The 57,671-nt window shown below is 65.2% G+C and carries 37 protein-coding genes (1 of these 37 running past the window's edge); 18 read left to right on the top strand and 19 right to left on the bottom strand.

Going from position 1 to position 57,671, the window contains the following annotated elements; genetic code table 11:
- Positions 1–1,326, top strand: partial view of an amidohydrolase family protein gene (locus BGP00_RS03495; protein ID WP_292921959.1) — the 3' portion only. 453 nt of this gene lie to the left of the window's left edge; the window shows 1,326 of its 1,779 coding nt (coding positions 454–1,779); the start codon falls outside the window, past its left edge; the stop codon is at positions 1,324–1,326.
- Here the strand turns inward: BGP00_RS03495 and BGP00_RS03490 are convergent.
- The 6 genes from BGP00_RS03490 to BGP00_RS03465 are packed head-to-tail and all read right to left on the bottom strand — an operon-like array spanning position 1,313 to position 9,117.
- Positions 1,313–1,870: a nucleoside 2-deoxyribosyltransferase domain-containing protein gene (locus BGP00_RS03490; RefSeq protein ID WP_292921958.1), complete on the bottom strand. Its 558-nt coding sequence runs from the start codon at positions 1,868–1,870 to the stop codon at positions 1,313–1,315. The genes BGP00_RS03495 and BGP00_RS03490 overlap by 14 nt on opposite strands.
- Before the next feature lie 37 nt (positions 1,871–1,907).
- Positions 1,908–3,017: a hypothetical protein gene (locus tag BGP00_RS03485; protein WP_292921957.1), complete on the bottom strand. Its 1,110-nt coding sequence runs from the start codon at positions 3,015–3,017 to the stop codon at positions 1,908–1,910.
- 23 nt (positions 3,018–3,040) lie between these two features.
- Positions 3,041–4,351 carry an NCS2 family permease gene (locus BGP00_RS03480; protein WP_292921956.1) on the bottom strand — a complete coding sequence of 437 codons (1,311 nt, stop codon included), beginning with the start codon at positions 4,349–4,351 and terminating at the stop codon, positions 3,041–3,043.
- Positions 4,348–5,451, bottom strand: coding sequence for a nucleoside hydrolase (locus tag BGP00_RS03475; protein ID WP_292921955.1), 1,104 nt, complete (start codon positions 5,449–5,451; stop codon positions 4,348–4,350). Before BGP00_RS03475 ends, BGP00_RS03480 begins: the two co-directional genes overlap by 4 nt.
- 19 nt (positions 5,452–5,470) lie before the next feature.
- Positions 5,471–6,769, bottom strand: coding sequence for a M20/M25/M40 family metallo-hydrolase (locus BGP00_RS03470; RefSeq protein ID WP_292921954.1), 1,299 nt, complete (start codon positions 6,767–6,769; stop codon positions 5,471–5,473).
- 17 nt (positions 6,770–6,786) lie between these two features.
- Positions 6,787–9,117, bottom strand: a complete 2,331-nt coding sequence (locus tag BGP00_RS03465) for a TonB-dependent receptor (protein ID WP_292921953.1) — start codon at positions 9,115–9,117, stop codon at positions 6,787–6,789.
- Positions 9,118–9,401: 284 nt separating this feature from the next.
- Here BGP00_RS03465 and BGP00_RS03460 point away from each other — a divergent pair, with 284 nt between their 5' ends.
- The 5 genes from BGP00_RS03460 to BGP00_RS03440 all read left to right on the top strand — a co-directional run bounded on the left by BGP00_RS03460 (position 9,402) and on the right by BGP00_RS03440 (position 14,389).
- Positions 9,402–10,067 (top strand): response regulator transcription factor, encoded by a 666-nt coding sequence (locus BGP00_RS03460; RefSeq protein ID WP_168601408.1) that lies wholly within the window; start codon positions 9,402–9,404, stop codon positions 10,065–10,067.
- Between the two features lie 34 nt (positions 10,068–10,101).
- The gene (locus BGP00_RS03455; RefSeq protein ID WP_292925707.1) at positions 10,102–11,619 is read left to right on the top strand and encodes an ATP-binding protein; all 1,518 of its coding nucleotides are present in this window, start codon (positions 10,102–10,104) and stop codon (positions 11,617–11,619) included.
- Between the two features lie 41 nt (positions 11,620–11,660).
- The gene (locus BGP00_RS03450) at positions 11,661–12,911 is read left to right on the top strand and encodes a dicarboxylate/amino acid:cation symporter (protein ID WP_292921951.1); all 1,251 of its coding nucleotides are present in this window, start codon (positions 11,661–11,663) and stop codon (positions 12,909–12,911) included.
- A gap of 69 nt (positions 12,912–12,980) precedes the next feature.
- On the top strand, positions 12,981–14,069 hold the full coding sequence (locus BGP00_RS03445) for a Gfo/Idh/MocA family oxidoreductase (RefSeq protein WP_292925706.1): 1,089 nt from the start codon (positions 12,981–12,983) through the stop codon (positions 14,067–14,069).
- A 14-nt stretch (positions 14,070–14,083) separates the two neighbouring features.
- Positions 14,084–14,389 (top strand): Dabb family protein, encoded by a 306-nt coding sequence (locus BGP00_RS03440; RefSeq protein ID WP_292921949.1) that lies wholly within the window; start codon positions 14,084–14,086, stop codon positions 14,387–14,389.
- On the opposite strand, the gene BGP00_RS03435 is transcribed toward BGP00_RS03440, so the two are convergent.
- Positions 14,356–15,960, bottom strand: coding sequence for a sigma-54-dependent Fis family transcriptional regulator (locus tag BGP00_RS03435; protein ID WP_292921948.1), 1,605 nt, complete (start codon positions 15,958–15,960; stop codon positions 14,356–14,358). The genes BGP00_RS03440 and BGP00_RS03435 overlap by 34 nt on opposite strands.
- Positions 15,961–16,268: 308 nt before the next feature.
- On the opposite strand from BGP00_RS03435, the gene BGP00_RS03430 reads away from it, so the two are divergent.
- The 7 genes from BGP00_RS03430 (at position 16,269) to BGP00_RS03400 (ending at position 22,581) form a co-directional block, all read left to right on the top strand.
- Positions 16,269–16,601, top strand: coding sequence for a hypothetical protein (locus BGP00_RS03430; RefSeq protein WP_292921947.1), 333 nt, complete (start codon positions 16,269–16,271; stop codon positions 16,599–16,601).
- Positions 16,602–16,607: 6 nt separating this feature from the next.
- Positions 16,608–16,940, top strand: coding sequence for a cytochrome c (locus BGP00_RS03425; RefSeq protein ID WP_292921946.1), 333 nt, complete (start codon positions 16,608–16,610; stop codon positions 16,938–16,940).
- 20 nt (positions 16,941–16,960) lie between these two features.
- Positions 16,961–18,544, top strand: a complete 1,584-nt coding sequence (locus BGP00_RS03420; RefSeq protein ID WP_292925705.1) for an FAD-binding oxidoreductase — start codon at positions 16,961–16,963, stop codon at positions 18,542–18,544.
- Between the two features lie 28 nt (positions 18,545–18,572).
- Complete coding sequence (locus BGP00_RS03415; RefSeq protein WP_292921944.1) at positions 18,573–18,965, top strand: c-type cytochrome; 393 nt, start codon at positions 18,573–18,575, stop codon at positions 18,963–18,965.
- Positions 18,962–20,422: an aldehyde dehydrogenase gene (locus tag BGP00_RS03410; RefSeq protein WP_292921943.1), complete on the top strand. Its 1,461-nt coding sequence runs from the start codon at positions 18,962–18,964 to the stop codon at positions 20,420–20,422. The genes BGP00_RS03415 and BGP00_RS03410 overlap by 4 nt, the downstream gene beginning before the upstream one ends.
- A gap of 62 nt (positions 20,423–20,484) precedes the next feature.
- Positions 20,485–21,426 carry a transporter gene (locus tag BGP00_RS03405; RefSeq protein ID WP_292921942.1) on the top strand — a complete coding sequence of 314 codons (942 nt, stop codon included), beginning with the start codon at positions 20,485–20,487 and terminating at the stop codon, positions 21,424–21,426.
- A gap of 57 nt (positions 21,427–21,483) precedes the next feature.
- Positions 21,484–22,581, top strand: a complete 1,098-nt coding sequence (locus BGP00_RS03400) for an FUSC family protein (protein WP_292921941.1) — start codon at positions 21,484–21,486, stop codon at positions 22,579–22,581.
- A gap of 5 nt (positions 22,582–22,586) precedes the next feature.
- On the opposite strand, the gene hisC is transcribed toward BGP00_RS03400, so the two are convergent.
- Positions 22,587–23,648, bottom strand: a complete 1,062-nt coding sequence (hisC, locus tag BGP00_RS03395) for a histidinol-phosphate transaminase (protein ID WP_292921940.1) — start codon at positions 23,646–23,648, stop codon at positions 22,587–22,589.
- Between the two features lie 650 nt (positions 23,649–24,298).
- Between hisC and BGP00_RS03390 the strand changes: the two genes are divergently transcribed.
- Both BGP00_RS03390 and BGP00_RS03385 read left to right on the top strand, forming a co-directional pair.
- Entirely contained in the window at positions 24,299–26,749 is a 2,451-nt protein-coding gene (locus BGP00_RS03390) for a TonB-dependent receptor (protein ID WP_298769512.1), read from the top strand.
- Positions 26,750–26,803: 54 nt separating this feature from the next.
- Positions 26,804–29,770, top strand: coding sequence for an amidohydrolase family protein (locus tag BGP00_RS03385; protein ID WP_292921939.1), 2,967 nt, complete (start codon positions 26,804–26,806; stop codon positions 29,768–29,770).
- A gap of 4 nt (positions 29,771–29,774) precedes the next feature.
- Here BGP00_RS03385 and BGP00_RS03380 read toward each other — a convergent pair whose 3' ends face one another.
- On the bottom strand, positions 29,775–30,356 hold the full coding sequence (locus tag BGP00_RS03380; RefSeq protein WP_292925704.1) for an XRE family transcriptional regulator: 582 nt from the start codon (positions 30,354–30,356) through the stop codon (positions 29,775–29,777).
- A 27-nt stretch (positions 30,357–30,383) separates the two neighbouring features.
- Here BGP00_RS03380 and BGP00_RS03375 point away from each other — a divergent pair, with 27 nt between their 5' ends.
- Positions 30,384–31,295, top strand: coding sequence for a DMT family transporter (locus BGP00_RS03375; protein ID WP_292921937.1), 912 nt, complete (start codon positions 30,384–30,386; stop codon positions 31,293–31,295).
- On the opposite strand, the gene BGP00_RS03370 is transcribed toward BGP00_RS03375, so the two are convergent.
- Both BGP00_RS03370 and BGP00_RS03365 read right to left on the bottom strand, forming a co-directional pair.
- Positions 31,258–31,677, bottom strand: coding sequence for a thioesterase family protein (locus tag BGP00_RS03370; RefSeq protein ID WP_292925703.1), 420 nt, complete (start codon positions 31,675–31,677; stop codon positions 31,258–31,260). The two genes, BGP00_RS03375 and BGP00_RS03370, sit on opposite strands and share 38 nt — an antisense overlap.
- A complete protein-coding gene (locus BGP00_RS03365; protein ID WP_292921935.1) occupies positions 31,674–33,374 on the bottom strand; it encodes a c-type cytochrome in 1,701 nt (566 codons plus the stop codon). The genes BGP00_RS03370 and BGP00_RS03365 overlap by 4 nt, the downstream gene beginning before the upstream one ends.
- A 113-nt stretch (positions 33,375–33,487) precedes the next feature.
- Here BGP00_RS03365 and BGP00_RS03360 point away from each other — a divergent pair, with 113 nt between their 5' ends.
- Positions 33,488–34,642 carry an AI-2E family transporter gene (locus BGP00_RS03360; protein WP_292921934.1) on the top strand — a complete coding sequence of 385 codons (1,155 nt, stop codon included), beginning with the start codon at positions 33,488–33,490 and terminating at the stop codon, positions 34,640–34,642.
- A 6-nt stretch (positions 34,643–34,648) separates the two neighbouring features.
- Here BGP00_RS03360 and BGP00_RS03355 read toward each other — a convergent pair whose 3' ends face one another.
- The 4 genes from BGP00_RS03355 to alr all read right to left on the bottom strand — a co-directional run bounded on the left by BGP00_RS03355 (position 34,649) and on the right by alr (position 37,964).
- A complete protein-coding gene (locus BGP00_RS03355; RefSeq protein ID WP_292925702.1) occupies positions 34,649–35,209 on the bottom strand; it encodes a DsrE family protein in 561 nt (186 codons plus the stop codon).
- A gap of 63 nt (positions 35,210–35,272) precedes the next feature.
- Positions 35,273–35,617, bottom strand: coding sequence for a RidA family protein (locus tag BGP00_RS03350; protein ID WP_292921932.1), 345 nt, complete (start codon positions 35,615–35,617; stop codon positions 35,273–35,275).
- A 14-nt stretch (positions 35,618–35,631) separates the two neighbouring features.
- On the bottom strand, positions 35,632–36,882 hold the full coding sequence (locus BGP00_RS03345; RefSeq protein WP_292921931.1) for a D-amino acid dehydrogenase: 1,251 nt from the start codon (positions 36,880–36,882) through the stop codon (positions 35,632–35,634).
- The gene (gene alr / locus BGP00_RS03340) at positions 36,879–37,964 is read right to left on the bottom strand and encodes an alanine racemase (RefSeq protein WP_366522351.1); all 1,086 of its coding nucleotides are present in this window, start codon (positions 37,962–37,964) and stop codon (positions 36,879–36,881) included. The genes BGP00_RS03345 and alr overlap by 4 nt, the downstream gene beginning before the upstream one ends.
- A 145-nt stretch (positions 37,965–38,109) precedes the next feature.
- Here alr and BGP00_RS03335 point away from each other — a divergent pair, with 145 nt between their 5' ends.
- Complete coding sequence (locus BGP00_RS03335) at positions 38,110–38,589, top strand: Lrp/AsnC family transcriptional regulator (RefSeq protein ID WP_168601431.1); 480 nt, start codon at positions 38,110–38,112, stop codon at positions 38,587–38,589.
- Positions 38,590–38,598: 9 nt separating this feature from the next.
- Here BGP00_RS03335 and BGP00_RS03330 read toward each other — a convergent pair whose 3' ends face one another.
- The 4 genes from BGP00_RS03330 to BGP00_RS03315 all read right to left on the bottom strand — a co-directional run bounded on the left by BGP00_RS03330 (position 38,599) and on the right by BGP00_RS03315 (position 57,603).
- Complete coding sequence (locus BGP00_RS03330) at positions 38,599–39,807, bottom strand: HlyD family efflux transporter periplasmic adaptor subunit (RefSeq protein ID WP_246869853.1); 1,209 nt, start codon at positions 39,805–39,807, stop codon at positions 38,599–38,601.
- 4 nt (positions 39,808–39,811) lie between these two features.
- Entirely contained in the window at positions 39,812–41,917 is a 2,106-nt protein-coding gene (locus tag BGP00_RS03325; protein WP_292921929.1) for an ATP-binding cassette domain-containing protein, read from the bottom strand.
- Positions 41,914–43,302, bottom strand: a complete 1,389-nt coding sequence (locus tag BGP00_RS03320) for a TolC family protein (RefSeq protein WP_292921928.1) — start codon at positions 43,300–43,302, stop codon at positions 41,914–41,916. Before BGP00_RS03320 ends, BGP00_RS03325 begins: the two co-directional genes overlap by 4 nt.
- A gap of 426 nt (positions 43,303–43,728) precedes the next feature.
- A complete protein-coding gene (locus BGP00_RS03315; protein WP_292925701.1) occupies positions 43,729–57,603 on the bottom strand; it encodes a hypothetical protein in 13,875 nt (4,624 codons plus the stop codon).
- Between the last annotated feature and the right edge of the window lie 68 nt (positions 57,604–57,671).

Raw genomic sequence — 57,671 nt, 5'->3', positions numbered from 1 at the left:
CCGGGCGGCCACGGCGCCGATTGGGCCGATCAGGCCACCACGATCTGGATCAATACGCCCGAGGCCGCCCGCGCGGCGATCAAGGGCCTCGAAGCCTATAAGCCCGACCTTATCAAGGCCTTCACCGACGGCTGGCGCTATGGCGCCGCGCCCGACAACACCAGCATGGACCGCTGGACGCTCAAAGCGCTGAGCGAGGAGGCGCATAAGCGGGGCTGGTCGGTGCTCACCCATACGGTGACGGTCGAACGCGGGGTGGCGGCCTCGATGGCGGGCGTGGATTCGCTGGGCCATGTGATCCAGGACCGTCTGGCCACGCCTGAAGAGGTGGCCCAGATCGCCAAAAGCGGGATGGGCATGGCCCCCACGCTGGCCGTCTATGACCCGGACAAGCCCGGACAGCCCAAAGCCGACGAGATGCGCCAGCGCAAATTCTCCTATGCGCTGAAAAATGTGAAGGCGCTGTTTGATGCGGGCGTGCCGATTTCGGTGGGGACGGATGCGGGTATGCCCGGCACGCCCCATGGCGTGTCCACGCTGCATGAACTCGAACTGCTGGTGCGCGCCGGGCTGACGCCCGCGCAGGCGCTGGTGGCCGCGACGCAGACCAGCGCAAAAGTGATGCGCCTTGATGGCGATCGCGGCACGATTGCGCCGGGCAAGCGCGCCGACATTCTCCTTGTCGACGGCAAGCCCTGGGAGAATATCGAGGACATTCACAAGATCACGCAGGTCTATATCGACGGCCGTCTGGTCAGCGGGGTGGGCGCGCCGCCTCTGCCCGCCGCCAATCTGGCCAACCGCCTGCCCTCGGTCAAAATCGCCGCGCTGGTCGATGATTTCGAGCGCAAGGACCGGCGCTCCTCGCTCGACACTCTGCGGCTGGAAACCGGCGATGGCGGCATGGACCGCACCGTCGAGATCACTCAAACCGTGCCGCGCGATGGCGGGGGGCAGGCTTTGCTGCTCTCGGCGAAAATGGCGGTGAAGGGTGATGCCTATGCCGGTTTTGCCGTGCCGCTGACGCGCGGTTCGGTGGTGCCGGTCAATCTGGCCGGTTATAAGGGCATCCGCTTCGATATAAGGGGTGATGGGGCCTATGTCCTGCGCCTCAACGGGCTGGACGGCGTGTGGAGCGCGCCGGTTTCAGGCGGCGCGCAATGGACCAGCGTGGAAGTGCCTTTCACCGCGCTGACCGCCGCCGCGCAGCGGGGCAAGCCGGGGCCGGCCTTTACCGGCGATGGCCTTGTTCAGCTTGAACTGGGCGGATCGCGCGAGGGCGGTCAGCGGCTCTGGGTCGAGGTGGACAACATCACTTTCTATTGATCGCCCTATTGATTGCGGGCACTCGGCGCTTCACCGCAGCAATCAGTTCGGGCAGGCTGGACACCTGCTCGATACCATATCGCGCGCCGGTGATGTCCACATTGCCCTTGCGCCAATACCCGGGCGGACACAGCACGATCAGCTTGCCGCCCCGCGCATGGAGGCCCATTTCCAGCAGGCTGATCGGGCTTTGCGATCCGGGCGAGAAATAGAGGACGATGACATCGGCGCTTTCCAGCGCGCCAAGCTCCCATTCGACCTGACGGCGGAATTCCGGCTCGTCGGCCTCGGGCCGCCATTTGGGGTTCCAGTCGGGGCGGCGGGGGTTGAGGATCACAACATTGTCGGCCGCCAGCGCCTCGATCATGCCTTTCTGCCAGTCGGGCGCGTTGCCCATGTCGATGCTGCCGCCCAGAAAGACGCGGGCGCGGTCATGCGTCTTTGGCAGCGCCTCGGGCGAGGTGATGACGCTGGAGGTTTGCGCATGAGCGAGTGGAGCGGCCAGAAGCAAAGCGCCAGAAAGCAAAGTGAGGGGAAAGAGCATTCTCATACCCCCGCGATAGGGCCGAAGCGCATCGCGATCAACGGCGGCTCGCCGCATCCTCATCCCAAACAGCCTGCGCCGCCAGATCGTCAAACTCCCCCGGCCACTCCGCTGCCCATGCCGCCTTTTGCGCTTCATCGGCCCAACTGGCGCTTATACCTGCCATCATCATGGCGCGCAGGTCATCGCGGCTGGCGCCCATATGGCTGTACATCAATTCCCACGCGCCCGCCGGGCTGACGCGGTGCAATTGGGGGTCGTCGCTGTTGGGGTGGATCGACAGGCCCATGGCGATCATCGCGCGGATCGGGTGATGCCGCGCCCAATCCTCGGGCGTCATGGTGCGCAGATAATAGGAATTGGTCGGCACCACGGTGAACACCATGCCGCGCGCGCGCAGGCTTTCGGCCAAGGCGGGATTGTCGATCATCGTATAGCCATGGTCGATCCGTTCGACGCCCAGATCATCCACCGCGATGGCGACATTGGTCCATGGCATCCCGAATTCCCCGGCATGGGCGGTGGCGCGCAGGCCCTCTTTCCGCGCCAACGCATAGGCAGGGGCAAACCATTCGGGCGGGCCGTCATTCTCGCGGTAATCGATGCCGATGCCCGCCACGCGCGGATGGCGATGGGCCAGCATCGCCTCGACCATGGCGACGGCCTGCGCGGGTGGGGCCTCGCGGTCGATGGCAGGGATGAGGAGCGATGAGATCGGCGCGGCCGCCATCGCCTCCACCATCGCCTGCTGGATCTCGCCATAGGGGATGGCATGGGCGGCCAGAGTGGCGGTGGGGTTCCAGAAGAATTCGGCGTGGCGGACGTTATCGGCCGCCGCATCCTCCAGATATTCGCGCACCAGCCGGGCGATATCCTCCGGGCGGCGCAGCAAATGCTGCTCCATCGCGCGCAGGGCATGGAGCACGCCCACCGGCTTGCGCCCGCGCGTGTAAAGCCCTGCGGCCATATCCGTGGGGATCGGCGCATCATAACGCCGCGCCAGATCGCGAAACGTTTCCTCGCGCATCGCGCCCAGCAGATGGCAATGCAGTTCCACCTTGGGCAGGCGGGTGAAGAAGGCGCGCTGATCGGCGCTGACCACTCGCCCTGTGGCCGAGGGGGGCAGCACCGAAAGCGTTTCTTCCATGGCAATCGGCATCGCGGCGGCTCTCAACGGTGGACGGTGGTGTAGAGGTAATAGGCCAGGGGCAGCGAGAGCAGCAACAGGCCGGGTGTCACCCGCCGCGCCCGCCCGCCGATCAGACAGATCAGCACATAGGACACCAGTCCTACGGCAATACCCGTACCGAAACTGTTGGCGATCAACGTGGCCAGCAGCATCAGCACCGGGGGCAGGGTCTCCTCCAGCCTTTCGCCGCCCAATTGCCGCAGCGAACCCATCATCCCCGTGCCCACTAGGATCAGCGCCGGGGCGGTTGCCTGCTTGGGGATCGCCATGGCCAGCGGGATCGCCAGCAGCGAGGCCAGATAGCACAGCGAGGCGGTGATCGGCACCAAGCCGGTGCGCCCGCCAGCGCTTGCCCCCGCCGCCGATTCCACCAGCGCCGTGCCGCCCGGAATGCCCAGCATCGGCCCGAAGGTGGCCGCCAGCGCATCGACCAGAAAGGGTCGGTCGATTTGAGGCAGATTGCCGTCATGGTCTGTCAGCCCCGCCTTGGCCCCCACGGCCAGCGTGGTGCCCATGGTCGAGAAGAATTCGGCGACGAAATAGGCAAAGAGATAGGGCAGGGCCTTGATGGTGAAGACTCCCGCCCAATCGACATGGCCCAGCACCGGCCCCATGGCGGGGGGTAGACCCAGCGGGGTAGCGGGCGCAAGGGTGATGCCCAGAACCGCGCCCAGACCCGCCGCTGCGATGATCCCGGCAAGGATCGCGCCCGGCACGCGCCGCGCCTGAAGCGCTACCGCCACGCCCAGCCCGACCAGCGCCATTTGCGGCCCGGCTTGCGAAAAATCGCCAAGGGACAGTGCATTGGTCTTGGCATTGACCGAAACCATGCCCGCATCGCGGCATCCCAGCAGCGCGATGAATAGACCGATCGAGGCGCCAAGGCCCAGCTTGATCTCACGCGGGACCAGACGCATCACCCAGCCGCGCGCGCCGGTGATCGTCAGCAGCGTGAACAGCACGCCTGAGGCCATCGCTATGCCCAGCGCCGAGGGCCATGGCAGATGCTCAACCTGCGTCAGCGTGATGCCCAGCAACGCCGCTCCGCCGATGCCCGGCCCGACGATAAAGGGCAGGTTGGCGTAAAGCCCCATCGCCAGACTCCCCAGCGCCATGACGATCAGCGTGGCCGTGGTGGCCGCGCCCTGATCCATGCCGCCGCCCGAGAGCAGGCGCGGGATCACCACCACCAGATAGGCCGAGGCCATGAAGGTGGTCAGCCCCGCGACGGCTTCGCGCGGCAGGGTGGTGCCGCGTTCCGCCATGCGGTTGCGCCACAGGTTGGCGATCATTGGCGGGCCTGTGCGGTAAAGCGGGCGAGGAAGCGGGGCACGTCGATGCTCTCGACCACCTCGACCATCTGTTCGCCGCGATGGGGGGCGAGATCCTCCTTCCACATCTGCGCGGTGCCATAGCCCGCGCCGGGCATCAGATCGACATCCATGCGGGCGGTGAACTTCTTGGTCACCAATGTGGGATCCAGCGCCACGGCCACGGTCATTTCATCCCACAAAGGCTGGTCGATGCGGGCATATTGGGCGATGTAGCGAGCAGTAGGCGTGCCTGCCGAACCGATCTGATCGGCCAGCGCCCGCGTCATCCGCGCCGAGGTGGTGACATTGCCCACCACGGTGATTTTCCGCCACGGCGCGGTCAGCACGATATGGGCTGCCTCGGGGTCAAAGACGAAATTGAAATCGGTGGCATAGTCGGCATTGTCCAGCACGCGGGCGGCCTGCATGTCATAGCCGCCGCCCTGCATGGCGATGCCCTTGGCCTTGGCGGCGATATCGGGGGCGATGCGCAGCGCCAGCGCGATATTGGTCAGCGGCCCGGCGCAGATGATCGTCACCTGCCCCGGATGGGCGCGCACGGCCTCGATCAGGCGGTGGACGGCATCCTGCGCCACCGGCCTGATGGTGGGCGCGCCCTCGGCCATCGGGGGGACCAGATCGGGGTCTTCGGGGTGATATTGGCGGCCGGGCCTCGGCGCGTTCCATGCGCCCTTCCACGGGATCGGGCCAAAGCGGGCCTCCCACGCCTTCATTTCGGGCAGGGAGCGGATGAGCGGCGTCTGCGCGCCCCGCGCCACCGGAACATCGCCGCGCCCGGCGATTTCGAGGAAGCGCAGGGCGTGCTGCGTTTCCTCCTCCAGCCATTGGTCGCCGGTGACGACGCCAACGCCCAGCAGGTTGACATTGGGGTCGCGGATCAAAGGGATCAGGGCCTGAAGATTGCTCTGTCCGGGGCCGAGAAAGTCATTGTCGAACCATACCATGGCGCGACTGTCCTGCCCAGCCGGGACAGAATGGCCGACAGGTCTGGGCGCGGCCATGGTGAGGGACGCCATGGAGAGAGCTGTGCTGCCCAGCACTGCCTGCCACAATTTCATGCCCTGATCCCCCTCCTGCTTATTTCGCTTCGGCCAGAACCAGCACGGTGGCCAGTTCATTGTTGAAGTTGCGCAGGTTAACCGTCTTTTCCAGCTTCAGCCCTTCGTCCAGCGAGTGGTTGCGGAAGGTTTCAAAGCCCGAACCCAGCGTGAGCGCGGAAATGCCCTTGCTCATCGGGATGTTGCTGTCGGTCGATCCGGCGCTGTACTTGGGGGCGAAACCATTGGCCTTGGCCACGGCATCGGCCACCTTCACGATGCGCGACTCCATCGGCGTGGTGCCGCCGGGGCGGTCGCCCACCAGCTTGGCGTTATAGGTGATCTTGCCCTTGGCGGTCGAGCGCGCGGCATTTTCGGCCGCCACCGCTTCGGGCAGGATCGCGAGGAAGGTCTTTTCCTCCGCGTCCAGCTGCGCCTTGCCGTTCGAGCGCATGTCGATGGTCATGGCCGTGGCAAAGGGGATCGAATTGACCGAGGTGCCGCCCTCGACAATGCCGACGTTATAGACCGTCTTGGGGTCGCTGGGCACCTGCATCCTGGCAAAGGCGGTCATGGCATTGGCCATCGCATAGGCCGGATTGACCAGTCCGAAATCGCCCATCGAATGGCCGCCCGGACCATTGAACGTCACCTTGTAGCGGCGCGAACCGGTGCCCGCATTGGTGATGCGTTCGGGCTGGCCGGGTTCAAAGCTGATGAAATGGGTGATGCGATCCTTGTACTTGCCCTGCGAGAACAGGTAGCGCACGCCGCGCAGGTCGCCCGGGCCTTCCTCGCCCACGTTGCCCATGAACAGGATGTCCGCCTTGGTCGAGAAGGCCCCCGCCTTCATCGCGCGGATAAAGGCCAGCAGGACCGGCAGGCTGCACGTATCGTCGCCAATGCCGGGGGCATAGAGCGTGTCGCCATCGCGGCGCACCTTCACATTGGTGCCCTCGGGGAAAACGGTGTCGAGATGGGCGGTGATGACGATGAGCGGCGTGGCCTCGCCCTTGGCTGCGCTGGTGCCGCGGCGTAGGCCCATGACATTGCCCACGCCGTCCATTTCAACGTCTTCCAGACCCTCGGCCTTGAGCATCGCCATGTAGGCCTTGGCGCGCGCCTCTTCCTTGAAAGGCGGGGCGGCGATTTCGGTCAGGGTGATGATGTCCTGCACAATGCGGTCATAATCGCCCGCCAGCGAGGCGGTCGCCTTGGCGAATTTCGGGCTTTTCAGCAGCGCCTTGGCGGCGGTTTCCTCGGGCGTGGCGGCATGGGCCTGGGGCGCGATCATCGCGACGGCGGCCAGCGAGGCAAAAGCAAGCAAAGTGTTACGCATGGAAAGACATCCTCTTTTTAGAAATTGCCGCGCAGGTTGATGCCGACGGTACGGGGCGTGGTGGTGGCGATGTAATCGGGCGTGCCGCTGACGGCCGAGTAATAGCTCAGACCCTTGGCATCGATCAGGTTACGCACATAGACATAGACGCCGTAGCGCTCATTCTCGATTCCCGCGCGCAGGTTGACCTGCGAATATTTGCCATAAGTGCGATAAAGCGCGTTGGTCGGGTTGAGCTGGGTGGTCATCTTGCCGGTATAGTTGAAGTCGGCACGCATCATGCCCTTCCAGTTGCTGTTGATGGTCCAGCCATATTCGGCGCCCGCGCTGGCCGTGGTGCGCGGAATGCCGGTCAGGATATTGCCCACGCGGCCCGCCGCCGTCACTTCCGAATTGACCTGATCGGCCGTCAGGCGCGGATAGACCACCGAGAGCGAACCGTTGAGGAACAGGCCCTTGGTCGGCGTGCCGCTCAATTCGGCCTCGAAGCCTTCGATACGCGCCGCGCCGACATTGCTGATATAGCTGAAATTGCCATAGGTGGCCTGAACCGAGGTCTGCATGTTGGTCCAGTCGATGCGATAGGCGTCGATATTGAAGGTCAGCTTGCGGTCGAACCACTGGGTCTTGAGGCCCAGTTCATAATTCCACAGCGAGTCGGCCTTATACTGCGTGGCCGAGGCCGGGATGCCGGGCGTCAGGTTCGCGCCGCCGGGGCGGAAGCCCTGCGATGCGGTGGCATAGACCATCAGATTGCGGGTGGGCTTCAGCTCGACATTGTATTTCTGGATAAAGCCGTCGGCATTGGCGTTGACCTCGGTATAGGCCATCGGCGTCTGACCGTTGAAGTAATTGTAGCCGAGATAGGCGCCGCCCACGATCTTCTTGTAGTGATAGTGGCGCAGGCCCGCCGTCACCGTCAGGATGTCGATCGGGCGATAGGAGAGTTCGCCAAACTGCGCGGTCTGGTTGATGACATCGCGCACAAAGCGCGAGCCGAGATCGACCAGCGGGCTGCGCATTTCGCCGGTGCCCGGAACACCCGCGAACACGGTGGTGTCCACCCGGTCCTTGCGGTTTTCAAAGAAGGCGCCCAGCGTATAGTTCAAACGGCCCTTGCCATCGGAATTGAGGCGCAGTTCGTTGGTGACATTTTCCACCCAGCGCGGCTGATAATTGCCGATGGGCATCTGGCTGTTGGCCCAGCCCAGATAATTGGCGCGCAATTGGGCCGAGGTATAACCGCCCGCGCTCGATGCGCAATTGCTGGACGATGTGGTGGTGCCCGATGCGCCGGTTTGCAGCAGCGAGCCCGAATAGGTGTTCTGATAGAGCCCGCAATAGCGATAGGAATTGGCCACCGACTGATAATTGTCGCTGTTGTCGTTGGTCTGGCGCACATCCCAGCGATAGTAGCCGTTGGCCAGCGAGATCGTGCCGATCGGCGTGTTCCACTTGGTGTCGAGCGAGAAGATCTTCTGCTTGTCGATGGCGGGCGTATAGATGCGCAGGCCCGAGGTATAGGTGCCCACCGAAGGCGCCCAGAGCGAGGTGCCGCCCGTATGCTGGTCCTGGATGATGCCCATGAAATTGATGCGCAGATTGTTGGTCGGGCGGAAGCCCAGCATCAGGCGGCCGCCAGTGGTCATCACGCTGTTCATATTATAACGGCCGATCGAGGGATCATCGACAAAGCCGCCCGTGCGCTGGCGATACAGCACGAGGCGGGCGGCCAGCATGTCCTCGATGATCGGCACATTGACCGCGCCCTTGATGCTGTAGCCAAAGCCGCCATCCTTGGTGCTTTCCGCGCCCGCATCGACGGCGGCTTCATACTTCTTCAGGTTCGCCTGCTTGAACAGCACGCGCAGGGTGCCGCCCATCGAGCCCGAGCCATAAAGCGTGCCCTGCGGCCCGCGCAGCACTTCGAGGCGCTCGGTGTCGAACAGGTTGAGGTTGGGGGTCGAGCCCGAAGGGTCCGAGGTGGTGCCTGCAGGCCCGGTCAGCGGCACTTCGCCGAAATACACGCCCACGGTGGCTTCGCCCGCGGTCTGGATGCCGCGGATCGAGACGCGGGTGCGGCCCGATTCACTTGAGAGCAGATTGAGACTGGGGACCGAGCGCGCCACATCGGCAATGCCCGCCGCGCCCATGTTGTTGAGCATGTTGCCGCTCATCGCGGTGATCGCCAGCGGGGTGTCCTGCACGCGGGTTTCGCGCTTCAGGGCGGTGACGACAATGTCGTCGCCCTGGCCCGCCGTTTGCGCCATCGCGGGCGCCGCCCCCAGCGTCGATACAGCCAATGTTGAAACCGAAAGCAGCCATGCTGCACAAAGCTTAGTTTTCATAGTCCATCCCTCATTGGCGAGTCCCAAACCGACGCGGGGTCCACGATGGTTCGCGCCCGCCTTCTGCCGGGCGGCGCGGTTCATCGCGGGGGCCATGCGGGTTTGTGCTGCTTACCCTGTCCGTCCTCTCGCAGAATCGGAGGCTAAGGCCGCCCGCCTGTCATCAAGCTGTCATGCCGGGGGTAGGCATGGGGCGCGTTTTGCGTATTTTGGGGCCGCAGCCGGTAATGCCATGGGCAGGTCATGCCATGGGCCTGTGCCGGTGCCGGGGAATGGAGGGAACATTGCGCATTCTGATCGTGGAGGATGATCCGCGTCTGGCGCGCGGCATGGCCGCTTCGCTCGAGGCCGCCAGTTTTGTCGTCGATGTCGCGCATAATGGCGAGGATGCCGCCGCCTTTGCCGCCGCCGATCCGTTCAACGCGATCATTCTGGATCTGGGCCTGCCCGATGGCGATGGGCTGGAATTGCTGAAAATGCTCCGCCGCCGGGGCGACACCACGCCGATCATGATCGTGACCGCGCGTGATGCGGTGGACGACCGGGTGGCGGGGCTGGATTACGGCGCGGATGATTACATGGCGAAACCCTTCCACCCGCGCGAACTGGAATCGCGGGTGCGCGCGCTGGTCCGGCGCAGCATCGGCAGCCCCGATCCGGTGCTGCGCGTGGGCGCGCTGACGCTGGACCGTTCGACGCGGCGGGTCGCGCTGGCCGATGCGCCGGTCGATCTGCGCCGCCGCGAGATGGCCGTGCTGGAAACCTTGATGGGGCGGCCGGGCAAGGTGGTGCCCAAGGACCGCATGGCCGCCGAAGTTTTTGCCCTGTCCGAGGCGGTCGCGCCCAATGCGCTGGAGGTCTATGTGGGCCGCCTGCGCCGCAAGCTCAGCCCCGGCGGGCCGACAATCCACACGGTGCGCGGGCTGGGCTATATGATTGATGCCCATTAAGCTGCGGCTGCTGCCGCGATCCTTGCCCAAATCGTTGCGGGGCCATCTCACGGTGGTCGTTATGGTGCCGCTGGTGGTGCTGGTGACGATTTTCGCCACGATCACCTGCTGGATGATCGATTCGTCCATGAACGATACGTCGGACCGGATTCTGGTCGGTTCGACCAGGCTGATCAGCCGGGCGGTCAATTATGATCCGGTGCTTCAGGACCGTCTCCTGCCGCTGGCTGTTGGCCTGTTGCAGCGCCGCTCTGCCCCGGTCACGCATTACAGCATCTATGATGGCGACCGGTTGATTGCCGGCCGCGCCGATCTGCGCCCGCCATCTGATTATTCGGCCGACGGGCGCCTGACCGGGCCGCTCCATCCCGGCGCAAGGTTCACGCTCACCTCGCGCGATCCGGTGCTGGTGCGCGGCTATGTCGATCCGCGCGATGCGCAAGGCGTGGTCCAGCCAGCCTATCTGCGCAATGGCATGCTGAACGGGCGCCCGGTGCGCATCGCCACGGAAATGCGCCGCCTGACGGGCAATGGCCATCTGGTGGCGGTGCAGGTGGCCGATTTCCTTGAAAACCGGGAAATTTCCACCCGCGTCTATTTTCAGCGCGTGGTCAGCGCCAGCGTGCTGGTAACGCTGATCGCGCTGCTCCTGTTCTATTCGGCGCTGGCATGGGGGCTTATCCCCTTTGCCACCCTGACCGAGCGGATTGCCGCCAGTGTGCGCGATCCGCTGCATTTTCAGCGCCTGCCCGATGGCGATGGCCCGCGTGAGGCGCAGATGATTGCGCGGGCCTATAACGCGCTGATGGTGCGGGCGGAAAGGGCGGTCGGTTCGCTGCGCCAGTTCACCTCGAACGCTTCGCATCAGTTGCGCACGCCGCTGGCGGTGCTGCGGGTGCATCTCGACGTGCTGGAAACCTATGGCGCGCAAAGCCCGCAGGGGCAGATGGCGCTGGATGACATCGCCCATTCGGTCGATACGCTCGAACGCCTGCTGCAGCAATTGCTGGCGCTGGCCCGGCTGGATGAACAGGTTGAATGCAGCATCGGCGAGTTCGATCCCGCGCTGGTGGCCACCGATGTGATCGCCGCGCGCCTGCCCGCGCTGCAGCGCGCCGATGTGAACATCAGCTTTGAGGAAAGCGGCCATGGGCTGGCCTCTGGCGAGGCGGCGCTGGCGGCCGAGATGGTGGGCAATCTGCTCGACAATGCGGTGGCCTATAACCGGCCGGGCGGCAAGGTGGTGGTGCGGGTTTTGTGTCGCGGCGGGGCGGTTCGCGTGGAAATCGAGGATGACGGCCCCGGCATCCCCCCTGCCGAGCGCGAGAAGGTGTGGGAGCGGTTCTATCGCATGGCCGCCAATGCCAACAGCAGCGGCAGCGGGCTGGGCCTGCCCATCGTGCGCGCTCTGGCCGACCGGATGGGGGCCAAGGTTGCGCTGGATGAAGGGGCCGAGGGGCGCGGCACGCGGGCGGTCATCCATTTCCGCCCGGCGGTTCAGGAGGCAATGTCGATCCCGCCATCCCGGGCCGCGCATCAGACCGCCCCGTGACAGGGTGCTGACAGGCAGGCTGTTTCACACAGGTCCTTCCCATGGCAACGCTCAATCCCTCTTCGCCCTCTTCTCCTTTGCGCTGGTCGCGGCCTTTGCCGCATTGGCCGCTGCTGGCCGGGCTGGTGATCGGGACGCTGGCGGGGGCGCTGGTGCATGTTGTGCCGGTGGACCGGGCGGTGCTGGATGTCGTGCTGGTCAATCTGGTGCGTCCGGTTGAACAATTGTTTCTTCAGGTGCTGTTCCTGCTGATCCTGCCCATGGTGTTTTCCGCGATTGTCACGGGTCTGGCGCGGTTGCGCGGGCGGGCCATGGTGCGCGATCTCCTGCTGCGCCTGTTTGCGGCGATGGTGGGCATGACGGTGGTTTCGGCGGTGATCGGCATGGCGATGGCCAATCTGTTCCGCCCCGGCGAGGGCATGGCCATCGACCTGCACCAGAACCCCGGCGCGGCCGCGCGGGCGGGTGATGACAGCAGCCTGCTAGACCTGTTGCTGGCCCGGCCGATGATGGCGATCGTGGTGATGTCGGTGCTGGTAGGCTTTGCCATCAGCCGCAACCACAGCCGCAATCGCAACATCCGCCATCTCGTGCTGACCACAGAGGGCTTGTTCGAGGTGGGCATGTCGATTGTCACGCTGGTGGCGCGTTTTGCGCCCGTGGCGGTGCTTTGCGTGATGTTTGATATGACGGCGGTGTTCGGCTGGACGCTGCTGGTGCATCTGTCGGGCTATTTCAGTGTGGTGGTGGCCGCGCTCTGCCTGCATCTGCTGGTGGTTTCGGTGGGGCTGGCGTGGATGATGGGCGATGTCAGCCCGGCCCGGTTCCTGCGTTCGCTGCGCTCGGTGATGGTGATTGCCTTTACCACCTCCTCGTCCTTTTCCACCCTTCCGGCCGCGCTCCATGCCGCCGAGCAGGATCTGGGCCTGCCCGCGCGGGTGGCGCGGCCCACGCTGGGGCTGGGATGTGTGGCCAATCAGGGCGGCACGATCATCTACACCACGGTGACGGTGATCTTTCTGGCCCAGTGTTTCGGGATGGAATTGACCGCGTGGCAGCAGTTCACGGTGTTTGGCCTGTCGATTCTGGCCGGGTTGGGCACGATGGGGGTGCCCGCAGGCAGCCTGCCGCTGACCACGATGCTGCTGGCGCTGCTGCATGTGCCCAATGAGGGGATCGGCCTGATCATCGGCATCGACCGGTTGATGGATATGTGCCGCACGGTGCCCAATGTGGTGGGCGATCTGGCCGTGGCCGCGGCGCTGCGCCGCAGCGGCGAGGATGAAGTCTAAGTTCTGCCTTGTGAAATGTCCGCGCCTGTGGAAACGCACGAGGCAGGTTTTGCATAAGGCGCGGAAATTATGGCGATGAACAACCGGCGCCGACTGGCCATGCTGGGCGGCGGGCCGGGGTCCTTTATCGGGGGCATCCATTATCTGGGCGCGCGGATCGCCGGGATCGACCTTGTGGCGGGCGTGTTCAGCTCCGACCCCGAAAAATCGGCCCGCGCGGCGCAGGATTACGGCGTGGCGCCCGACCGCTGCTATGCCGATGCGCAGGCGATGTTCGCCGCCGAGGCAAAGCGCGAGGATGGCATCACCATGGTGGCCATAGCCACGCCCAACCACCTGCATCTGCCCGCCGCGCTGATGGCGGTCGAGGCGGGGGTGCATATCTTTTCGGACAAGCCCGCGACCGCCACGCTGGCCCAGGCGCTGACCCTGCGCGATGCATTGGCGCGCGGGCGCAGCGCCTATGCCCTGAGCTTTACCTACAGCGCCTATCCGATGGTGCGCGAGGCGCGGGCACGGATCGCGGCGGGCGAAATCGGCTCGGTCCGCAAGGTGCTGGTGCATTACGCGCAGGCCGGGCTTGCCGATGCGCGCGGCGGGTGGCGCACCGATCCGGCACAAAGCGGGGTGGGTGGATGCATTGCCGATCTGGGCACCCATGCCTTCCATCTGGCCGAATTTGTCACCGGGCAGGCGGTGGTCGAACTGCTGGCCGATCTGAACAGTCATGACGGGCGCGCTCTGGATGATGACGGCGCGGTGCTGCTGCGTCTGGCCGGGGGCGGGCGGGGGGCGATCCATGCCTCGCAGATTGCCTTTGGTCAGCGCAATGGCCTGAGTTTTCAGGTCTATGGTGATCGGGGTGCGCTGTTTTGGGATTTTGACACGGCCGATCAGTTGCGGCTGGTGCGCGGGGGCGAGGTGCTGCTGCTGGGGCCGGGTTCGCCCGATCTGATGGAGCGCGTGCCGGGGATGCGGGGCATCGGTAATGGGCTTATCGCGCCCTTTGCCACGCTTTACCGCGAATTCGCGGCGGCATGCGACGGACAGGCCCCCGCCGCCCTGCCCGGCATCGAGGCGGGGTTGCGCAGCATGGCATTTGTGGAGCGCGCGGTGGCAAGCAGCGCGCAGGGCGGGCGCTGGCTGCCCATAAATTGACCAAGGGAGGCAGCATGTTTCACCACGTCTTTTTCTGGCTGAAGAATTCCGACGATCGCGATGCGCTGATCGCCGGGCTGGAGAGCCTGCGCGCCATTCCGCAGATCCGCGCGCTGCATATCGGCATTCCCGCCGCCACCGAGCAGCGCGATGTGGTCGAGAGCGGCTTTGCCGTGTCCGAGCTGATGCAGTTCGACAGTCCGGCCGATCAGAAAGCCTATCAGGACCACCCGCTCCACCTGCGCTTTGTCGAGCAATGCGGGCATTTGTGGTCGCGGGTGGTGGTCTATGATGTCGAGCCCATCTGTTCCAGCCGGTAATAGAGCTGGGCGCGGGTGATGCCCAGTAGGCGGGCGGCGCGGGCCTTGTTGCCTCCGCTGCGCGCCAGCGCCTGTTCGATCATCCGCCTCTCGCTGCGGGCCAGATCGAGGTCGTCTCCCTCCTGCGCCGTCTGTCCGTTTTCCACCCGGCCCCCGGCGCGGACGCGGAAGGGCAGGGGGCCCAGCGCCTCGCCTCCGCCAAAGATATGGTGCAGGCGCAAAGGTTCGCCGTCGCGCGCCATGATGACGCCGCGTTCAATCACGTTTTCCAGCTCGCGGATATTGCCCGGCCAGCCATAGCCCAGCATCGCGGCCACCGCATCGCCCTCAAACCCGGTGACTGCCTTGCCATAGCGGGTGCTGTAGCGTTCGAGGAAATATTCCATCAGCAAGGGCAGATCGGCCCGCCTTTCGCGCAGGGGCGGGATGCGGATGGGAAAGACGTTGAGGCGATAGAACAGGTCGGCGCGAAAGGTGCCTGCCTCGACCGCGGCGCGCAGATCGACATTGGTGGCCGCCACCAGTCGCACATTGGCTCGGTGCATCCGCACCCCGCCCACGCGCTCGAACTCGCCCTCCTGGATCGCGCGCAGCAGCTTGCCCTGCGCAGCAAGCGAGAGAGTGGCGATTTCGTCGAGGAACAGCGTGCCGCCCTCGGCCCGTTCAAAGCGGCCCGCGCGGGCGGCATGGGCGCCGGTAAAGGCCCCCTTTTCCACCCCGAACAATTCGGCCTCCAGCAGGCTTTCCGGGATAGCCGCGCAATTGACCGCGACAAAGGGTTTGTCCGCGCGCCGCCCCATCGCGTGCAGGTTGCGCGCGAAAATCTCCTTGCCCACCCCGCTTTCGCCCAGGAACAGCACCACCGCATCGGTGTCGGCCACATGGTGCAGCATGTCGAAGGCCACGTTGAACCCGGCCGATGCGCCCACGATCCGTTGCTCGCTGCCGCCCCGCGCTGATGATCGTGCCCGTTCGATCTGGTTGATCGCCTCGCCGCGCATAAAGCGCAGGTCTTCCTCGCCTTCTTCCCATTCCTCGGCGGGGCGGCCCTGAACACGGCAATGGGGGTGGCCCATGGCGATGCATTCCACCTCGCGGAACAGGATCGGGCGGCCAAGGAACACGCTGGCATAGCCGCTGGCATAACCGGCCAGCGACCAGCCCGCAGGATAGGCCCCGCGCCCGGCGGTTTCCAGATGCGCCCCGCATTCTGAAGAGCCATGCCAGAGATATTCGGCCGAAAACGCGCCTCGCCCGACATCGAATTCGACATGCAGCGCTTCGGATCGGACCATGCCTTCGAGCATGTGGAGCTCGGGTCCGACGGCGAACATATCATCGATCGTGGCATGGGGGCGCAGACGGGCGGCGCTCTCCGCGTCCAGCGCGCCCGAGTGATAGCCCTGCCGGGTAAAGATCGCGCGGGCCTGTTCCAGCCCCAACGCGTCGATCACTTCGCGCCGCAGCAGCGCAAAGGCGCGGGCGTGGAGCAGCATCATCCGCTTGCCCGCCAGCCAGATATGGCCCTGCGCGGGGTCGAAATGGAGATGGGAGAAGAGATCCTGCGGCATGGGGCGGCCTTTGATGGGAGAGAGGTGCAGAATATTCGACATATCTGGAAAAGGGAATGTATGAAATTATGCATATTTTTAGTGGGCGTTCCAATGCGGTGTGACGCTGCTTGAAAATAAAATCTACGTAAAAACAAACAGTTATCAAAATTCCGCCCGTCCTTTCCGCGATTGGCACAGGCTTTGCGATGATCCGGTCAGGCCGCGCGACAGCGGCCGCGACAAGGGAGAGAGCCATCATGCCGGACCATTACACGCACCCTTGTTGCAACCGGCCCCCGAGGCTGCATCAAGGAGACATCACACCTATGGACCCTGCCCTTTCCCACCTGACGCGGCGGACCTTCCTGTCCGCCAGCGCGCTGGCGACGCTGGCCACCGCCGTTCCGGCCGCCGCCGCCGAATGGACGCGCATCGCCCCGGTCGCGCTGGCCAGCCATGCCGGGGCGCTGCCCGCAGGTTGGAGCGGGCAGGCCATCCTGCTCAAGGGCTCCTATCTGGCTCGCCTGTCCCAGATCCGCGGGGCCATTGCCCGCCATGGGGCCGCCCATCTGACGCCCTTTCTCGATGCCGACGATGCGGTGCTGCTCGACATTGCCCGCCACGATGCCGTCGGCGCCCCTCTTTCCGGACAGGAGTGACCGGCCATGAAATTTCGTCCTATTGCTCTTGCCGCTCTGCTGTCGCTGGGCGCTGCGCCCGCCGTGCATGCCTCGCCCACGGGCGTCTGGCGCGGTTCGAATGAAGCGTGGGAAAAGGTCTGCGCGCGCTGCCATCTCTCGGGCGTCGGCCCGGAGTTGCGTGGGCGACAGTTGCCGCCCGAATATATCAAGCAGGTCGTGCGCCACGGCTTTCTGGCCATGCCCGCCTTTCCCCATGGCGCGATTGATGATGCCACGCTCGACGGTGTGGCGCTCTACGTCTCCAAATCGCGTCTGAATGCGCCCGCCAAGCCCGCTGCCCCGGCCAAAAAGCTCTGAAAATTCTGGGAGAACCCGCCATGACCGCTCAAAAAACCGCTCCCGCCGCTGCCTCTGGCCCGGCGGCCCCCGCCATCCTGCCCCCCGGCGTCAGCGCCAGTGATTTCGCCGGGGCGATCCGCGAATTCATCACGATTCTGGGCGCGGAAAACGTGCTGACCGATGCCGACCATCTGGCCCCCTATACCAAGGTTATGGTGGCCGAGAGCGAGGATCTGCACCGCCCCGCCGCCGTCATCATGGCCCGCACCGTCGAACAGGTGCAAAAGATCATGGCCGTGTGCAACCGCGTGCGCGTGCCGATCTGGCCGATCTCGACCGGGCGCAACTTCGGCTATGGCTCGGCCGCGCCCCAAAGCGCGGGTCAGGTCATTCTCGACCTGCGTCATATGAACCGCATCCTTGAGGTCGATCCGGTGATGTGCACCGCGCTGGTCGAACCGGGCGTGACCTATCAGCAGCTCAAGGACTATCTGGTCGAAAACAACATTCCGCTCTGGCTGTCCTGCCCGGCGCCTTCGGCCATTGCCGGGCCTTTGGGCAATACGGTGGACCGCGGCGTGGGCTACACCCCCTATGGCGAGCATTTCATGATGCAATGCGGGATGGAGGTCGTGCTGGCCGATGGGCAGGTGCTGCGCACCGGCATGGGCGGGGTGCAAAACACCAATGCCTGGCAAGTCTTCAAATGGGGCTACGGGCCTTATCTCGACGGCATTTTTACCCAGTCGAACTATGGCGTCGTCACCAAGATGGGCATGTGGCTGATGCCTCAGCCGCCGGTCTACAAGCCTTTCTCGATCCGTTATGAGAAGGATGAGGACATCCACGACATCGTGGAAACCTTGCGCCCGCTGCGCATCGCGGGCGTCATTCCCAATGCGATGGTTTTCGCCAATGTGATGTGGGAAGCGGCCGCCATCATGCCGCGCAGCAAATATTATCAGGGCACCGGCACCACGCCCGACCATGTGCTGGAGGAAATCAAGGCCAAGGAAGGCATCGGCGCGTGGAACGTCTATGCCGCGCTTTACGGCACCAAGGAGCAGGTCGAGGTCAACTGGAACATCATCACCGGCGCGATCAAGGCCAGCGGCAAGGGCCGGATCATCACCGAGGAGGAAGCGGGCGAGACCGAACCCTTCAAGTATCGCGCCAAGCTGATGCGCGGCGACATGACGCTTCAGGAATTCGGCCTCTATCGCTGGCGCGGCGGCGGCGGTTCGATGTGGTTTGCCCCCGTCACGGTGGCCAAGGGTTCGGAAACCCGGGACCAGACCGAGCTGGCCAAGAAGATCCTTGGCGAATTCGGGCTGGATTATGTGGCCGAATATATCGTCGGCATGCGCGACATGCATCACATCATCGACGTGCTGTTCGACCGCTCCAACCCTGAGGAAATGGAGCGTGCCCATGCCTGCTTCGCCAAGCTGTTGAGCGAATTCGGCAAGCGCGGCTATGCGGTCTATCGCGTCAACACCGCCTTTATGGACCAGACCGCCGATCTCTATGGCCCGGTCAAGCGCCATGTCGATCAGGCTCTGAAGCGCGCTCTGGACCCCAATGGCATCATCGCGCCGGGCAAATCGGGCATCCGCATCTGAGGCGTGCGGCCTCCAAAAGGATAATTGCATGACGAAACAGATTTTCCGGGCCGCCTTCGCGGCGGCCCTGCTTTTTGGCGCGCCTGTGCTGGGCGCCAATTCGGCGCAGGCGGCGGGCGATCCGGCGCGCGGCAAGGCCGCGTTTCAGGCCCAATGCGCGATCTGTCACGCCACGGTTCCGGGCAAGACTCTGGTCGGCCCCAGCCTTGCGGGCGTGGCCGGGCGCGCGGCGGGCAAAGGGGCGGGTTTTGCCTATTCCCCCGCGCTGGCCAAGGCCGGGTTCAAATGGGATGCGGCTCATCTCGACCTCTGGCTGACCGGGCCTGCCAAATTGGTGCCGGGCAACCGGATGCCTTATGCGGGCATGGCCAATGCGGCCCAGCGCGCCGATGTCGTGGCCTATCTGGGCACGCTGAAATGAGCGCCCCGCTTGATGTCGCCCTGCTGATCAGGGGCGAGGACAGGGCGGCGAGCGACGGCGCCACGTTTGATCGCCATGGCCCGCTGGGCGATGGCGTGGCCAGTCGCGCGGCGGCGGCCACGGTGGCGGACGCGGATGCCGCCGCCACCGCTGCGGGCGCGGCTTTGCCCGCATGGGCCGCGCTGGGGCCGAATGCCCGCCGCCGCCTGCTGCTGGACGCCGCCGATGCGATGGAGGCGCGCGCCGCTGACTTCATCGCCTGCATGGCGGCGGAAACCGGGGCTTCGGCGGGCTGGGCGGGGTTCAACGTCCATCTGGGCGCGGGCCTGCTGCGAGAGGCCGCCGCGCTGACCACACAGGTCAAGGGCGAGACGATCCCCTCGGACCGGCCCGGTTGCCATGCGATGACGGTGCGCCGCCCGGCCGGTGTGGTGTTGGGCATTGCGCCGTGGAATGCGCCGGTGATCCTGGGCCTGCGCGCCATCGCAACGCCGCTGGCCTGCGGCAATACGGTGGTGCTTAAGGCTTCCGAGCAATGCCCGGCCACCCATCGCCTGATCGGGGCGGTGTTGCGCGATGCGGGATTTCCGGCGGGCGTGGTCAATGTCATCACCAATGCGCCCAAGGATGCAGGCGCGGTGGTGGCCGCGCTGGTGCGGCATCCGGCAGTGCGGCGGATCAACTTTACCGGATCGACCCATGTGGGCCGGATCATCGCCACGCTGGCGGCGCAGGAGTTGAAGCCCTGCCTGCTCGAACTGGGCGGCAAGGCGCCCATGGTGGTGCTGGACGATGCCGATCTGGATGCGGCGGTCGCGGCGGCGGGTTTCGGCGCCTATATGAACAGCGGCCAGATCTGCATGTCGACCGAGCGGATCATCCTTGAGCAGCCGATTGCCGACGGCTTCGTCGCGCGTTTCCGTGAACGTGTCGCGGGCCTTGTCGCGGGCGATCCGCGGCGGGAAAACGCCCCCCTTGGCTCGGTGGTGGATGAGGCCACCGCCGAGCGCATCCGCCATCTGGTGGCCGATGCGGTGGACAAGGGCGCGGCGGTCTATGGCGACTGGCTGCGCCCCGGCACGCTGATGCCCGCGATCCTGCTCGACGGCGTGACGCCCGAAATGCGGATCTATGCCGAGGAGAGCTTTGGCCCGGTCACCACGATCCTGCGCGCGGGTGATGAGGAGGAGGCGGTGCGGATCGCCAATGACACTGAATATGGCCTGACCTCGGCGGTGTTCAGCCAGAATATCGCGCGGGCGCTGCGCGTGGCCGACAGGATCGAGGCGGGCATGGTGCATATCAACGGCGCCACCGTCCATGACGAGGCCCAGATGCCTTTCGGCGGCACCAAATCCTCGGGCTACGGCCGCTTTGGCGGCGAGGCGGGGATTGCCGAATTCACCGAGCTGAAGTGGATCACCATCGACACGCAAACGCCGCATTGGCCGATCTGAACTACGGGCCGGGCGCGGCAAAACACGCCCGGCCATTTTCATAAAAACAGGGAGATATGAGGATGTTGCGCAAGTTTGCTCTGTTGTGCTGCGCGCTGTTCGCAGCCGCTCCGGCCTATGCAACCGAAAGCGGCGGCGGGGTCTATCCGCTGGGCGCCGAGGGGGCGCTGGGCGGGGCCTTGCCGCCGCCGGGGGTCTATTATCTGGGCTATCTTCAGAATTACGAGGCCAACCGGTTTAATGACGGCAAGGGCGACAAGGGTCTGCTGCCCGATTTCCACGTAGATACGCAGGCCGCCGTCACGCGCCTCGTCTGGGTGACGGATCGCAAGGTGCTGGGCGCGGATTTCGCCATGCATATGGTGGCCCCTTTGGTCAGCGCGCAGGTCCGCGTGGCGGGCGCTCAGGGCCAGCAGACCGGCTTTACCGACGTCACCATCGACCCCTTCATTCTGGGCTGGCACTGGAATAACGGGCTGCATGTCATCACCGGGATCGACGTGAATGTGCCCATCGGCCGCTATGACCGCACCAATCCGGCCACGGTCAGCCGCCATTACTGGAATGTCGAACCGATCATCGCGCTGGCCTACACCGGGCGCAAGGGGCTGCAGGTCGATGTCAAAACCATGTTCGACATCAATTTCACCAATCCCGACGCCCAGATCAACGGGCTGAACCCCACCGGGGCGCGCTATCGTTCGGGCAATGAGTTTCATCTCGAATATGCCGTGACGCAGGCGATCACGCCGCGCGCCAGTCTTGGCGTTTCGGGCTATTACTATGTCCAGACCTCGTCCGACCGGGTGAACGATGCCTCGGCCCAGCGGGTGCTCGACGCTCTCGATGGCTTTAAAGGCGAGGCGGTGGCCGCCGGGCCGACGCTGCGCGTGGGGTTGGGCAAGGCGCAATTGATCGGCACATGGCAGCATGAATTCACCGCCCGCTATCGTCCGCAGGGCGACAAGCTCTGGCTCAAGCTGATCCTGCCTGTGGGGCGTTAAAGGCCCGTCGGTTCCTGGCCCCTTGCCAGCGGGCCGGGGGCAAGGCACTTGTCGGCCATGGCAAGCTTGTCCCCATCGCAGCAATTATCGGCCCTGGCGCGCAGAGAGTGGGCCGAACTCTCGCGCGTCAATTCCAGCCCGCGCCCGTGGCAGATGCCCTTTATGGCTGGCGTCACCTCGGCGGCGCCTGTGGCGCTGGGCCTCTGGCTGGGGGCCTTTTCGCAAGGGCTGATGGCGGCGCTGGGGACGATGGTGTTCGTCTATCTCACCAATGCCGGGATGGAGCGCCGCCTGCTGACGTTGATGGCGATGAGCTTTGCCATCACCGCCTGTTTTGCCCTCGGCCTGATCGCGGCGCTGGTGCATTTCGCGCCGGTGCCGGTGGTGATGGGGACGGCCATGCTGGTTTCGATGGGCTGTCGCTATCTGCGTCAGGGGCCGCCCGCCGCGATGTTTCCGGTGATGGCCTGCGCCATCGCGCTTTTCGCCCATGCGCCGTGGGACCAGATCCCCGCGCGGGTTGGCATCCTGTTCCTTGGCGCGATGTTTGCCGCCGCGATGGGCTTTTTCTACAGCCTTTATATCCTGCGCCAGCGTCCGCCTGAACCCGACCGGCCCGCGCCGCCTTTGTGTTTCGAAATTCTGGTGTTCGAGCCGGTGATGATCGGCATAGCGGCGGGTCTGGCGCTGGGGGTTGCCCAGGCGCTGGGGCTGGACAAGCCCTTCTGGGCCCCGGTCAGCGCGATTGCCGTGATCCAGTCGGCCAGCATGCGGATGATGTGGACCAAACAGATGCACCGCATAATCGGCACCGGTCTCGGCGTGGCGCTGGCATGGGGCATTCTCAGCCTTGAGCTTTCGCATGGCTGGCTGGCGGTGATGATCGGCGTGCTGACCTTTGTGATCGAGGTGGCGGTGGTGCGTCATTACGGCTTCGCCACGATCTTTATCACCCCGCTGGCCATCCTGCTGGGTCAGGCGCAGGCCGGCATGGCCGCCTCGCCCGGCGCGATCACGCTGGCGCGGCTGGAGGATACGGTGGTGGGCTGTTTTGTGGCCGTGGCGGTGGGCATGGTGATGCATGCGTCGCGCGCGCGGGCGTGGGCGGCCGGGATATGGGCGCGATCCCTGCGGCCACCCAAGCCCGCAGGCTGATCCGCCTAACGGCTCAGGATTGCCTCCAGCGCCCCCAGCAGCGCGTCGACCTGATCGGCATTGCCCACGGTGATGCGCAGGAATGGATCGATCCGGGGCGCGTTGAAATGACGCACCAGGATCTTTTCCGCCCGCAGCGCCTGTGCCAGTTCCGCCCCGCCGCGCGACCTGTGGCGGGCAAAGACGAAATTGGCCTGCGAAGGCAGAACCGAAAAGCCCAGTCGCTCAAGCCCCGCCACCAGCCGTGCGCGGTTGTCGATGATGGTGGCCAGACTCTGCTGAAAATAGGCCTCGTCGCCCAGCGAGGCCAGCGCCCCGGCCTGCGCCAGACGGTCGAGCGGATAGGAATTGAAACTGTCCTTCACCCGCACCAGCGCCTCGATCAGATGAGGAGCGCCCAGCGCATAGCCGACCCGCAACCCCGCCAGCCCGCGCGATTTCGATAGGGTGCGCACGATCAGCAGATTGGGATGGCGCGCGATAAGGGGCAGGGCGCTTTGCGCGCCGAAATCGACATAGGCCTCGTCAATCACCACCGGCGCATCGGGATGCATGGCCAGCAGCCGCTCGACCGCCTCCAGCCCCAGCCCGACCCCGGTGGGCGCATTGGGATTGGGCAGGATTATGGCTCCGGCTGCGCGGCGATAGTCCTCGACATTGACCCGCATCGCGCCATCCAGCGGCACGGTTTCATAGGCAATGTCGAACAACCGGCAATAGGTGGGATAGAAACTGTAGGTGATGTCGGGAAACAGCAGCGGGCCGTCATGCCTGAGCAAAGCGGCAAAGGCATGGGCCAGCACCTCGTCCGAACCATTGCCGACGAACACATGATCGCGCGGCACCCCATGATAGGCCGCCAAGGCATCGCAGAGCGCGCCCGATTGCGGATCGGGATAAAGCTGCAACCCGGCGCGCGCGGCCGCCTCGATGGCCGGGCCGACGGCGGGCGAGGGGCCAAAGGGCAATTCATTGGTGTTGAGTTTGATCAGGCCCTCAACACGGGGTTGCTCGCCCGGAACATAGGGCGACAGGCGGTGGACCAAGGGACTCCAGAACTGGCTCATGCGATTTCAACACTCCGACAAGGCGGCGGTCCTTGTATGGGGTGGGCGGGGCGGGGGCAACATCGGGGATCTGGGATATGGCATTAGGCGCCACAGGCCTTGTGCCCTGCCGACTTGGGGGCGGAGATAAAAGGTTGATTGCATCAATCAATCCGCCCCCGCGCGCGGAATGCGCCGCCGCTTTCCCCAATGCCAATATCCGGCGCAGCTTTCGCAAACACAGGCCCGGCGCGGGCGGCCGGTCCGGCGCCTTGCGGTTTCAGGCAATACGTCAATCTGCGCTGCCCCCCTGTTTGACACCCTGCGGCCAGTGTGAAACTTTTTGGACAAGTGTGAAGGATTGAGCGGCGGCCGTGCCGCCCATGCCCTTTGCGCGGCCGGGAGGATGCCCCTGCAAGGCAGGCAAAGCCAAAAGCACAGCACAAACAGGGGGAAATATGGAGCAAGCAACGACCGGCCGCGATCCGCCGCCAAGCGCCCTATCGCCGCATTCGGCCTTTTGCGTCGGGCTATGAATACTTCCAATAAAACCGCGCCGATTAAGCATTAGAGGCGGTCGCGTCCGCGCGTTTACTTCGCCCATCGGATCGCCGGTTTCCATCCGCCAGTTAAAATCGCCGCGCCTGCCCGCGGCAACAGGGGACATATCCATGAACATTCGCGCCATGAAAACCCGCCACGGGCGCAAACTTGCCCTTACCGCCTCCTGCGCGCTTGCCGCTCTGGCCAGCCCGGCGCTGGCCGCCGATGGAGAGCCGGACGCGGGCACAATCATTGTGACCGGCACGCGTCAGGTCGCCCGCAGCGCGACGCAGAGCCTTGCCCCCATCGACGTGCTCTCCACCAAGGATCTGCAGGCCAGCGGCAAGCAGTCGGTGCGCGATCTGCTGGGCACGCTGGTCCCCTCGATCAACGTGTCGAACAGCGGCGCGGGCGCCAGTTTTGCGGTCAAGACCCTGTCGCTGCGGGGCCTTGCGGGCGATCATGTGCTGATCCTCGTCAACGGCAAGCGGCGTCACAACACCGCCACGATGTTCATCAACGGCACCACGCAAAACGGTCAGTCGCCCGCCGACCTTGACCTGATCCCGTCCAATTCCATCGCCCGCGTCGAAGTGCTGCGCGATGGCGCATCGGCGCAATATGGCTCGGACGCGATCGCGGGCGTGGTCAATGTCATCCTGAAGGAGGACACCTCCGGCACGGCCACGATGCTGGGCGGCACCACCAAGGACGGTGGGGGCGAGAGCGGGCGAATCTCGGTGGACAAGGGCTTCAAGCTGGGCGAGGCCTCGCTGCACCTGTCGGCCGAAAGCTGGCTTCAGGCGCGCACGATCCGCTCGGCCCCCAATCCGGGGCAATTCTATGCCCGCGTGGGCCAGCTCTACAGCGCCACCACCGGCGCTCTCGACCCGCGCGAGGCGACCGTGGACCGCAACGTCAACAAGGCGGGCCAACCGGCCAGCGAAGGCTTCAACCTTGGCTATGACCTCAATATCCCGGTCGGTGCGGTCAAATTCTACAGTTTCGGCACGTTCAGCCATCGCAACAATGACGCATGGCTGACCTATCGCTTCCCCGATGCCTCGAACAACATTCCCGAGATTTACCCCAACGGCTATTCGCCGCATCTGCATATCAGCGACCATGACTATCAGGTGACGGCGGGCATCAAGAGCCAGCCCGGCGGCGTGATCAATTTCGACTTCTCTTCCTCCTATGGGGTCAGCCTCGTCTCGCTGGTCGAAACCACCGCGCTCAATGCCTCGATGGGGCCAAACAGCCCGACCACCTTCTATATCGGGCGCACCAAGAGCACCGAATGGACCAACAATCTCGACCTGCAAAAGGACGTCAATCTGGGCCTTTATCAGCCGCTCTCGGTGGCCGTCGGCGCGGAATACCGGCAAAGCACCTATGGCATCGAGGCGGGCGATCCGGCCTCCTATATTGACGGCGGCTATAAATCGACCAGCGGCCCCAATGCGGGCGTTTTGCGCACCAGCGGTTCGCAGGGCGTGACCGGCTTTGCCCCCAGCATGGCGGGAAGCTGGAAGCGCAGGGCGTGGAGCGCCTATGTCAACCTTGAGCAAAAGATTCTGCCTGGCGTCGAGGTCGCGCTGGCCGGTCGGCACGAGGATTATTCCGACTTTGGCAAGACCGACACCGGCAAGGTTTCGGCCCGCATCGAGCCGACCAAGGGCTTTGCCCTGCGCGGCACGGTCAGCACCGGTTTCCGCGCCCCCACGCTTCAGCAGCAGCATTATTCCTCGGCCAGCACGATCAATGTCAGCGGCGTGCTGCTGCCCGTTTCGGCGCTGCCGGTGGATTCGCCCGCGGGCATCGCGCTGGGGGCCAAACCGCTCAAGCCTGAACAGTCCACCAACTATTCGCTGGGTTTTGTGTTCAACGCGATTCCCCGCTTCAACCTGACGGTGGACGCCTATCAGATCAAGCTGAAGGACCGCATCCTGCTTTCCAGCACGCTGCAGGGCGCGGTGGTGCGTTCGGTGCTGGCCTCGGCGGGGATCACCTCTTCGGCGGGCGGCTTCTATTTCTCGAACTCCACCGACACGCGCACCCGCGGCATCGACATTGTCGGCACCTATCGCGCCGATCTTGGCGATCTGGGCAATGCCAATCTCAGTCTCTCGGCCAATTTCTCCGAGACGGTGTTCACCCGCGTGGATTCGGTCCCGGCGGTGCTGTCCTCGGCAGGGCTGGTGCTGATCGGGCGCGACCGTCAGGGCGACTTTACCGTGGGCACGCCGCGCAACAAGTTCATCGCCAATGTGGCATGGGAAAAAGGCCCCGCCGCGATCAACCTGCGCGCCACCCGTTATGGCCGGGTGACGCAGATGAACGCCAGCGCCGCCGGGCCGGACGCCAGCATCGACCCCAAGGTGATCTTCGACATTGACGCCAGCTATAAATTCACCAGCGGCATCAAGCTGGGCGTGGGGGCGAACAATATGTTCAACATCTATCCCAATACCTTGCCCACCTCGCTGCAGGGCAATGGTTTCACGCTCTACAATGCCTATTCGCCCTATGGGGTCAGCGGGGGCTTCTATTACGCTCGCCTCAGCTTTGCATTCTGATGATGTTTCCGGGGTCGCCGATGGCGGCCCCGCGCTTTCTGCGTGGAGTATGACATGAGTTTTGCCAAGCGCCCTCTCTTTCTGGCCTCGCCTGTCGCGCTGGCCCTTGCGCTGTTCGGGGCGCCCGCCATGGCTGCGCCCGCCAATCTGCCGCCCCCCGGCGGCGAGGCGCCGCAGGCCTTCGATGTCCACGCGGGCACATCCTATGCGGTCGCCGCCTCGCCCGATGGGCAATGGCTGGCCTTTGACCTTCAGGGCAGCCTCTGGGTGATCCCGGCCAAGGGCGGCGAGGCCAGACGCATCACCGACTATTTCAACGACGCGCATCTGCCCACATGGTCGCCCGATGGGTCGCGCATCGCCTATTACGCCTATCGCGATGGCGATTATGACCTGTGGACCGCGCGCGCCGATGGCAGCGATGCCAAGCAACTGACCCATGGCGAATTTGACGACCGCGAACCAAGCTGGTCGCCCGATGGCAAGAGTATCGCTTTCGCCAGCGAGCGGGGCGGCGGTTATGACATCTGGACCATCGACATCGCCACCGGCGCGCTGACCCAGCTTACCAAAGGCCCGCGTGAGGATCGCGCCCCTGCATGGTCGGCCGACAGCGCCACCATCGTTTTCTCCGGGGCGGGCAGCCTCTATTCCGTCCCCGCGCATGGCGGAGAAGCGACCACCCTGCGCACGGCCCCCACCGGCGCACGCTATGACAGCCCCTCGCTGTCGCCCAAGGGCGAGCTGGCCTATGTCGTGGCCGATGGCGCGGGCAGCCATCTGGAAATCGACGGCAAGGTGGTTTCGGGTAAGGAAAACGTCTTTCCCTTCCGCCCGTCATGGGTGGGGGGTGATGCCTATTACATTTCCGACGGCCTGATCCGCCGCCGCACGGGTGCGAAACTGGCCACGGTGCCTTTCACCGCGCGTCTGGAGGTGGTGAAGCCGGTTTACGCCCGCGCCAAACGCGATTTCACCAGCACTGCCCCGCGCCGCGTGCTGGGCATTCAGCATCCCGCGCTTTCGCCCGATGGCAAGAGCATCGCCTTTGTCGCGCTGGGCGATCTCTATGTCGTCTCCTCCGCGGGCGGCAAGCCGCAGCAATTGACCCACGACGAGGCGCTGGAGGCCGATGCCGCATGGTCGCCCGATGGTAAGAGCTTGGCTTATACCTCGGACAAGGGCGGCGGGTTGCCCCAGATCTGGGTGCGCGATCTGGCCAGTGGCAAGGACCGACAGGTAACCAGCAGCCCCAACCAGCCTTTGGGCGCGGCATGGTCGCCCGATGGGCGGCGGATCGCTTTTCTCGATACCGATGGCCGCTGGGGCGTCGCGGGGCTACAGGTGGTCGATGTGGAGAGCGGGGTGATGACCCGCCTGCAACCCAGCCTGCCGCAGCCGGGCAAGCCGACATGGAGCCCCGACGGCCGCTATGTCGCGGTTGCCTTGTCCAAGCCCTATTCCACCAGTTTCCGCGAGGGCAACAACCAGATATGGATGGTGCCCTCTGATGGCAAAGGCACGCCCTTCTGGCGCGATGCGGACAAGGCTTCGCTGGATTCGCGCGGCGGGGGCGGGCCGGTGTGGTCGCCCGATGGGCAAAGGATGGCGGGCATTCAGGACGGCGTGCTGAAAATCTGGCCGGTCGCGCCCGATGGCACTGCGTTGGGAAGCCCGCGCGCCTATACGTCCGAAATCTCGCATTATCCGACATGGAGCGGGGACGGCAAATCCGTGCTGTTTCAGGCGGCGGACAAGCTCAAGATCGTGAGCGTTGAGACCGGCGCGATCCGCGAGGTGCCGCTCGATTTCACCTATACGCTGGCCATTCCCAAGACGAAAATCGTCATCCACGCGGGCGCGATGGTCGATGCGGTGAAGGACGCAACGCAGGCCAATAAGGACATCGTGATCGAGGGCAACCGCATTGCGGCGGTGCTGGACCATGATCCGGCCCATTATGCGGGCGCGGACAAGGTGATCGAGGCGCCCGGCCTGACCGCGATCCCCGGCCTGATCGACCATCACGCTCATGCGCAAAAGGATTTCGGGGCCAATCTCCATCTGGCATGGCTGTCTTATGGCATCACCACGGTGCGCGATCCGGGCAACCAGCCCTATGACGGCATCGAAGACCGCGAGGCATCCGAGGCGGGCGTGCGGATCGGGCCGCGCATCTATACCACCGGGCCGCTGCTGGAATGGCGGCGGGTGTTTTATCGGATGGGCGTGGCCGTGTCGGGCCCGGCGCATCTGGAGCGCGAGATTGTCCGCGCGCGGGCGCTGAAATATGATCTCATCAAATCCTATGTCCGCATGCCCGATTTCGGCCAGCGGCGTCTGGTCGAAGCGGCCCATGAGATGGGCGTGCCGGTGGCCACGCATGAGATATTCCCCGCCGCCTATACGGGCGTGGACAATACCGAGCATCTGGGCGCCACCAGCCGGCGCGGATTTTCGCCCAAGCAGGGGCCGCAGGGGCGGGTCTATGAGGATGTGATCCAGCTTTTCGGGCGTTCGGGGCGGACGCTGACGCCCACCAATTTCGGGGCGATCAACACGTTTCTGGCCAAACATCCCGAATTCCGCCGCGATCCGCGCCTGTCGCTTTATCCCGAATGGGCGCGCAGGACGGTGAGCGAGGGCGAGGCACTGCCGCCTGCCTTGCTGTCGATGCAGGCGGGGCAGTTGGAGGGGCTGAAGGCCATGAAGGCGGCGGGCACATTGATTACCGCAGGCACCGACACAATGATCGCGCCCAATCTTCAGGCGGAAATCTCCTCCTATGTCGATGGCGGCTTTACGCCCTTTGAGGCGCTGCAGACCGCCACGGTCAATTCGGCCCGCGCGCTCAATCTGGACGCGGGCACGATCGAGCCGGGCAAGCTGGCCGACATTGCGCTGGTCGAGGGCGATCCGCGCAAGGATATTGCCGCGACCTTTCGGGTTAAGCAGGTCATTACCAATGGCCGCCCCTTCACCGTGGAGGAGCTGATCGCCAAGGCGCAGCGCAAGCCGTGAAAGGTTACAGCACGCTGTTGCGCAGGAAATGCGTCACGACTTCGCCCGCATTGGCATAGGCATAATGCTGATCGCTGGCAAAGACGCGAAACTCGCCGGGGTTCAGCAGGACCGTCTCGCTCTCCAGTTCCAGAGCGAGGCGGCCCTGCGTGACATAGATGATTTCGTGCCACCCGGCCGGGTCGGGCTCGGCCTGATAGCGGTGCCCCGGCGCCAGCGACCAGACCCAGAGCTGGGCCTCCTGCTGGGCGGGGGCGCTGCCCAGCAACAGGGCGAAATCGGCCGGGTCGGCGCCGCGCCACATGGTTTCGTTGACATTGCGCATCTCGGCGCCGGGCGCCTTGACCATGGCCGTGAAATCGACCCCCAGCGCGATGGCCAGCCTGTCGAGACTGGCGAGGCTGACATTGGCCTCGCCGTTTTCAACGCCAACGATCATCCGGCGGCTGATGCCCGAGGCGTCGGCCAACGCCTGCTGGCTCATCCCCGCAGCGTGGCGGAACCGGCGCAGGTTCTGGCTGACGTGGACGAGGACGTCGGATTTAGGCCCATCGGGCGTAGGCCCGAGCGATTTGGGGTTGTGCATTATATTGCTCATTGCTAGTTGCGCATTATGTTGCACATCGCCGCCCAAGACAAGCCCCGACGCAAGCCCGCATCATGGTCAATCAGCCGCGAGGAAATGGTCCTCATCGGCATCACCATGCTGTGGGGCACAACCTTTCTGATCGTCCACACCGCGATGCAATACAGCGGGGCGCTGTTTTTCGTGGGCCTGCGCTTCATGGTGGCGGGGGCAGGGGGCTGGCTGCTGTTTCGCCGGACAATGCGCGATCTTAATCGCCGCGAACTGGGCGCGGGCGCGCTGATCGGCTTTGCGATCTTTCTTGGCTATGGCCTGCAAACCTATGGCCTGCGCACGATCACCAGCAGCCAGTCGGCCTTTATCACCGCGCTCTATGTGCCGATGGTGCCGCTGCTGCAACTGGTGGTGCTGCGCCGGATGCCGCACATCATGAGCTGGATCGGGATCGCGCTGGCCTTTGCCGGGCTGATCCTGCTGGCCGGGCCAAAGGCGGGACATATCGGCCTCAGCCCCGGCGAGATGGCCACTTTGCTCAGCGCTGTTGCGATTGCCGCCGAAATTATCCTGATCAGCCGATTTGCCCATGGCGTGGACAGCCGCCGCGTCACGGTGGTGCAATTGCTGGCCGCCGGGCTGTTTTCCCTGGCCGCCATGCCGCTGGCGGGGGAGACGCTGCCTGCCTTCTCGCCGGTCTGGCTGGTGGCCGGGGTGGGCCTTGGTCTGGCCAGCACGCTGATCCAATTGGCGATGAACTGGGCGCAAAAGACGGTGTCGCCCACGCGCGCCACGGTGATCTATGCGGGCGAGCCGGTGTGGGGCGGGATCGTCGGGCGCATCGCGGGCGACAGGCTGCCCGCGCTGGCCATGCTGGGCGGGGTGCTGATCCTTGTCGGCGTGCTGGTCAGCGAGTTGCGCGGTTCTGCTCAAGACGCTCCATAAAGCGCTGCGTGTCGATGATCGCGCGGCGGTGCCTGCCTTCGCCGATCAGGCCGACGTCATCATGGCAGGCCACCTGAAACTCCAGCCTGCGCCCTTCGACAGCGATCAGTTCGACCTGCGCGGTGATGGTCGCGCCCGCCAGCGTTGCCGCGACATGGCTGATATCGACATGGATCCCCAGACTGCACTGGCCCGGCGCCAGATGGGGGCGCAGCGCCAGAATGCAGGTGTTTTCGATAAAGCCCACCATCATCGCCGTGGCCAGCACCGGGGGCATATCGGCAAAACCGGCCCAGTCGGGCGTGACATGGGGCACGGTGTGGCGGTCGGCCACGACCATGCTTTCCTGATGGATCAGGCCCGGTGTCATGCCCTGTGTCATGGATGCGCCAGCGTCCAGACATAGGCCGCCACCGCCTTCACATCCGCCGGTGAGAGCGCCGCGCCGCCCATGGCGGGCATGGCGCCGCTGGCCTTCTTGGGCTTGTCGACGCCCTTGGCGATCGTCGCGGCCAGCCCCTCGGGCGAGCCGTCGCTCCACAGGAAGTCCGGCCCGACCAGCGAGCCGCCCGCCATCGACCCGCGCCCGTCGCTGCCATGGCATCCCACACAGGTGCCGCCTTTGGCCTGACCCAGATAGATCGCGCGGCCCAGCGCGACCTGCTGTGCGGTCATTCCGGCGGGCAGGCTGCGTCCGGTGGCGGTGGCCTGCGCGGCCTTTGGCTCGACCTTGCGCGCAGGCGTCAGCGGCGCATTGGCCGCCCCGCGATAGGTGATGCGCCAGATCCGCCCGCGCACATCATCGGCCACATAGAGCGCGCCATCCGGCCCCACGGCCAGCCCGGCGGGACGATGCTGCGCGCGGCCCGGCTCTTTGAAAGCCCCGGCAAAACCATCGGCAAAGCGGATCCACTTCCCGCTCGCCCTGCCCTCACGCAGGGGCTGGAAGGCCACGAGATAGCCATCCTGCGGCGCGGGGGCGCGGTTCCATGAACCGTGAAAGGCGATGAAGGCGCCCTGCTGATAGGCGGCCGGGAAAGCCTTGCCGGTGTAGATCGCCACATCATTGGGCGCCCAATGCGCGGGGAAGGCCGCCACAGGCATATCCTTGCCCGCGCAGGCGCCCTGCAGCTTGCCGTCACCGCCATATTCAGGGGCCAGCTTGTGCCGGTTTTCAAACCCGTCGAAATAGCAGGTCGGCCATCCGAAATCAGCGCCCTTGCGGGGCGAGAACAGGATTTCGGCGGGCAGTTCGACGCCCTGCTGCTCGGTGTAATACTGGCTCCAGTTCTGGCCCAACTGGTCGCGGCCATGCTGGGTGGCGAAAATGCGGCCCGCGCTGTCAAAGGTGATGCCGCCGGTGTTGCGGATGCCGGTCGCCCAGCGCGCCTCGGGGCTGAAGGTCTGTCCTTCCTTGTCGGCGCGATAGGCCCAGATGCCCGCCCGCGTCAGCGCCTCGGTGCAGGGGGCAAGGCCCTTGGCGCCGGGCTGTCGATTGGGGCTTTCGCAGGCATTGCTGGCCGAACCGGAATTGACCAGCAGCGTGCCGTCCGCCTGAATGGCAAAGGGATGCATCGGGTGATCGCCCGAGAGCGGCAGGCCCGACAGCACCGTCGAACCCGCGCCCGCCGGGGTCAGGGCGCCCGGTTTCATCGGATAGCGCACAATCGTGTCATGCTCTTCGACAAACAACGCGCCATGCCACAGCGCGATGCCGGTGCCGCCATGGCCCCCTTTGTCCTCGCTGGCGCCAAAGCGCGCGGTCCTGTCGGCCACGCCGTCGCCATTGCTGTCGCGCAGGGCGATGACAAAGCCGCCATCGGGCGCGGGCGGCGCATTGCGGAAATAGCGGCCCGACCATGAATTGACATAGACCGTGCCATCGCCCGCCACGGTCAGGTGGCGCGTATGGCCCAGATTGTCGGCAAAGACCGTGGCGCAGAAACCGGGCGGCAGCGACAGGCCGCCATTGTTCCTGGCGCAGCCCGCCGCAGGCGCCTTTCCGGCGGCGGTCAGGGCATGGGTGCCGCACAACAACAGCGGGGCAGCCAGCAGGGCGGCGCGCAAAGCAAGACGCATGGACCTATCCTCCGGAAATCAGGGTGTGCTTCGCATATCAGTCTGCGGCGCGGCGGGAAAGGTCCCGCAGGGGGCATCTGGCGCAAGAAGCAAGCATGGGTTAGCCTGTTGCCATGCATGACGAACCGCACGCCGCCCCGCCCGGAACCTGGATTTCGCCCAAGCCCCACGCATGGCGGCGGGAACAGAAGATCGCGGCGCTGGTGGCCATCGCGCTGCTGGGAATCGCCGGGTGGTGGACCTTGCGCCCCTTTTGGCATGCGCTGGGCTGGGCGGCGATTTTTGCCGTCTCGCTCTGGCCGCTCTATCAGCGCTGCGTGCGCCGTTGGCCCAGAGGGCAATCGGTGACGCTGCCCGCCGCGTTCACGCTGTTCATCCTGCTGATCTTCGTCATCCCGCTGGTGATGGTGGCCAATGCGGTGTTTCATGACACGATCTCGCTGGCGCAATGGTTGGCCGTGGCGCGGGTGCAGGGGGTGCCGGTGCCCGAAGTGCTGCACCATCTGCCCTACGGCGAGCAGGCGGCGGTATGGTGGCAATCGGCGCTGGGCACGCCTGAAGGGATCAGCCGCCTGTCGCAACATGCCGGGCCTTCCTCGGGCCTGTCGCTGGGCACGGGGGAAAAGATCCTTGGCGGCTTGGCGCATCGGCTGTTGCTGGTGGGCTTCATGCTGATGACGCTGTTCTTTCTGCTGCGCGATGGGCAAAGCGTGGCGCAGGCGATGCGCGTGGCCACCCGCCGCGCCTTTGGCCTGCCGGGCGAGAATGTGGCCGATCAGGCGGTGCTGGCCATTCGCGGCACGGTCAACGGGCTGGTCATCGTCGGCTTTGGCGAAGGGCTTATTCTGGGCGTGATCTATGGCCTTGCCGGGGCCAGCCATGCCGCGCTGCTGGGGCTGCTGACGGGTCTGCTCTCGGCGATCCCGTTTGGGGCGACGGTGGCGGTGGTGGTGGCCGCGGCCATTCTGGTGGCGGGGGGCAAGTTGCTGGCGGCGGCGGTTGTCGCGGTGATCGGGCTGGCGCTGGTCTTTATCGCCGACCATTTCGTACGCCCGGTGTTCATCGGCGGATCGACCCGGCTGCCCTTTATCTGGGTGCTGTTGGGCATTCTGGGCGGGGTAGAGGGCTGGGGCTTGATCGGCCTCGTCATGGGGCCTGCGGTGATGGCGGTGCTGATGCTGCTGTGGCGCGAATGGATCGGCGCGGTGAAAGGCCCGCTCAACCCCGTGCGCGGCGAAAGCGCAGCGGCGGAGCGGGCCGAGAGCTGAGGCGGATCAGTTGTTCAGCACGGCATATCCGTCATTGGCATAGGTGATCTGCACCAGGGTTGCCGCCTCGGCCACCTCGATGCCGGGCAGCAGTTGATCGCGGGCAATGTTGCGCCCCGCCGCCCACTGGCCGCAGACCATCATCCGCACGCCCGCTTGACGCAGCGCGTTGAAGATCACCTTGTTCGGATTGTCGATATTGTATTTCTTGCGATATTCCGCATCACTCAGCACCGCATCGGCCGCCGCTCCATAAAGGATCATCGCAAAGGAAATATGCGAGGCCGGCACTTTGGCCGCGATCAGCCCGTTGAGCTGTGAGGCCACGCGCCCAAAGGCGGGCAGGGTCTGGGCCGGATCGGGCGCGCCGGTCGCCGCGCTGAACAGCGCCTTATAGCTGCGCTTGGGATCGCGGGTGACGGCGGCGCCGGGAATTTCGACATAGCCGTTGCTGCCCGCGATGGCGGGCGGGGTGGGGGCGGGCCACACTCGGGCTTCTGCCGCATGGGCCGCCAGCGGAGCGCCCAGCGCCCCCAGAATAGCGATAAAACGCAATGTGATATCCATCATGGTCTTGATCTCCCAAGACCATGATGGGGCATGGGCGGCCTATACTCAAGCCGCCATTTTTTATGCCTTGGCGGCGGTGACGATGATCTCGACCTTGTAATCGGGCGTCGCCAGTTTCGATTCGCCGGTCGCGCGGGCCGGGGGCGCAATATCGGCCACCCATGCATCCCACACCGCATTCATCTCGGCAAAATCGCCCATATCGGCCAGCCAGATCTGCGCCATCAGCATGTGCGCCTTCGAGCTGCCCGCCTCGGCCAGCAGGCGCTCGATTTCGGCCAGCACGGCCTGCGTCTGCTCGGTGACGGTTTCGCCTTCCTCGCATTGGCCGGAAAGATAGATCGTGTCGCCATGGATCACGGCCTGGCTCATGCGCTTGCCGGGTTCGATACGGGTAATGGTCATGGGATGGGGTCCTTTTAGTAACGCGAGAGCGCGAGGTCGGCGGTTTCGATGGCCGGGCGGCGTGCGCTGATGATGTCGGCAATGACATGGGCCGAACCGCAGGCCATCGTCCAGCCCAGCGTGCCATGGCCGGTGTTGAGGAAGAGATTGCCGATGCGGGTGGCGCCGATGACGGGCGTGCTGTCGGGCGTCATCGGGCGCAACCCGCACCAGAAGGAGGCGGCGGAAAAATCGCCCGCGCCGGGGAAGAGCGTTCCGGCGGAATGTTCGAGCGTGGCGCGGCGGGCCTCGGGCAGATCCATGTTGAAGCCGGAGATTTCCGCCATGCCTCCGATGCGGATGCGGTCGCCAAGCCGGGTGATCGCCACCTTGTAGCTTTCATCCAGCAGGGTCGAGACGGGTGCCAGCGGTTCATTGACGATGGGCACGGTCAGCGAATAACCCTTGACCGGATAGACCGGGACTTTCAGGCCCAGCGGCTTGACCAGATGGGGCGAGAAGCTGCCCATCGCCACCAGATAGGCGTCGGCCGTGACGGGGCCGCGGTCGGTGTCGACGCGGGTGATGCGTCCGCCTTCCTCGACGATGCGGGCAATGCGCGTGCCGTTCATGAATTCGACACCCGCCGCGCGCGCCATATCGGCCAGCGCATTGGTGAATTTGAAGCAATCGCCCGTCTCGTCATTGGGCAGGCGCAGGCCCCCCGCAATCGGCGCGGCGCTGCCCGCAAGGCCCGGTTCGGCGGCGATGCAGCCCGCCTTGTCCAGCACCTCGAAAGGCACGCCATCGGCCTTGAGTACCGCGACATCCTTGGCGATGCCCGCCAACTGGCTTTCCTCGCGGAAGAGTTGCAGCGTGCCCTGCATCCGCTCGTCATAGGTGATGCCGGTTTGGGCGCGCAATTCGATCAGGCAATCGCGGCTGAATTCGGCCAAACGCACCATGCGGCTCTTGTTGATGGCATAATCGCGCGCGTTGCAATTGCCCAGCATAGCCACCAGCCATTTGAGCATCGCCATATCCGGGCGCGGGCGCAGGATCAGCGGCGCGTGCTGCATCATCAGCCATTTGATCGCCTTCATCGGAATGCCGGGCGCGGCCCATGGCGAGGCATAGCCGGGTGAAATCTCGCCCGCATTGCCGAAGCTGGTTTCCAGCGCCGGGCCATCCTGCCGGTCGATCACCACCACCTCATGGCCCGCCTGGCGCAGATACCATGCCGAGGTGACACCGATGACGCCGCTGCCGAGAACTGCGATTTTCATGGAACAAGGCTTTCGTTCAGGGCCGCCGCGCCGACATAGGCGCGTTCGTAACGGCGGCTCAATTGGGTCAGGATTTCATAGGAGATGGTGCCCGCGTCGGCCGCCACATCGTCGATGGTCTGATGCGGGCCGATCAGTTCGACCGGGGCGCCGGGATAGAGGTGTTCCTGCGGAACATCGGTCACGTCCAGCGTGATGCTGTCCATCGAGACGCGGCCGATGATGGGCGCGCGATGGCCTGCGATCCACGCCGCGCCGCGATTGCTGAGCATCCGGGGCCAGCCATCGGCATAGCCGACCGGGATCGTGGCGATGCGTGTCTCGCGGGGCGCATGAAAGGTCATGCCATAGCCGACGCCCGCGCCCTTGGGGATTTTGCGCAATTGGGCAATCGCGGTTTCCAGCGCGACCACGGGGTGCATCGGGTTGGGGCCTGCCTTGGGCGCGCCGCCATAGAGTGCGATGCCGCCGCGCACGAGGTCGAAATGGCCGCGCTCCAGAAAGGCCCCGCCGCTGTTGTCCAATGCGCGGGGGAGGCCGGGGAAACGCTCGGCAAGGACGCGGAAGCGGGCGGCCTGATCGTCGTTGGCGGGGTGTTCCGGCTCATCGGCGCAGGCCAGATGGCTGATGAGGAAACGCAGGTCGAGCCATGGGGCCATGGCGCAATCGGCCAGAAATTCGTCCACTTCCTCAGGCGGCATTCCCATGCGCGACATGCCTGTGTCCACCTGAAGGATCGCGGGCAGGGGGCGAGCGAGGGCGCGCGCCAGATCAGCCCAGCGCCGCGCCTGATCGAGCGAATTGAGCACGGGGATCGCGCCCATCGCCTCGCATTCGGCCTCCTGCCCCGGCAGCAACCCGTTGAGGACATAGACCGGCACGCCCTTGGCCACCAGCGGCTCTGCCTCGCACAGCAGCGCGACGAAGAGATGACGGCAGCCCTGCGCCAGCAGTACATCGGCCACGCGCCCCGAGCCGAGCCCATAACCATCGGCCTTGACCACGCCCGCCACTTGCGCGGGGGCCACGGCATCGCGCAGCAGGCGATAATTCGCCGCCAGCGCGCCCCAGTCGATCGTCAACTTTGCCCCTGCGCCCATCTGCGCCTCCACAGAAATTCCGTGGAGCGATGCTATCGCATCCTATGTCGAATTTATGGTCGATTAGCCACCGATTATGCTAATGATGGGCTATTCACGCAAGATTTGACGACGAAAGCGCGCAAATATGTCATTCATCATGGACGGGATCGACCGCGCCATCCTGCGCATCCTGCGCCAGGACGCCCGCAAGCCCAATTCCGAGATCGCCCAGACGGTCGGCCTCTCGCCCTCGGCCTGCCTGCGGCGCATCCGGCTGATGGAAAGCAATGGCGTCATTGCGGGCTATACGATCATCTCGGGCGGGGATGCCGATGGCGAACAGGCGGTCGATGTCGTGGTGCAGGTGACGCTGGACCGCCAGACCGAGGATTACCTGATGCGGTTTGAAACCGCCGTGCGCCAATGCCCGGAGGTGCGCGAATGCTTCCTGATGACCGGCGATGTCGATTACTGGCTGCGCATCCGCACCGAGAGCGTGCGGGCCTATGAGGCGATCCATGGCGAGATCCTCTCGCGCCTGCCGGGGGTGCGGCGGATCAGTTCGAGCATTTCGATGCGCGACGCCATGCGCCCGCGCCGGTCGAAACCGGGCAGGCGGGCATAACTAGCGGGCCTAATGCTCTCCCATCGCGCCCGCCACGGTCTTGATGATCGGTTTTAGCAGATAGCGCAGCACGGTGTTGCTGCCGGTCTTGATTTCGACCGTGGCGGTCATGCCGGGCTGGATGGCGATGGGCTCGCCGGGGCGGCGGACCATGCTGCGCGTGTCCACCCGGACGTGGACGCGGTAGAACACGCGATCCTGCCCCGCCCCCGCGCCATTTTCGGTCAGCGTGTCGGGGCTGATATAGGTCACCTTGCCCTCGGCCGAACCGAAAATGCTGGAATCATAGGCGTCGAATTTGACCGAGGCGCTTTGTCCGGTGCGGACATAGGCGATGTCGGTGGGTGAAACCTTGGCCTCGACGATCAGCTCCTGCCCGGTCGGCACGATCTGTAACACTTCATCGCCCGGACGCAGCACGCCGCCGATGGTGGTGAGATGAACGTTCTTCACAATGCCGTCGGTGGGCGCGACAAATTGCGTTTCGCCCAGCGAGGCGCGCCGCTGCGTCAATATCTCGCGCGCGGTCACCAGTTCCTCGTTGCTCTTGGCGTAATCGGTCTGAAGCTCCTGATAATAGCGGTTGCGCAGATTGGCGATCTGGCTCTGAATATCGCTCTGCTGCCGCTCCAGCCGCAGGATTTCGGACCGGCTGACATCGCCCTGACGCAGCAGGGGCCGGTTCATCTCCAATTCGCGCGTGGCCAAATCGAGCTGATGCTGGAGCGCGGCGACCTGATCGGTAAAGGCCATCCGCCGCTTGGCGAAAAGCGCGCGTTGGCTGGCGACAAGGTTGGGGAATTTCTCCGCCTCGCCGCCAAAAGCCAGCGGGCGGTCGAACAATTCGGCATTGATGCGCGCCTGCTGCGCCTCCAGCCCGCCGACCTTGGCCGCGCCTTCGTCCACCGCTGCGCGCACCTTGACCTGATCCAGCGTGACCAGCTTCTGTCCCTTGCGCACGCTGTCGCCCTCGCGCACGAGAATTTCGCTGATGACGCCGCCGTCGGTGGTCTGCACCACCTGCACGCGCCCTGCCGGGATCACCTGCCCGGTGGCGCGGCTGATCTGGTCGAGATGGGCCACGCTCGCCCATCCGATCGCGCCCGCCAGCGTGGCCACCGAAAGCCAGATCACCCGGCTGCCGCGCGGACGCTTGCCCGAACCGGGCATCTTGGCATGGCTGGTGCCGGTCAGGCGCAGATTGCCGCCGCTTGCCATGGCTTTATTCCTTATCCTGTTGGGGAGATTGTCCCGGCACTTCGCGATTGGCGGCGGGGGCCGGTTTGGGGCGCAACTGGTTCAGCACATCGGCCGTCTTGCCATCCAGCGCCAGACGCCCGTCGATCACCACCAGCACCCGGTCGACAAAGGAGAGCAATTGCGGCTTGTGGGTGACCATCACCACGGTCTTGCCCGCGAAATGGCCGAAGATCTGTTGCAGCGCGCGCAATTCCGTTTCCGGGTCCAGATTGGCCGTCGGCTCGTCCAGCAGCAGGATCGAAGGGTCGGTCAGCAACAGCCGCGTCAGCCCCACCAGCGCCCTTTGCCCCCCCGACAGGCCAAAGCCGCCCTCCGAAATCGGCAGGTCCAGCCCCATCGGGTGCTGGCGCAGCAATTCGGAGAGGCCAGTGCGCTGCGCCGCGGCCAGCAGGCGCTCGTCATTGGGATTGGCGATGCCCAGCGCCAGATTGTCGCGCAGCGATCCGCTGAGCAGATCAAAGGATTGCGGCAGATAGATCAGTTGCCGCCGCAGATCGTCCTCGGCCACTTGCGAGATTTCCACCCCGTCCAGCGTGACCTGCCCCACGGCGGGGGCATAAAGCCCGGCCATCACCTTGAGCAGCGTAGATTTGCCCGACCCGACCGAGCCGATGATGCCCACCTTCTCGCCCCGGTTGATGAACAGGCCGGGGATGTCCACCCCCGAACGCGCGCCGGGATAGGCGAATTGCACATTGGCCAGACGCATCCCTGCCTGCACCGGTCCCATGCGCAGCATTTGCCGGTCATGGGGATGGTCGCTGGGCAGGCGCAGGATCGAATCGAGCGCCTGAAGCGAGGAGCGCGCATAGCTCCATTGCACAATCAGATTGGGCAGCGCGGCCACCAGCGGCCCGTTGATCCGCCCGTTGATGATGGTGCAGGCGATCAGCCCGCCCATCGTCAGCCGGTGATCGGCCACCTCATAAACGCCCAGCACGATGATCCCGACATAGGCCACCTGTTGCAGCACATTGAACGTGCTGCCCGACAGGGTGGACCAGCGGCGCACCTGATTGTCATGGCGATGCACGGTATCGACCAGCCGGTTCCACCCGGCCAGCATGTGCCAGCCCCCCAGATTGGCCTTGATCGTTTCCGCCGCGCCCAGCGCCTCGACCAGCAAGCCGTTCTTGCGATTGCCCGATACTTGCGACTTATGCGCGTCTTCGCGGATCATGCGCGAAAACAGCATGGCCGCGCCGATCGCCAGCGGAAAGGTCAGCGCCGGAATAATCACCACCGACCCGCCGATGCCATACATCACCACCATGAACAGCAGCGCAAAGGGCAGATCGGCCAGAATGAACAGCGAGGCCGAGGCCATCACCGCGCGTACCTGCTCCAGCCCGCGCAATTGCGCCGCCATTGTGCCGACGCCCGGCGGGCGGGCATCCAGCCGCACCGATTGCATCCGGGCGAAGAAATATTCCGACACTTCGGCGTCGATGCTGGACGCTTCCTCGTCGATCAGAAAGGCGCGCGTGTTGCGGATCAGGAAATCGACCAGCAGCGCAAAAGCCATGCCCGCCGTCAGCACCCAGAGCGTATCAAAACCCGCGCGCGGGATCACGCGGTCATAGACCTGCATCGAATAGATCGAGGTGATGAGCGCCAGCACATTGATGACCACCGTGGCCGCCGTGGCGTCGACAATCATCCGCCGTCGCCCCAGAATGGCCGCGCGAAACACCGCAAAGGCCGACTGGTGATTTTCCGCGCCCGCTGCGTCGGGAAAGGAGAGCTGAACCAGCCGCAAACCCGGCGCCCATTCCACCTCGGCCAGTCCGCTGGCGGTGATGGCGCGGATATGGTCGGGCCCTTGCCATTGTTCGGCCATGGCCCAGCCAAGCTGGTTCACATAGACCAGCATCGGGAAATCCTGAGGTCCGGGCCGCGTTTCCAAGGCCACGGGCGCATCCCATCCGGCCATTTCGCTCAGCCGCCACGGCGCCTCGGGATCGTCCAGCGCAAGGTCGATGGTGACGGCCGATTGCCAATCCGGCGCAAGGCGAATGCCCCGCCGGCGGGCCAGCGCAGCGGCCAGATCGAGCAGGGGAAGCGTCACTTGTGTCGTCCTTCTTCGTTGGTATTCGTCTCATTGCTGCGCAGCAAAATCCGCATCGCCGCCGCCGAGGCGCTGTAACGCACGTCGATCGCGTCCAGATCGGCTGTCATCGCCTCGCGCACGGCGTTCATCACATCGAGCCATGTGCGCCGACCGCTGACGAACTGGCGGACATAGCTCTCGGTGATCTTGTGGCTGTCTCCGGCCAGCGCCCTTGCCCCTGCATCGCGCGCCCGCGCGCTGGCATATTCGATCAGATCATTGCTGGCCGTGGCCTTGAGATCCTGCGCCACCGAGGGGGCCTGAAGCTCGCTGGCCTGTTCGCGCAGGCGGGCCGCATGGGTGGCAAAGATTTCCGAAAAGCCCCCCGTGGTCTGCATCCGCACCGACAGGCCCACGCGGTGTTTGTAAATCTCGTCATACGTATAGGAGGCAAAGAGGCCCGGCAGGCGCGAGGCGGCGGTGATCCGCGCATCATCGCGCGCCACTTGCGCCTCGGCCTGAACCCGGCGGCGCTGGGGGCTGGCCGCGATCATCCGCTCGGTCAGCGCGGGCAGCTCCCAATGCGGCCATGCGGTGGGTTCGGCAAAGCCGGGGGCCAGCACGATATCATCGCGCACCACCAGCCCGGACAGACGCCCCAGGGCGCTGGCCCTTTGCGCGCGGACCAGATCGAGCTGCTGCGCCACCTGCAACCGGCGCGAATTGGCCAGTTTCAAATCGGCCTCGGGGCTGACCTCCTGCGCCACACGGCGGCGCATCGAGGCCACCATGTCATCCATCACCGCCAGAATGCCGACCAGCACCTGTTCATGCTCGCCCAGCCGTTTGGCGTCATGATAGGACTGGTTCACCTCCAGTTCGAGGTCGAGCACGGTTTCGGCCAGACGATAGAATTGCGCCTGCCGACTGGCCTTGGCCCGGTCGATGGTGGCGGGAATCCGCCCGTTGGTCCACAGCGGCAGATCGACATTGGCCGTCACCTGACGGCTGAGCAAAATGGCGCCATATTGGTTGAACTGGATCGACATGGTGGGCAACCGGCTGAGCCGCGCCGCCGTCACATCCACTCCCGCCGCGCGCAGCGATGCCCGCTGGGAAGCGACCGAGGGATGATGGCGCACCGCCTCCTCGATCAGCCCGGTCAATTCGGGATTGAAGGCCAGAGCGGGCGTGGTTTCCTCGGGCAGCGCGATGCGGTTTGACGCCGCCGCGCCGGGGCCGGGTTGTTCGACCAAGGGCATTTCGGGCTCAGCCACGGTTTCGGGGGCGGGCGGGCCATAGACGGGCGGGCCATGGACAGGCGGGGGCTGATCCGCAGCCGGTTGCGATGCCGAAGCGGCGGCGCTCCCCATGACGCCCGCCGCAATCAGCCAACCGGCCATCCCAAAACGCAGGGCCGCCCTATATCCCTGTCCGGGCCACCGCGTCGTCGCGCATGGCCGCTTTGCCTTTCCCACTTGCCCCATCCCCTCATGTGCGCCCGCGACCGATCCCGAACGGGTCGCAAGATCCGGTAATGTCTGAAATTCGCGCTTTCCCATGGCTTTCAGGCGGTTCCTGAATGTGTGCCCCCGGGCCTTGTTCAAGTGAAGCCGCGAATGGTCGAGAATGGCGCAACCCGTTTGGGCGGATGTTTGGCATTAAGATAATGATTCAACACAATTTCATATGCCTTGAAGGGAGGCCGGGGGCAGGGCGGGGTCGGGCCATGTCCAACGGTTTTCGTTCCATATTCCGCCCCGATGCCATGCCTGAGACGCAACAGGGGCGACGACGCGCCATGCGCCGCCGCCCCTGTTGCGTCTGGATCAGCCGATGACGTTGGCGCTGGTCATCGCCGCGATCTGCGTCTGGGTCAGACCGTGCAGCACGCCGATCTCGGTCAATTCGGCGGCGTGGACATAGCCATTGCTGCCATTGGCCGCCTGCCAGTGCCAGACGCCGAAATTGACCGCAGGCGCGCCGCTGCCGCTGTCATTCGGATCGGCCAGGGCAACGATGAACACCGCATCGGTGTTGCCAACAGCGGCCAGCGCCTTGTTGAGCAGGTTGCTGCCCGCGCCGAACACCGAGGCCACGCCCGAAGCATCCGCGCCGAAGCTGTCGGTCACCACGACGACTTCCTGAGCCAGCGTGGAGGGCACCGCGCCCAGACTGATCGCCGAGACATCGCCCGCGCCATTATGCGCGGTGTGCGAGGACAGGGCCGAGAAGTTCAGGATATCGTGGCCCATGCCCGACCCGGTGGTAAAACCGGAAATCGAGAAATCGACCGTATGCCCATTGCTGCCCGCCAGCGTCGAGAAGGCGATCGTATCGGTGCCGCCCTTGGCGCTGGTGCTGCCGGTCAGGTCGATCGTGTCGCCATAACCGCCGCCCGCGAATGTGTCATTGTTGTTGGTGCCATAAAGCGTTTCGGCCCCGCTGTGATAGGTGGCCGCATCGTCGCGGATGTAGAGGCCGCCCGTGCCGGTGAAGCGCGACCAGCTCATGCCGCTGACCTGATCGGCCGAGACGGTGAGCTGCCCGGTGGTGTAATCCAGCCCGACATGGCTGAACACGTTGAGCAGCGTGTGATTGCCCCCGCTGATCGCATCGGCCATGTTGGCCGCGCCATTGACGGTCAGCAGGCTGTTGACGCTGGCGTCGATCCCGCTGAAGTCATGATAGGCGGTCGGCGTGGTGGCCATCACGGTCAAGGCGCCGCCATTGCCGCCGGCGGCAAAGGCATGGCCATCGGCCTGATTGTCATTCATCAACAGCGCGTGATCGGTCAGATCGCTCCACAACCCGCTGAAGCTGGTGCCGCTGTAATGCGTCAGGTCCAGCGTGCCGACGGTCACATGGCTCAGATCCAGCGTGCCGCCCGAGGCGCCCGTCACCGCCAGCTTGCCGCCGGTGACGGTATAGGTGCCGGTTTGGGCGTCATAGCTGTACACATGGCCCGCGTCATAGATCGTGCGGCCCGAGACATAGGCATAGCCCGAGGTCAGCGTCTGGCTGTTTTCCACCTTGATCTGCATCGTGGTGGGCATCAGCCCGGCCCCGCCCGCCACCAGCGTGGTGCTGGCCTGAACATCCAGCGTCGAGGAGAGGCCGGTGTTGGCGATGTAGTAGCCGGGCGTCTGGGCGCTGTCGGTCCAGTTGACGGTGGTGACCGCCTGCGTGGCGTTCAGCCAGAGCGCGCCGGTGCCGCTGATCTTCATCGCGCCCGCCGCATCGAACTGTTCGGCCAGCATGGTCAGCGTGCCCGCCACCGAGATGGCATTGGCGGTGACATCGGCGGTATCGACGAAGGAGACCGTCGACCCCACGATCCCGGTCAGATTGACCGACAGGCCTGAGGCGATATTGCCGCGCACATCCAGGATGCTGTCGCTCTGGCCGTTCAGGATCACGCGGCCCGTGCCATTGGCGCTGAGCGAGGCGAGCTGGGCGGCATTGACCTTGACGGTCTGCTGCGCGCGCAATGTGCCAAGCGCCAGCTTGCCCTGGCCATCCGAAAGCGCGCCATTGCCATCCACGGCCAGACCGGAAAGCCCCGTCAGATCGAGATTGGCCGAAATGCCCGACAGATCGACCGTGGCCGAATTGGCGCCCGGCAGGGTCGAGAGCGTGCCATTGTCATTGTCCGCCAGCACCACGGCCGCGCCGTCAAAGCGGCTGCCCGCGCTGCCCGCGTTATTATAGGCCGCCGCGCTGGTGCCGTCGCCGGTGATGGTCAGGCCGCTGGCCTGGCCGCCCTTGATGACAAGCTGGGCGCTGGAACCGGCAATCGACAGATCGGCATTGGCGTTGTCGGCAAAGGAGACCGCGATGCCATCCTGCACATGGGTCAGATCGACCGTGCCGGTGATGTCGGACATGTCGCCCTGAATGTCGATCGTGCCGCCGCCATTCTGCGCCGCCTTGGTCAGCGCCAGTTGCCCGGTCATTTCGCGCGCCGTCACGCTCAGAGTCTGTCCGGCGACCAGCGCGGGCAGATCGACCAGCTTGGTCGCGTCCGTGCCGTCGGCGAACTTGCCGCTGCCGTTGATCGTCAGGCCCGCCAGCACATTGGTGGTGGACAGGGCCGTCAGGTCCAGATTGGCGGTGATGCCGCTCAGGTCGGCCGTGTGGGCGGTGGCCATCTGTTGCAGGGCGCTGGTGTCGGCCGTGCTGATCTGCGGCACAGTGCCGGTGATCCCGGCATAGACCGTGCCCGCGCCATTGATGGTCTGGTGGTCGAGCTGGTCGATGCGCCCGACAAGCTGGCCCGAGGCATTGACCGTGGTCTGGCCAAGGCCGGTTTCGCTGCCGTCCCGGAAGCTGACGGCAACGCTCTTGGCCACATTGGTCAGCACGACATGGGTGTTCACCGTGCCCTGAATGTCAAGGAGCGAGCGGTTCGCGCCATTGACCGTGCCCGACAGGTTGAACCCGTTGTTGCCCGCCAATTGGTCGGCATTGACCGTCAGGCTCTGGGTCGCGCCCAGCGTGGGCAGCAGCAGTTCATAGCCGCCGTTGCCCAGCGTATAGCCCGCCGTATAGTTGATCCAGCTATTGCCTTCGCGATAGTTGATCACTGTGCCGCCGCGTGTGCCGTCCTGCGCGATGCCGCCGGTGCTGCTGTCGCTGCCCAGCGACGTCAGGTCGATATTGGCCGTGACCGAGATCAGATCGACATTGCCGAATTCATTGACATAGGCATCGGTCCCCGCCGCCAGCGCCAGAGTGCCCGCGCCCGAGATGTTGATATTGTTGTAGACCTGATCCGGGCGCAGCGTGAGCGTAACGCCGGTGCTGACCGCCGTGCCGCTGTAGGCCGACCAGTTGTCCCAGTTGGAGGGATAGGACTGACCATGCGCCAGGTTGCGGATATTGGTGGCGTTCGAGCCGAAATAGACCGCAAAATCGGTATTGAGCGCGGTCAGGTCGAGATTGGCCGCAATATTGCCTTCCACCCCGACAAAGCCGCTGCCGTTCAGCGTGAAGCCGGTGCCGCCGCTCAACTGGCTTGCATTGACGATCAGCCCGTTCGACCCGTCAAAGCCGGGCAGCGTGATCGCATAAGTGCCGTTGGTGAACTGGCCCAGCCCCGCGTTCCAGGTGATCGCGGCCGCGCCATTGGGCAGATAGGACGAACCCGCCGCGCCATACGAAATGTCAATGTCGACATGGCCATAAATATTGGGCAGCGTCAGATTGAAGCCGGCAGGATCATTGACCGTGTTGGTCAGATCGGCATTGGCGGTCAGCGTGTTGATGCCCACCACACCATAGCCGCTGCCGTTCCAGCGATAGCCGTTATATTGCGTGTCGAAATAGACGCCGCTGGCCACAGCGCCGTCCATGACCACATTGACGCCATCGTCGATCAGCACCGTGGCCGAACCGAAGCTGCCCGCATAGTTCAGGACGGTGCCCTGACGGCTGCCGAAATTGAGCGTGACCAACGAGGCGTTGATCTGCGAGAAGTCGCCATTGACCAGCCCGTTGCTGAGCAGATCCTCGACATGGGCGATCAGCACCTTGGCGCCTACCGCATTCCCGCCTTCGTCCAGCATCAGCGAACCATTGCTGTAATTGCGCGTGTCGAGCGAAAGATCGGTGGCGTCGCGCGAATAGATCGTGACGGTCTGATCGGCATTCCACGTCTGCGGCAGATAGGCCGAGAGCGTGTTATACGTGCCCGAAATCGAATTGGCGATCGTGGTCTTTTGCCCGCCGGTCAGCGCGTTGAAGCCCACCGTGATCGAGCCGTTGTTGGTGACCGGATTGCCCTGACCGTTCAGCCCGGTGACCAGCGCGACATTGTGGTCATAGGCATAGGCCAGATCGATGCTGGTGGTGATATGCGACAGGTCGATGGCATGGCTGGCATCGCCCAGCGCGCCATAGACGCGCACCACATTCGAGCCATCGCCCAGAATGTAATTGCCGTCGAGCTGGTTGCCGATCACCTCCATGGTCGACTGATCCGAGAGGGTGATCGAACCCTTGCCGGTCGAGCGGGCGTCCTCGGTATCATCGCCGCCATAGGGATTGGCCACGATGCCGTCCCAGAAGCTGAGACCTGAGGTAATGCCCAACAGCGAGAGGTCGCTGCCATCGACATTGCCCACGACATAGGTCGTGCCCGAGCCCGAAACCGAATGCCAGTTGGCCTGATCGGCGCGCAGCACCAGCTCGTTGCCGCTGCCCAGATAGAGCTGGCCGTAATTCCAGCCATTGGTGTAGGACAGGGTGTTGAGCTCGTTGCGGGCGATGGTGGTGGGCGTGTTGAGCGCGGTATAGGCCGTCACATCGCGCGAGGTCAGCGAAGTGTCCTCAAAGGACAGGGTCGACTGGATATGCGTGAGGTCGACCAGCGCGTTGGCGCCATCGGCCACATCGCCGCCGATATTGACCGTGCCGCCGCTGGTGAACAGGCCATTGGCCTGCGTGGCGGTCAGGCGCAGCCAGTTGTCGCCATTGATGCCCAACTGATTGGAATCATCGACCGAATTGGTGAAACTCATGGGTGTCATCACATGGGTCAGATCGACCCAGCCCGAGACGATATTGCCCGAGATCACCACCGCGCCGCTGCCCGAGACGGTATGGCCGCTGGCCTCCAGCCCGGTCATGGTCAGCACCGCATTGTTGGCCAGCGTGAAGAGATCGACCGGCACATAGGCCAGCGGATCGGCCGCCGCCGACAGGTCGGTGTCCTGACCCACGGTGACGTTCAACTGCGCCGCCGTACCGCCCACGGTCGAGAAGCCGCCATCCGACAGCGTCAGCGTGCTGGGCGTGGTCAGCGCGCCATCCGGGCCCGCCGTGCGGCCCGAAGGCGTGTAGAGATAGATCGAGAGCGTCTCGCCCTCCACCATCGTCACCGTATAGGTCGTCGAACCCGAAGCGCTGTTCCAGCCAACCACCTGATTGTTGCCGCCATTGACGTTGGTGGTCACATAATAGCGGTCGCTGTCGGGATTATAGGTGTGGGTGCCATAGGCGTCGGTATAGCTGTAGGCGCCGTGGTAATTGTTCTGGAAATTGGCGGTGAACGTATAGGTGCCGGTGGCGGTGGCCGTGAACTGGAAGTTCTCGAAGGCGCCGTCGCTGTTGCCGCCGGTCAGCACGACGCCATTGTCGGTCGCCGCGATTTTGCCGGAAAGCCCCGCGTTTGCGCTCTGGAGCGCGCTGGCCCATGCCGCATTGGTGGCAAAGGCGGTGGAGAACACATGCGCCAGATCGGTCTGGTTTGACAGGTTGGTCGTGGCTGATGCCGCATAGGGCAGCTCGATCGTGGCATAGGCATTGCCGGTGATATACTGGTCGCTGGCCTGCTCGGCGCTCAGCGTCAGGACCGTCTGGGCCTGCGCCGTGCCCGAGACATTGACCGTGGCCAGACCGCCCGCATCCGCGCTGTCCAAGAAGGACAGGGCGATGGTGGCGGGCAGATAGGTGAGATCCAGCGAGCTGGAAATATCGCCTTGCAGATCGAGCGTACCGGTGCCGGTGATGGCCAGTTGCCCGGTCAGCTCGGCCATGGTCAGGCTCACCGTCTGGCCGGTCAGGACCGGCAGGGTGATGTAATGGCCATTGTCCACCAATTGCCCATGATGCGCCCCGGCGGCGGTTTCCACCGAGAGCAGAGCCTGCGTCAGGTCGATGCCGGAGCTGACCGAGGAGAGGTCGAGCGCGCCGGACAGATGCCCGCCATTGCCCCCGCCCAGCACGATCAGCGTGCCGGCACCCGTGATGGCATGGGCCGAAATCTGGGCGTCATGCGCGGTCAGATGCGCGCCCATGCCCAGCGCCACGGTGCCAAAGGCGCCGCTTTCGCCATTGTCCTTGAAGGACACGTCAATCGCCGTGCCCACGCCGGTCAAGTCGGTGTTGGCCGCAATATCGCCCGCCACCACCAGATGCCCGCTGCCCGCGACTGCGGCGGCCAGAGCCCCGGCCAGTTGCGCGGCATCGACATAGAGCGTCTGCGTGGCGGCCAGAGTAGGCAGCAGCACGCTGTAGGCTTCGCGCGTAACGGTGTTGCCCGCGCTGCTCACCAACTGGTTCAGCACGATGGTGTTGCGCGACGTGTTCGCATCCAGCGCCACGCCCTGCGCGCTCATGCCGCGCAGATCGATATTGGCGCTTACTCCGCTCAGATCGGTGCTGCCCGAGGTCAGCACCTTGGTCACGGTCCCCGTCACATGGTCGAGCAGGCCCGCATTGGCCGCGTTCACATGGGCGGCCGTGTCGCTGAGCGAGGCAAAGCTGACGCTGGCGTTCGGGCCTGCGGCGGCAAGGATTGCGCTGGCCTGCGCCACGGTGACTGTATCGGTCACGATGATCGCGGCGGCCCCGCCCAGGAAGGTTGCGCCATGGGCGGTAATCGCGGCGGCAACATTGGCTGCGCTGTCGCTCAGCGTGAAGAGCACCGGCGCCGAGACGCCATTGGCCGTGGCCAGACCATAGAGCGTATAGGCCTGTTCGGCGGTGGCGGCGGTGGTGACGGTGATCGTGCCGGTCACGCGGGCCGCAATGGCGCCGGTGATCTGCGCGGTCAGATTGGCGGCGGTATCGGCCACCGAGTAATAGATATGCGCGCCCGAATTGGCGCCCAGCCATGCCAGTTCGACACCTTGCGTGGCATTGGCCGCATTGGTGATATGCACCCCGCCCGAAAGACGCGCCAGATCGGCCACGCCCAGCGCGGTCACATGCGCCGCCGTGTCGGCAATGCTGAGCAGCAGATGGGTCTTTTCGGTGGTGGCATTGGGGAAGGAGCCGCCGCCGTTAAGGCCGTTGTAGAAGTTCTGCAGAATGGTCTGGGCCTGCGCGGCGGTGGCCGTGCCCGTGGCCGAGATCACCGCATTGGCGGTCAGCTTCGTATAGGAGCCCGCCCCCATGGTCATCAGATGGGCGACCGTGTCGGAGACGAAATCCACGCTCTGCGATGCCGCCGAACCCAGCGCCGACACCGCCACGCCCGAGGTCAGCGTGACCCCGCCGACACTGTCGAGGAAACGGGCATTGGCGGTGATGGCCGAGGCGATGTTGGCCGCGCTGTCGCCCACCATGTCGATGGTCAGGCCGTGCAGCCCTGCGGCCTCCAGCGTGGCGGCATTGGCCGCGCTGGTGCTGCCCGTCACTTCCACGGTGGTTGCATCGGTCAGGAAGGTCCAGTTGCCGTCCGTCGTATGGCGCGCCACCAGGGCGGCCGCCGTATCGGCCACATTGTAATGGACCAGCGCGCCATAGGTCGCCGCAAAGGCGGATGCCTGCGCCGCATTGGCGGTGCCGGTGACGGTGATCGAGCCGCCGCCAAAGGCCAGTGCCGCCTGCAGATCCGTCGCCGCACCATTGCCCAGCGCCGCCAGAGCCGAAGCGCTGTCGGAAACGGTGAAGGTGATGCCGTTCCAGTTCTGGCCGTCGACCTGCTGCTGGTTATTGGCCTGATAGGTCAGATTGGCCGTCACCAGCGCGGCGGCATCGGCCAGCGAGACCGGATCGGTGATCGTGATCGTCCCGCCATTGACCGAGGCGCGCTCGACCGCCTGATCCACCAGCCATTGCGGCGCGGCGGCAAAGTGGGCCAGCGTGTCGGCCACCGAGAAAGTGGCCATGCCCGAGCGGAAGAAGTTGATGTTATACAGCACGCCCACATCGGCCAGCGTGGCGGCGGTGGTTGCCGTCACCGTGCCATGCACGCTGTAGAGGAAGCCGTTGTTCGCCCAATCCAGCGTGGCCAGATTGGCCGCCGTATCGACCAGATTGCCCAGGATCGCGGCATTGGCATTGCTGCCCAGCGCGGCCGAAACATCGGCGGCCGTCAGCACCGGCGCGGCGGCGGCATCGGCCAGCGTGATCGTGCTGGCCGCATCCAGCGTGGCGACGGTCTGTCCGTCGAGTTGTCCGGCCGTGGCGGTCAGATGCGCGCCATGGTCCATGGTCAGCGTGCCGCCGTCGAACAGGATCGTGTTGCTCGCGGCAATCCCGGTCAGGTTGATCGACTGGTCATCCAGCGTGCCGGTCACTTCGACCGTGCCGCTGCCCAGCACCTGAAGGGGCATATCGCCGTCAAGCTGCGCGGTGGTCAGCACCAGCGTCTGGCCATTGGCCAGCACCGGCAGGGTCAGCGCCAGCGTGCCGGTCGCATCGACCAGATGGTCGAGCGCGGCCCCGCCGCCCACATGCAGGCCGGTAAACTGGGTCAGGTCAATCGTGGTTGCCGAAACATGGCTGAGATCGGCCACCAGCGAGGAGGAATGGGCGGTATCGTCCACCACGACCAGATGGCCGCTGCCGGTGATCGTCTGGCCCGAGGCATGGAGCGCCTTGACCGTCAGGGTCAGGCCGGTGCCAATGTCGATGGCATTGTCGATATTGTCCTGCAGCGACAGGTGCAGCGTATCGGCCAGACCCGAAAGGTCGAGCGAGACACTGGCCACATCGCCGCGAACATCGGCCGTGCCGCTGCCCGAAAGTGCCAGCGCGCCGCCGCCCAGTTGGTCGGCATTGACCAGCAGGGTCTGGCTCGAAACCAGCGTGGGCAGGGTGAGGGCATAGGAGGCCGTGGTGGCATCCTCCAGAACGCCGCCCGCCACATGCAGGTTGGTGATGCCCGTCAGGTCGATAGTGGCCGCCACCGCGCCCAGATTGGCCGCCGAGGTCAGCGCGCTGGCCGCGCCCCCGCGACCCAGCACGATCAGCACGCCCGAGGCATTGTGGCCGGTGTCGGCCAGGATCGTCTGGCCGGTCAACTGGTCGCTGGCCATGGTCAGGCTGCGGCTGTCGGCAACGGTGATCTGCGCGCCCGATTGCGGGTCGGATGCATCGGCAAAGCTGATGGCAATCCCTGCAGCAATCGCGGTCAGGTTGGTATTGGCCGCGACATCGCCCTGAACATCGACCGTGCCCGCGCTGCCGAGAACGCTGAGCGTATCGGCCTGCGCGGCGGTCAGCGCCAGCGTGAGGCCTGCACTCATCGTGGGCAGGGTGACGGTGGCGCTGCCTTCGGTCAATTGCCCGCTGGTGACGGTGAGCGCGCTGTCATGGGTGAAGTCGATGGTCGCCGGCAGCACGTTGGAGAGATCGGTGCTGGCCGAAACGCTGGTGATGTCCACGGTGCCATTGCCGTCCACGCTGCGTCCATCGAGCAGATGCGCGTCGAGGCTGAGCGTATAGGTCGCGCCATTTGCACCGGTGATGAAATGCACCGAGGCATTGGCCGCGCTGCTGAACGTGCCGGTGAAGGTCGCGTTGGCGTCGATGATCGCGGTCACATGGCCGCTGGTCGAGGTGATGGTGGACAGGTCCGAGGCCGCATTCGAGGCGATGTCGACAATGCGCGCATCGCCCGCGCCCACATCCAGCGTCACCCCGTTGACCTGCGCATAGGACATGATCAGCGCTTGCCCCGCCACCCAGGTGGGCAGCGTCAGGTTGGTGACCGTGCCCGACGTGGCGTGCGAGAGGTCGAGGCTGGCGCCCACGGCGCTGAAATCCTGGTTGGTGAAACCGCCGGTGATGCTCAGCACGCCCCGGCTCTGGCCCAGACCGCCGTTGACCGCGCCCGCCAGAACGCTGGCGCCCGCAAAGCGCGCCGCGCTGCCGCTCAGCGTCACGTCATGGTCGATGGTGACCACCGCATTGCCCAGCGTGCCGGTGAAGGTGGCGTCCTGCGTCACCTCCCAGTTCACATTGGCGACGGTCAGGTTCGACAGGTCGGCCGTGACCGCGCCGCCGCCGACCAGATCCACCGTGCCCGCACCCGTGATGGTCAGGCCGCTGGCGGCATTGACCGGCATGGTCAGCGTAGCGATGGCATCGACCGAAACCGGCGCGCCGTTGAGGTTGGCGCTGCTTAGCAAGGTGTTGCCCGTCACATGCACGGCCAGCGTGCCGGTGCCGGTGGTGTGGATGCCCGACATGTCGAGCGTGGCGCCCGGCCCGCTGGCGGGACCGTTGACCACCACGGTCAGGCTGGTGCCGCTGGGCACGGTCAGGTTATTGCCCGCGGCCGAGGAGGCGAAATCGGCCTCGGCGGTGTTGAGCACCAGCGCGGCAACGCCGGTGGGCGAAAGCGTGGGCAGATGGGCGATTGTGCCGCTATAGGCCGACAGATCGACCGTATGGGCGGTGATATGGCTGAAATCATCGCCGCCGTTCAGCGTGCCGGTGCCGGTGATGTTGACCGTGCCCGCGCCCGAAATGGTCTTGCCCGAGGCGACATCGCCGTCGATGGTCAGCGTGGCCCCGCTTTGCACCACAATCGGGAAATTGGCGAGGTTCGAGCCCGAAGGCACCGTGGCGCTCGTGCCGGTGGGCACCACCAGCGAGACCGACAGATGGCTGGTGTCGATATGGCTCAGATCCATCGTGGCCGCGCTGTTGACCAGAATGTTGAGCGCGCCGGTGCCGGTGATGGTGGCCCCGTTCACCTCGGCCTGATTGAGGATCAGCGTATGGCCCGCCGGGATCGAGGCGGGCAGGGTGATCGTATGCCCGTTGGGGTTGATGCCCGACAGATCGACCGTGGTGGCGGTCAGGTTCGAATAGTCTTCATTGCCGGTGGCCGTGCCGACGACCTTGACCTCGCCGGTGCCGGAAATGGCGATATGGCTGGCCTGATCGGCGGTCATCGTCAGCGTAACGGGCGGGTTGCCGCCGCCGACATTGTTGACGGTGATGCTGCTGCCCGGAATGGCGGCGATATGGGCCAGATCGGCGGTGATCTGCGAAGGGTTGCTGGCGCCGGTCAGATCAGCGTTCTGGCCGATGGACAGGCTGATCGGGGCGGTAACCTGGGTGATGTCCACCGCGTCGCCCTGCGAGTTGACCAGACCGGTCAGTTGCAGCACACCGCCATTGGTGGCGCCCATCACAAGCGGCGCACCCGGCCCGGAGATCTCGTCGGGCGAGAGGCCAAGCGTGTTGCCGTTGAGCGTCTGGGGCAGGTTGAGATGGTTGCCCTGGCTGTCCTGCAGGTAATAATGGCCCGCGCCGTCGCTGCCCAGGCTCAGGCCCGCTGCCGCGCTCATGTCGATATTGTACGAGGCATTGGTCAGGAAGCTGGAGGAGATCGGCGTGCCGTTCTGCGTGCCGTCGGTGGTCAGATAGGTCTGGCCGCCCGTGGTGTTGAAGATCGGCGTGACCAGACCCGCCTGCGACCCGTTGCCGCCCGATGCCGTGGAGACATGCGAAAGGCCCAGCAGGCGCAGGAAGTCGATCTGCAGATTGTCGTTGATGCCGATGTTGACGCCGGTGACATTGGTGAAATTGATGTTCTGCGTCAGCGTGTTGTTGCTGCTGCTGGTGACCACCACGGTGCCGCTGGCCGGATCGGGGGCATTGGTGATGTTGATGATCGTGCCGCCGCTGGCGCCGTTGAAATTGTGCAGCTTGTTGAGCTGGGTGGCCGAGAGCGTGACCGAGGAGGGCGAACCGGCGAAGGCTTCGAGGTCATAGCTGTTGAGATCGCCGCCCAGCGCGATGTTCGAAATATCGACCGAGCCGATGATGACCAGCGTTTCGGTGCCGTGCTGGTTGTTGCCATAGGTGGCGTAATTGATCGACGAACCCGCGCCATAGGCGGTGGGCAGATAGCTGCCGTCGTTCAGATCGTCGGTAAAGACAAAGGTGTTGTTGCCCGAACCGGCGTTGATCGTGACCCTGCCGCCCTGATCGACGCCATTGCCGTCGACACTCACCCCATCGGGCGCAGGCATATAGAGCATCAGGCTGTAGCTGCTGCCCAGACCCGCGCCATTATAGGTCAGGTTGGTCGAGAAGGGCACATTGGTCAGATCGACGGTCTGATTGCCGAAGGTCAGGCCCGCGACATTCAGGTTCGTGACCAGATCATGCGCGTCAAAGTTGAGCGAACCGACCTGCGAAGCGGTGGCGTTGATCGTCTCGATGGTGACCGTGCCGCCGTTATGGGCGCCCAGCAAGGAACGCGCCACCGCCAGCGAGGCGCTGCCCGTCAGCACAATATTGCCCGCCTTGCCAAGGAAGCTCTGGCCATAGGTGGCGATGGTCGAGGCGTAATGGGCCGAGGTGTCGGCAATGTCATAGGCCAGCGAAAGCGTCGAGCGGCCAAGGGCGGCGGCCTGCGCGGCGCTGGCGTAATCGGCGATGGAGCCGTCGGCGATCGCCACGCTGCCCACGCCCGTCAGGCTGAGCGTGCCGGCCAGCACGGCAGCGCCAATGTCGGCCGAGGTGTCGGTGATGCCAAGGATCGAGACATGGCCGGGCAGGGCGGCCTGAAGGGCGCTGGCCTGGGCAATGGTGGCGGTGTCGGTGGTGGAGAGCGCGCCCACATAGGTCAGGCTGAGCTGGCTTGCGCTCAGCGCGCTGGTGATCGAGGCGGCGCTGTCGGTAATGCCGGTGATATGGACATTGGCGTTGACGGCCTGAAGCTGTTCGGCCTCGGCCACGGTCAGCGTGCCCGACACATCAATGCGGGTGGCGGTGGAAAGGAAGGCCGCGCCGCCCTGATGGGCGATCACCGCCTCGATATTGGCGGCCGTGTCGCTGACCGCGCCCAACTGGACGCTGCCCGCCTTGCCTGCCGTAGCCAGATTGGCCAGATCGGCGGCCTGTTGCGCGCTGGCAAGGCCCGTGACGGTGATCGCGGTGATCGTGTCATGCGCGCCCAGCGGCAGGCCCAGAATCTGGGCAGGCGTGCCCGACACGGCATCAAGCAGCGTGACGCCCGCATTGGCGGCGGCCAGCACGGTGGCCACCTGATCGAGGCTGGCCCCGGACAGGGTGGCGGTGATGTTGGTGGCGCCCGACAGGATCGCCGGATTGGCCAGCGCCAGATGCGCGACAGTATCGCTCAGGCTGTAGCTGTTGAGCGCGGCATTGATCGGGGCGGCGTTGGCAATCGCGGCAATCGCGCTTTCCAGCCCGGTCACCTGCGCCACGGTCAGCGGGGCGGCGGCGGTGAAGCCGATGGACTTGGCATAGGCAAAGACATGCGCGTCGGCCGGATTCTGCGTTGCGGCCAGCAGGTTGGCGTAGGTGTCGACCAGCCGGTAGTTGGTGAGCAACTGGGCCGGATCGGAGACGAGCAGCGCCTCGGTATCGGCCACGGTCACCACCACGCCCGCGCCATGCAGCGCCGAGATCAGCGTGTTGAAGCTGCTCGTCACGCCATTGATGGCGTTGGCGATCTGGCTGGAAACGGAGGTGTTGCCCACCAGCGCCTGAAGGTCGGTGATCGCCGCGCTGATCGAGGCAATGTCCTGATAGGCGGCGCTGTTGTAATTGGTGCCCTGCAGCGCCGCGATCTGGGCGTTGAGCGAGGCGGTCTCGGTGTTGATCGCGCTTTCGATGCCCGCCCACAGGCCGGTGGCGGCCCCGCTGCCGTTGGTGGGATGGCCGATGGCGGTGCTGATCTGGGTGGAAACCGAGCCCGCGCCCGAACCGTTTAGCACATTGACCGCCGCCAGCAGGCCCGCGATGGAATTGAGCGTGGGCGTGCCACCATTGGTGCTGGAATCGTCGATGACCAGCGCAAGATTGGCATTTGTGCTGTTGATTTCGGTCTGGAGCGTGGCGGCTGCGGTGCTGATCGCGCTTTCGATACCCGCCCACAGGCCGGTGGCGGCGCCGCTGCCGTTGGTGGGGTGGCCGAGGGCGGCGGTGATCTGCCCGGCGACCGAATTGGCGCCCGCTCCGTTCAGCACATTGATCGCGGCCATCAGGCCCGCGATGGAATTGAGTGTGGGCGTGCCGCCATGGGTGCTGGAATCGTCGATGACCAGCGCAA

It is taken from the genome of Novosphingobium sp. 63-713, assembly GCF_001898925.1.
Lineage (GTDB): Bacteria > Pseudomonadota > Alphaproteobacteria > Sphingomonadales > Sphingomonadaceae > Novosphingobium.
This window is presented reverse-complemented; position numbering and strand designations above follow the sequence as displayed.

What these genes read in the sequence shown, in the direction of transcription:
- BGP00_RS03490 (WP_292921958.1), bottom strand. Translation starts at nt 1,870, where the DNA reads ATGCTCTTTCCCCTCACTTTGCTTTCTGGCGCTTTGCTTCTGGCCGCT.
- BGP00_RS03415 (WP_292921944.1), top strand. Translation starts at nt 18,573, where the DNA reads ATGACGAAACAGATTTTCCGGGCCGCCTTCGCGGCGGCCCTGCTTTTT.
- BGP00_RS03390 (WP_298769512.1), top strand. Translation starts at nt 24,299, where the DNA reads ATGAACATTCGCGCCATGAAAACCCGCCACGGGCGCAAACTTGCCCTT.
- BGP00_RS03330 (WP_246869853.1), bottom strand. Translation starts at nt 39,807, where the DNA reads ATGGCAAGCGGCGGCAATCTGCGCCTGACCGGCACCAGCCATGCCAAG.
- BGP00_RS03370 (WP_292925703.1), bottom strand. Translation starts at nt 31,677, where the DNA reads ATGACACAGGGCATGACACCGGGCCTGATCCATCAGGAAAGCATGGTC.
- BGP00_RS03450 (WP_292921951.1), top strand. Translation starts at nt 11,661, where the DNA reads ATGGCAACGCTCAATCCCTCTTCGCCCTCTTCTCCTTTGCGCTGGTCG.
- BGP00_RS03380 (WP_292925704.1), bottom strand. Translation starts at nt 30,356, where the DNA reads ATGCACAACCCCAAATCGCTCGGGCCTACGCCCGATGGGCCTAAATCC.
- BGP00_RS03315 (WP_292925701.1), bottom strand. Translation starts at nt 57,603, where the DNA reads ATGGCCGCGATCAATGTGCTGAACGGAGCGGGCGCCAATTCGGTCGCC.
- BGP00_RS03355 (WP_292925702.1), bottom strand. Translation starts at nt 35,209, where the DNA reads ATGGATATCACATTGCGTTTTATCGCTATTCTGGGGGCGCTGGGCGCT.
- BGP00_RS03350 (WP_292921932.1), bottom strand. Translation starts at nt 35,617, where the DNA reads ATGACCATTACCCGTATCGAACCCGGCAAGCGCATGAGCCAGGCCGTG.
- BGP00_RS03335 (WP_168601431.1), top strand. Translation starts at nt 38,110, where the DNA reads ATGTCATTCATCATGGACGGGATCGACCGCGCCATCCTGCGCATCCTG.
- BGP00_RS03420 (WP_292925705.1), top strand. Translation starts at nt 16,961, where the DNA reads ATGACCGCTCAAAAAACCGCTCCCGCCGCTGCCTCTGGCCCGGCGGCC.
- BGP00_RS03430 (WP_292921947.1), top strand. Translation starts at nt 16,269, where the DNA reads ATGGACCCTGCCCTTTCCCACCTGACGCGGCGGACCTTCCTGTCCGCC.
- BGP00_RS03485 (WP_292921957.1), bottom strand. Translation starts at nt 3,017, where the DNA reads ATGGAAGAAACGCTTTCGGTGCTGCCCCCCTCGGCCACAGGGCGAGTG.
- BGP00_RS03465 (WP_292921953.1), bottom strand. Translation starts at nt 9,117, where the DNA reads ATGAAAACTAAGCTTTGTGCAGCATGGCTGCTTTCGGTTTCAACATTG.
- BGP00_RS03320 (WP_292921928.1), bottom strand. Translation starts at nt 43,302, where the DNA reads ATGGCCGGTTGGCTGATTGCGGCGGGCGTCATGGGGAGCGCCGCCGCT.
- BGP00_RS03435 (WP_292921948.1), bottom strand. Translation starts at nt 15,960, where the DNA reads ATGCCGCAGGATCTCTTCTCCCATCTCCATTTCGACCCCGCGCAGGGC.
- BGP00_RS03480 (WP_292921956.1), bottom strand. Translation starts at nt 4,351, where the DNA reads ATGATCGCCAACCTGTGGCGCAACCGCATGGCGGAACGCGGCACCACC.
- BGP00_RS03375 (WP_292921937.1), top strand. Translation starts at nt 30,384, where the DNA reads ATGTTGCACATCGCCGCCCAAGACAAGCCCCGACGCAAGCCCGCATCA.
- BGP00_RS03410 (WP_292921943.1), top strand. Translation starts at nt 18,962, where the DNA reads ATGAGCGCCCCGCTTGATGTCGCCCTGCTGATCAGGGGCGAGGACAGG.
- BGP00_RS03470 (WP_292921954.1), bottom strand. Translation starts at nt 6,769, where the DNA reads ATGCGTAACACTTTGCTTGCTTTTGCCTCGCTGGCCGCCGTCGCGATG.
- BGP00_RS03345 (WP_292921931.1), bottom strand. Translation starts at nt 36,882, where the DNA reads ATGAAAATCGCAGTTCTCGGCAGCGGCGTCATCGGTGTCACCTCGGCA.
- BGP00_RS03475 (WP_292921955.1), bottom strand. Translation starts at nt 5,451, where the DNA reads ATGAAATTGTGGCAGGCAGTGCTGGGCAGCACAGCTCTCTCCATGGCG.
- BGP00_RS03440 (WP_292921949.1), top strand. Translation starts at nt 14,084, where the DNA reads ATGTTTCACCACGTCTTTTTCTGGCTGAAGAATTCCGACGATCGCGAT.
- hisC (WP_292921940.1), bottom strand. Translation starts at nt 23,648, where the DNA reads ATGAGCCAGTTCTGGAGTCCCTTGGTCCACCGCCTGTCGCCCTATGTT.
- BGP00_RS03400 (WP_292921941.1), top strand. Translation starts at nt 21,484, where the DNA reads ATGGCAAGCTTGTCCCCATCGCAGCAATTATCGGCCCTGGCGCGCAGA.
- BGP00_RS03405 (WP_292921942.1), top strand. Translation starts at nt 20,485, where the DNA reads ATGTTGCGCAAGTTTGCTCTGTTGTGCTGCGCGCTGTTCGCAGCCGCT.
- BGP00_RS03365 (WP_292921935.1), bottom strand. Translation starts at nt 33,374, where the DNA reads ATGCGTCTTGCTTTGCGCGCCGCCCTGCTGGCTGCCCCGCTGTTGTTG.
- BGP00_RS03445 (WP_292925706.1), top strand. Translation starts at nt 12,981, where the DNA reads ATGGCGATGAACAACCGGCGCCGACTGGCCATGCTGGGCGGCGGGCCG.
- BGP00_RS03385 (WP_292921939.1), top strand. Translation starts at nt 26,804, where the DNA reads ATGAGTTTTGCCAAGCGCCCTCTCTTTCTGGCCTCGCCTGTCGCGCTG.
- BGP00_RS03360 (WP_292921934.1), top strand. Translation starts at nt 33,488, where the DNA reads ATGCATGACGAACCGCACGCCGCCCCGCCCGGAACCTGGATTTCGCCC.
- BGP00_RS03425 (WP_292921946.1), top strand. Translation starts at nt 16,608, where the DNA reads ATGAAATTTCGTCCTATTGCTCTTGCCGCTCTGCTGTCGCTGGGCGCT.